This window comes from Marinobacter alexandrii, from assembly GCF_005871205.1.
Taxonomy (GTDB): Bacteria; Pseudomonadota; Gammaproteobacteria; order Pseudomonadales; family Oleiphilaceae; genus Marinobacter; species Marinobacter alexandrii.
The window spans coordinates 400,468-458,138 of the sequence record NZ_SWKM01000014.1 but is presented as its reverse complement, the minus strand read 5'-3'; the positions used below and the strand labels follow the sequence as shown (position 1 = coordinate 458,138).

Genomic DNA, 57,671 nt, shown 5'->3' with positions numbered 1-57,671 from the left:
AGCAGCAGGCATTTCGTCGCAACTTTCGGATGGTCGGCGCCGTCCTGCGGGGCCAAGCGCTACAGGAGGTGGCCCTTGAGGCCACCGTCACCCCGGCCCGGGTCACCCAGATCCTCAACCGTTGCCTCGGCGGCCCCGCCGAGAGCGAGCCGGCCCTGACCTACGGTCTGGTGCCGTACAACACTCAGCGACAACGCGAGCGAAAGGCGCCGCTGCCGCAGGTGGGCCGGCGCCACGCCGCCGGCTCGGCGTGCGCGTTCCGGAGGCTCTTGCGCGAGGCGCCGGGGCTTGCGGACGGCCTGGACGCCATGGTCCGGGCCAAGTTGGCCGACTCGCCCTACAGCCAGCGGATCGCCCCCCGGGATTTGCACGGTGAATTCAAGCGGCTGTTGGCCGAGGCGCGCTGGCCGCGGGACCGTTACCCCTACACTAACGATGATCTGGCGTATGAATCCGTGCGGCGCTATGGCCAGCGACTGGTCCTGCGCGTCCAAGCCGAGCGCCACCAGCGTGGGACGCCAGCCGGTCGGGGAACGCAGAAGGGCGGCGCAGGCCGGGTCTTCGAGCGCATCCAGATTGATGAGCACCGGCTCGATGTGGAAAACCGTTTGCACCTGGAGGTCGATGGTCTGCGTCACCCGGTGCGGCTCAAGCGAGCCAGCATTCTGGTGGCGGTCGATTGTTTCTCCGACTGCGTGCTTGGCTGGCAGATCGCATTGACCGCGGCCCCCAACCAGGACGACATGCTGTTATTGGTGGCAAATTGCCTGACGCGCCGGACGCTGCTGCCCTTGACCGCGCCGGGGTTGAGTTATCTCCCCGGCGCCGGGTTTCCCGTCATGGAAGCGCCAGGGCTGGTCAGCATGGGCATCGTCGAGATGGACAATGCATGGCTCCATGTCGCCGATACGCTCGCCACGGCCCTTTGTGACCAGTGGGGGTCGACGTTTCATCAAAGCGTGTCGGGCAACCCCCTGGGACGCGCGCTGGTGGAGTCGGTGTTCGGTTACATCGCGACCCACTGCACCCACCGGTTCGCGGCCACCAGCGGGACCGGTCCTCAGGATGCGCGGCGCGAGGGGGCCCGCAATCGTGCAAAACCGCCCACCTGCAGCTTACGGACGTTGGAAGAAGCGCTTGAGGTGCTGCTCAGCGAGTACAACGTCACGCCCAAGGCCGACCGGCTGGGCCTGTCGCCGCTAGAGCTGGTACGCCTGGCCTGCGAACAGCAGTGCCTGTGCTACCGCAGTGAGGCCGAGCGCACGGCCTGGCAACCCTTCAAATACCGCCAACAGCTGCGGATCCATCGTCCGGCGGACTGCCATCATCAGGCGTATGTCAATTTCGAGTACACCAAATACACCAACCGCACCCTGCTCGATGCGGTCACCGATACCCACCTGTACGTGCACTACGACCGCCGCGATATCCGCACCCTGGAGGCCTATACCTTGCAAGGCCGGCCCTTGGGAACGCTCTATGCCTCCCCCGCCTGGTACCGCTTTCAACACGGAATCATGCTGCGTCGGCGGGTGTTTCGCTGGGTGCGACGCGAGGGTAAGCGCGTCCGGGATCCGCTGTCGGCCTATTTCCGGGCGTTGCTGGCCGGCGGCGACGATCCCGCCAAGGCCCTGGAGTTGCTGCGGGTGGCCCATGAGATTGCCCCGGGACAGACGGTCGTGCTGCCGGCGGAGGATTCGCCAGGCGTCGCCCGCCCTGCCCCGACCGCAAGTCAAACCGGTCTACGAGCACGCTACGCGGCTCTCATTCACGGAGGAACGTCCCATGACGATACGAACTAACGCGCCCCAGCACCCCCTGCTGCAACCCAGCCAGTTAAGATTGGAAACCCCCGCGATCGCGCGGCTGCGGGAGGACTGCCAGCGCTGGCTTTGGACCGGTGTGAGAGGAGCCCTTCTGCTGGGCCCCTCACAGGTCGGCAAGACGACGGCCCTCGTGACACTTTGCAATAAGCTGGTTACGCGGGGCCAGCGACGCGTCCCTACGTTTTATGTCTCTATCCCCGACCGGGATACCAACACCATCACCGCGGTATTACGGGCGCTGTGCCACAGTGCCCAACTGTCGCTTAATGGCCGAGAAGTGGCCGATACGCTGTCTGATCGCTTTGTCCATGTGTTGGTCGACAGCGTTCACGAGCATCAGGTCGATGTGGTGGTACTGATGGTGGATGAGGTCCAGCGCCTCCAACTGGGCCAGTTTAACGTTTTTGCTGAAATCAGCGACAAATTGCGACTGCTTGGCATTGATCTTCTGGTGCTGTTCGCGGGCAACGACTCGGAATGTGGGCCCATGCTTGAGCGGGTCCGCTCGCAGCAGTATGCCCATATCTTTGGCCGTTTTTTCAGACAAACCAGTTTGTTGCAGGGATTGGTGAGTGCCAGGGAGGTGGCCCAGGTCTTAGGCCAGTACGACAGCCTTCGCTATCCGCCGGGAGACGGACCCACCTACACCGAATGGGCGCTGCCAGAGGCGGTCGCCAACGGTTGGCAGTTAGCAGAGCTCAGTCAGGATCTCTGGCGATGTTATCGGGTGCTGGCCAAGCAGTTTCGGTTGTCAAGCTGGGGCATGGGGGACTTCATCATCAGCACGAACGCGCTGTTGGTGGATTATTTGCCGGCCGTTGGCGTGCAGCGGGTGGACGATGGCATTCTCAACGACTGCATACAGCTGGCCGGCGTACTGGCCAAACAGGTGGAGGGGCGCGGGTGACGAAAACACAGCTGTGCCACGGCAAGTTTTTTGCGCGCCCTTACGAGAGCCTCGATGCCGTCTGGCGGCGCTTCCTGACGGTGAATCCCGGCGTCGCCGGCTCCGTCCTTCGTAACCAACTCCTGGCCCAAGTCCATTCGAAGCCAGGGCTTGAGCACGCCCTCCTGGCAAAGTGTAGCAACCCCAGGTTGCCCCGATTGTCTAGGGAGTACCTGGAGCCCCGTCGCCAGTGTCCGAAATGCGCTCGCAGTTTGTACCACTCCACGTTGTTCAATCTGCCCTGGTTGGCCCGATGCCCGCTCCACGGCGCATGCCTGACCGACACTTGCCCTGCCTGCTCGCGTCCGTGGCCCCGGCCACGGGAAATGACCAACCGTGGGTGCGCAACCTGTGGTTGCCCCAGAGTGTCGGATTTTGCCGACTACGCCGGCATCGCCGCGCCTGCCTCGGCCTTTCACTGCCTGGGAGACTTAGATGCCCGGATTGCGGCCGTGGAAGGCCATGGCATGGACTTGATGCCGACAGTCCCATCGGCCCTCATTAAGTGGTCCCGGTACCACCCGACCGACGCAAGCTACGGCGACCTGCTGGCCGGATTAAACGCTCTTGGTGCCAGCGACCACTCGTTCCAGCCGCTGCTTGGCCCAAACGTTCGAGTGTTTCGCTATCGCGCCGGTCGCACGCTTAGTTCCCCGCATGGCGCAACGAGAACCGGAGGCGTCAGGCGCTTCCTGAAACGAAGACAAGGCCTTCGACACTGGGCCCATACGCTGGCAATCAAAACCATCGTGCAGGCGGTGGATCGACACACGCCCAAAGGTCACAAGGTGACCCTCAACGACTACTCGCTCCTGGGGGTGGCCGATTTCCAATCCCTACCCCCCCCTGCCCCTATTGTCTGGCCCTCAGTATCTGGATGGATCACGTGGTACACAGTCTGGAACCGGCAGGCTCAGGCCTGAACGAAGACCGGTACCCGTTCCTGTGGGAGTTGCAGGCGCCGCTTAGCAGCTCATTGACACCCTATCTCGGATGCAGTGAACAACAGGCTGTGTATGACCTGCCAGACGCCGTTTTTGCCCGCCTCTATTACCGGTCACTCTTGCTCGTCTTTCGGGACTTTCTATTACTATCGCAGCGCCTACTGTTTGTGCGGCAAACTTCCAACTGCCCGCCGTGGATCCAATGCCCTCCCGAGTCGACGGTTGGATGGGGCTACTATCTGAGTCGACAGGACGAGACCCTGACGCTGGCGTTAGTCAGGGCGCACCCATTGAACGGGGCGAGCGAGGCATGGCCCCCAATTACCGGTCAGGAATGCCGGGCGTTCCATCGCCACATCGCCGGTCCACAGGATTCTGGCGCCTGTGTGGCGAACGTGCCCTCACCGGGAATGCCTCGTACATCCTATACCCGGCTCATTAGGCATTTTATCAACCAACACCCCAACCTTCGCCCCATCGAATCTCGGCCAGGGGTGGAAACTGGCTTTCACCGGTACTCAAAGCGATGGCAAAAAGACCGAATCCGGCCGTGAGCACCTGGAGCTCTGTCACCCGGCGGGCATCGTTTCCCGGTCACCCGCTGTTTGACACGCCAGCCCATATCGACGCTCAGGTCCAGCGCATGAGTCACTATCCGACCTTGGTGCAATTCGTCAGACGGTGCCCGGACGGTGCCCGTGAAGACTGGCGTCAGGCCGCAAGGTTCCTGCAGTACTATGTCGGCCAACCGAGTACGTACTCGTATTATCGTGGTGTGCTTCAACGCTTTTTGAATTACCTCTGGTGCATCGCTGAGAAAACAATACGGAAGGCAAACGGTGCAGACATCGAGGCCTTTTTAAGGTTTTGCGATAGCCCCCCGGTTGCATGGCAAAGTAGCGCCAGGTTCGCCTGCTTCCGGGGCTGCGCAGAGGACCGCTGGGGCAACGCTGATTGGCGGCCTTTCTTATGCGTAACACAGCAGCGCCAGTCCGCGACACAGAACTCGACACCGGTGATCTTGCGCACGTTTCTATCGCACCTGAGCCATAGCGGTTATCTGAGTGAACTGCCGGATCCGTTGTTGCCAAGGGGACCGCACTCAAGGGCCCGTTCCCGCACTACGGCCAACAATGTCCTCACCGAGGCACAGTGGGCCTTCCTGGTGAAGCACCTGGAGAAAGTGGCAGCGGAGTGTCCAAAGATGGAGCGGACGCTGTTTGCGGTGGTGTTACTCAAGTCCCTGTTCCTACAAGTTTCGGACCTCGCTCGGGTACCCCGGTTACGGTCCAATGACGACCGCTATCCCAGGATGGCGGACTTTATTACCCGCAGCAGGCAAGGCCGGACAATCTGGTTTCTTCGCATCGAAGGGAAATCGGGCCGGCTACGATGGATACCGGTACCGGCTGACATTTGGCCGTACATCGCGCGGTATCGACGCTTTCTGGATCTGCCGGCCCTGCCCTCACCGCACGAAACCTCGCCCATTCTTCGCGGTAGGCAGCAGACCGCGCTTTCCAAGCGTCAACTTGAGTTGATGGTTCATACCGCAATGACAAGTGCGGCAAAGGTGTTGGAGACTCAGGGGCGGTGGCAGGATGCTAGTAGATTCCGTGAGCTCGCCGGGAAAACCGATTGTCTTCGGCACACTGGAGCCACTCAGGCCCTCGCCAACGGTTGCTCCGTCCACCAGTTGTCCCGATGGATGGGGCACCATTCCATTGACCAGACGATCAACACCTACCGAGTCATCGGTTTGAAAGACATTTACTCGTCCTGATGATCGCGAGCGCTCTGCAGGCAACAGCTGCCGCTGTACCGGAACTCAAAGCAGTTCTTTTCCAGCCATTTTGAGGGGGGCTCAAGTCGCGGCTATATGCGGTTAGATTGCTTCAATCAATCCTTGTAACTAGCTCTAAAATTACACCTATCAAGGTGTAAATGGCATTATAAACAATGGGTTGCATGTCTTTTGGATCGGCGCTATAAAGTAAAGAATCGCTCCTCCACTTCTGAATTTCGACTTCGATCCGTACTGGTGACCCTTCGGCCGTGGAACATAGAACGTGTGTTGAAGGAGGGTTTGTGAATGGAAACATAACGAGGACAGCACCATGGTGTTGAAGGCGAGTGTATCGTCAGGCGAATCGCCGTCCGAGGTCCGTGGCATTCAAGTTGCCTCAAGGATCATGACGGGTTGGGGCCTTACCCTGGAGCGGCAACTCAGGATCCTGGACCTGAATAGCCTTTCACGGCCGGTGCCCAGGCTAACTTCTTGCCAGCTCAGGAAACTGTCTTTGATCCTGAACATACATGCCTCGTTAAAGGAGTTGTTCAGTAACCCCGAAAACCCAGCGTGTTTCATGAATGCGGCTAATTACAACGCGCCCTTCTTCGGGAAGACGCCGTTGATGGTTATAGGGTCTGGAAAAGCCAGCGACTTACAGTGCTTATTGGATCATCTTTATCACCTGCAAAGCGGAAGCTGGTGAACGATGGGTCTTACGACCGATGCAATGGCTGAGCGTCATCTCGTAGACCTGTTGCATTCGGTATTTTCCCAGCTGCCATTCGGTGTTTGCAGCGAGGGGTATTGCAGGGCGTGGTGATAAACTGGGTTTATATTTGAGCAGCCTTTCTATGTGCCTGTTCTAAATAGCCTTCTGGCCAGTAGCCGCCGAGTTAACCTTATTCTAAAGGGGGGCAGCTGGTGCAAAAAACCTGGTTTTTCCGGAGAGTCAATCAAAAATCGCCATGCTAGCGCTGATGGTTGTCGATATCGGCTCAATACCTTGGCATTTTGTCCACCACAGGCCAGTCCGGCGAAGCTGCTCACACCACATTTAGCCAAAGTGAAAAGCCTACTGAGAATACGCGACCAGGACGTAGTTCGGAATGCCACGATATCTTCCTAGCTTTGGACCTCGCTCTGGCGATTCAAGTTGATACTGCTTCGGCGAAGGAAATCGAGGAGGTGATCTATGCATGAAGCAACGCTCAAGGAGTTTTTTACGGTAGCGAACTCGCTGGGTCTTTCTTCCTCTGAGCAAGTCCGAATTCTTAACGCTTCGACGGGGCACCTTGGAGAGACCACCCGGCTGCTTAGAGCAATTCAAAGAAAACTGGGACAATTAGTCAGCGATGATTTTGAGAACATCCATCACTGGGTGCATTGTGAAAATGATTATTTTGAAGGCAAGAGTCCCCTAACCTATTTCGATTCCCCAGCAGGGCTGGAAACGGTCCTTAATTATCTAAATTTTTTTAATTAGGGGCCACGTGACCTTAACCGCTTCTGGATAAGCGGCTTGACCTGCCCCCATCATTTGGATCCAATCTGATCTCAAAAAGAAATTAGAGTGACCCTGCCCCCAAACCAAGTCCACCCAGAGTTGGAAAAATTCGGCTCCTGACCCTGACCCCGCTCTGCCAAACGATTGATTCAATACTTTCCACCGAATGGGATTTCCCTTGTCCGATATTCGAGAAAAGAATATGTCGGATAAATTGCGAGGCACTTGCTACGGTAATTTCACGATCTCGTGGCGTTGGCGAATATACCTATCCCGGTCCACTAGAGTGGGGAAAGTCCATAGAGGGGGCGCTTTACGCGGGATCTGCTAACTTTGAGTTAAGGTGTCGCATAATTAGTCCTAGTCTCCCATCGAAATGTGAAGAGACAAGTGTCACGCATGGAGTTATAAGCCGTCACAAAATAACTCAGGGAAGAGGCACGATCCGATCTTCAATTCGGAAGTCCTCTCCCAGCAGGATTGTCCACTACGCGCCGTTTACGAAGCTCTGCTTAGGACTCAGACCCTCTTTAGACCTTCGAGGATAACGATATGAAACTACTCGCGACTATCCCGCTGTTTCCTCTCCTAATATCCACTTCCCTATCGGCGGAGGAAGCTTCCACTATTCAATTTGATCGCGCCACTAGTTCCGAAATGCTAAGGGAGCTAAACATGCGATCGGCGGCGGAGGATCTGTCCACCCTTCAGCAAAGAATTCGTGAGAACCCCCAACTCGAATCAGAAGAGCTCCTTCATTCCATTTCAATGGCGCAAGACAAGATCCAGCGCTCAGAGATAATTGAAGAGGCTACCACCACCATACTGTCAGACGAGATCCGTGGGCTTCAAGCTTACATTCGTGCGCAAGACAAAACCATAAATGCTTTGACTAAATATGTGCAAGCGCTGGAGGCAAAACTTAAGGAGTTAACAAATGACAAGTGATCTCGATAATCTCAAGGAAAACGTAGACAAAGCAATGCAAGAGAGAAACGCGCTGAAGGGAACTGTCGAACCGCAAAAAGATGATTTCAATGCTGCCTACGAAAAAACGTCGCAAGATAGTTTTGTCTTGAGCGGAATGTTTCTCGGATTTGGTCTTATACTGACCATGATATTTGCTCACCTTGTCAAGTCAGGCAATGAGCCAGAATCATTAGTTCGAGTATTCGGTATGATGTTGATTGTCATCTCTGCCGTTTTCTTGATGATCGCCGGTTACTCAGAAAAACAGATTGCCCCTGTATTCGGGTTGCTGGGTACCGTTGCGGGCTATTTGCTAGGTAGGTCCTCTGTAAAAAAGGGTGGGCACCTAGATTAAGGCATAAAAACTTTATCCGGCAGACAACAGTGCATCGCACTTTTAAAAGTTGTCTGACAGGAGTTTAGCGTCTTTACTCGGAAATCAATAATAGCTTTTAGACGCCCATTTTTTTACCTTTGGCAAATCCGATACAGGAACAGGGATCTGTAATGAAAAGAAATGTAGACCTTTATGGAAATCAATTGGTGGCCGGCTTCTTATTCCGCTTTTTTTGGTCCTCTATTTTTGTAATTTTTGCTGGCTTAGCCCCCATACTATATATGAGTTATATTATGAAAAATGATTTTATAGCCGATGAAATCCATATTTATATTAAGCTTCTATTCGGTGGTGCGCAGAGTACAGCAGATATGGCGGAAAGTGTTCAGCTTCTCATCGCATTCGGCATATTTTTTGGTATATGGGTATCATATATTAAAAGCAAAGTGATGTTCATAAGAGATTTCGCGGTTTACGAAATAATGTTATCTATTTCCAGAAAAGATGACGGCTCTGAAAGCCAGGGGGTTCTATTTCAATTTATTAGCTCAAAGGTATATCGTATCGTAGAGACGTTATTTGGATTTGCATCAATCGTTGTTTTTATTTACCTTGCTTCGCTAGCTATAGTGCATCTTTTTATTCCACCTAATATTAATAAATTAGAATTAATAGAAGGAAACCATAATAATTGGTGGCTAGCATGGGAGGTAAGCAATCGAGCTCGGTGTGTGGATGTACATATGAGGAAGGCAAATGAGAACGGATGGAGACTTATTGACACGAGTTGCGTAGAGAGCGAGTGGTTTTCTCTCGATACCGGTGAACTCCGAATGCTGATGTCTGGAGAACTAGACTTGTTTGACCAGGTTCGTGAAGATAAAATCAACCCTCGTGAAGTGGATTTTCGGGTAAAACCTTATGGTATCTTTGTGGCCGGCGAACCAACAACACTCATCAGAAATGATGATAAATAAAATATATATAATCGGGCTGTCTGGTCCCAATATAATCGCTGAGTACAATGAGCACAATTTTACTATGCTGATTTACCTGCATTACTAGCATCTTAGGGAATCAAATTAATCCAAGCATTATGTAAACCGATTGCCCTCCCCGAATACCCCGAAAAACGTCACGGCCGGCCCGCCCAAATCCGTTTAAATAAAATTACGGGAATCACGCTATTCCTTTCGGTTTGTAAGGTTTATTGTGTTCGTCGCTTGATTTCATTTACGGTGGTTGGACCGGGAAGCTAGTACGTCGCTTACCCAAATGTGTCAAGGCCCACGGCAGCAAAGCCCTGGCCTTTCAATTATGGTCATAGCTTCGGTTGAGGATTGCGATCCGCCGGCCCTTCCTCGGTGTGCGCCTGCTGACCCGTACCCACCCCATCGCCTGGGACTATTTCCAGTCACGGACCGCGTTCACATAAGAGTCCCGGAACAGGTTCATCAGGTTCATACTGAGCACCACGCCGATGTCACCGTCGCCGTAATAGTTGACGCCGAACTGGTAGTCGTTGTCGAGGGTTAACATCAACCCTCCCCCCACGTTATTGACCCCGACTCGGTCGGACAGAGCGGCCACCACCGAGACCCCTGAAACGTATCTGAACATTCGATCTCGTTCGCGCCACCGATTGAATCCCAACACTTCCACGTACAGACTCACTTCGCCTTTGTTTGTCTCTAGGGCCGTGTCCACCCATTCATACCCGATGCCCGGGTGAAACAGAATCACCTGAGTTTTGGGAGGAGTGTTAAAGCCAGCCTCAAAATTCTTATTGTCATCCGATTGTCCTGAGAACCAGTCAGTCGCAGCAATTTCCCAGGGAAGCATGGGGCGGGATTGGTAAAAAAACTCGTCCCACAAGGCGTCTTTTTCATTTACCTTCGCGAAAACGGCGTCGGAGCCGCGCGTCACGATTTCGTTCGATAAAGATTGGGCCATCTTATATTGATTACCGAGTTTCCTCACGAGACTGAACTCGGTCTGGCAGTCGGAGTCCGTGCACGCCGCCTCGAGGGTGTTGAGGAGATTAAGGTCGTCGACCGGTGGGTAACCGGATCGGCACTCTTGCTCAAGCTCAGTTGGGTCAATGCTGTTCAAGCGGTTGACATTCCAGATATTACCGAGCGTCATGGTTTTGCAGCTTCCGGCTGGGGATAACGTGACCAAGCGCCCGTAGGTGATTTGGGATCGCGCGATCATTTGATCCAGCACCTGGTTCAGCTCCTCCGCTCCCGAGGAAGTGATCTCCCCATTGGATTCGGCTTGCGCTACTTCTTTTTTTATCGCGTTGAAAGCCTGTTTTCGTTCTAGAAAGGCTTTTTGTGCCTGAAAATAATTAAAGGTTCCATCGCGCCAGACCTCTAAGCGACTGAACTCATCGATCACAGTTGCGCCGTCAGAGGGGTCAGTCTGGTAGCAGTCGGACTCAAGGTAGGGTTGAATTTTACGTATAAACTCTTGTTGGTCGGCCGGTGCCGGCAGCGTGTATTCGCATTCTTCTGCTTGAGCAACCTGGGAGAAGATAATGGTCAGGAGGGTTACCAGCAGACCCGCAACCGACCTGTGTAGCGTATTCGTTAACATGTTCATGGCGTCCTGCCCTATTGTCTGAATTCTTTTATCCGCTGGTGCAGTTTCACGGCCTTGTCATAGAACTCTTTCATGGAGGCAATGTTGGTGACGTCGAGGTTTTCCAGGGAGGTCTGGAATGACTTGAAGGTTCCCACGGGCGTATGTGCGTCAAAGTCTGACAACAAGGCGGTTGTGATCGATTTAGAGATAGGTCTGCCCCCCAAAATTTCGAACAACGGCAGATAGACCCTGGGGTCGCGGAAATAGTGGTTGATGGAATGCACGTTCTTGGAGGTTAGCCGGGAAATTGCAATATCCTGATAGCGTTCGCGGTGTTTGGCTTTGATCCAATCCGGGTTGTATCGATAGGGGTCGAACGCCAGGAACTGCCCGACGACATCCAGCTTGTGGTTGACGTTGAGCAGATAATTCATGATCTGCGTCTCTCCGGTGCCGGGGCGGAAAATGCTCTGGTAGAACGAGCTTCTGTCCCTGGCTAGGGTATAGCTGATGTTGGCAATCAGCATCACAGCCAGCAGCTTATCGTTGCCTTTTAGCTTGTATTGAAGGCCGCCGACGGTGACGGTCTCATTGAACAGGGCCTTTAAGGCCTTCTCGGTGACGGCAGTACCCATGGAGTGACCGATAACAACGACTTCATCGCCCCTGTTTCTGTCCACGTGATTCTGGATGATGCTGCCGATCTGGTTGCCGACCTTGACGATGATGCTGTCCTGAACAGAATACAGTCCGGCAAACAGCAGAAGATCCAGCAGATGGGTTTGTATATAGGTTTGCTGCTCATCATTGGCCAGTTTAGATTTTTCAATGACGTCATCAAAGAAGCCTTTGTGCTCTTTGAAGTCCGGTATGTCAGCTAGGCCTGAAGACAGACTTGTCAGCTGCTCTTCCCAGTTATTGAGTAGCCTGATGATGGCATCGTCGTAGTGAATGGAGTGCAGTTGAATATCGTGTCGCGGCAGGTAATTGTGCGAGTCTTGTAAATTATTCCAGCGGTCAAGAAACAGATCCTTGAGGGAGATGTCACCGTCGTCAACCGTTTCTATCCAGTTATTGGCATGCTCGCCGATACCGTGAACGCACAATAAGTGTCGTGTCGCCATGGAGCTATCCTTATTGTAGTGATTGTCTTCCTGCAATACGGCGACACTGCGCAAAGCAATTTAATTTATACTACTATTCAGCTTTAATTAAAAGGCCTCGAACATGGTAAGTTTATTTGTTGTTTAGGACTAATAGATTGATGGTTGGACTTCCCTAGGTAACCATGACATGCCTCAGCCTCAAACGGAGGCCCGCTCAAAGTCCTCGGTACTGACGCCTTCCAAGATCAGATACACGGGTGATTTCAGAAAATGCCATACGCCTCCTCGATGAATTCTGTATGGACGGACCGAGATACGCCAAGGCAGGGGGCATGCTGAGAAATTTTTGGGAAGCCGGAGCTTTCAGCAAGAGTTATTTAGTGAGCCCGAAGACGACAATAAGAACGCTGAACTCACGGCTAACTTGGACAAAATCAATCAGAAGTGCTCATCCAAAGTTTGGTTTACCGGCCAGGGTGCAAAGAAGCATTGGTCAATGAAGCGAAGCCTTCTCTCACCCGCATACACAACACGGTGGTCCGACCTACCGAAAGCAAAACAGCCCCTCCCGAAAATGACCTAAGCCCGGCGTAGCCGGGCAGCCAGTATGGCTTACAGGCAATGTGATAAAGGTCTAACGGCACAACCTACACAAGCAAGTGCTAAAATAGGTCGGCGGGTGCAGAAAGGGGAACTTTTGCGATCTGATAAAAGCCGGTCTAATCTTAATATTAGATGAATCAAATCGCATCAGGGATGAACATAAACCGTGAATAACTTGGCTCGTATACTCACCAAAGCTGGTCTTCTCGCATTGATGATTTCTACCAGCCAATCGATCGCTCAAGTGGCTTCGTTTGGCGGAGATGAAACCTCACAAGGGGCACCGGGACCGATAGTTATTGGGAATCCTGAGTGGAGCCCTATGCCCCGCACCACCCCCTCCCCAATAGACGATTCAATGAAGTTTATGTGTTATGACTCCTGCTGTTTGCGGGACAACTTTTACAAAGAAAATGGGATGATGCTTCTAGACCGCGACCAATCTCGTGAATTAAAAAGCTTGATTGAAAAAAATAAAGAAACCTATACAGAAATATTAGGAATGTCGGATTGCCAAGCTGAACTTTTTGTCATTGTAAAATACTACGATGGACTAACGATAAGGCAGGAGTGATTCGTGAACTACTTGCTTACCTTGATCCTTTTACTATTCTCATTATTTCCGATTTCAGCAATCTCGCAAGAATTTAAAGAAGAGGAGCTATCTAGGATATCTAGAGCCAATGATGAAATCGACAAGGCCTCAAAAAAACAATCACCGATTGTTGTTAAGAATCGGGTATCTACACCCTCTTCATACGACATCTATAAGATGAAGGTTCAACATGCTATAGCATCTGAAAAGTATAAGATATGGACGCTGACCAATTTCATCAATGTGCATGAAAGGCAAGGAATTATATCCTATTTTATTTTTGCACTCGTAGCTGGATTAACCCTTTTTTCTATGTTCCTGGTTTGGCTACAATTTCATATTTACTCACTAAAGGTCAGGTCTGAAGTTAGGGTAAAAGAGGACGAAGCAGCAGATCACGACGCCCAGCAAAGAACAGAAGAGCACACAATAAGACCGATCAAGAGAAGCGTTATCTCAATAAGCAAAGAGGGATTCTCCCTGGACACCCCATTTATAGGTGTAGTGATCCTTGTAATAACGTTCTTCTTCCTGAACTCATACTTGGATAAGGTATACCCAATTCACATATCTCAAAACAATGAATCAAGTCAAGCTGATGCTTTAGGTAAGAATCAAGTTCCAGACATTCCAACTCCCAAGCTGGAATAATCATGATCATTCTTTTTACTCAGCTTAAGCCTTTTCGAGAGTCTATTGGATTGGATGCCCACATATAGTGCTAACTGAGGGGATCCAGCGCATATTACCGAAGGTGCTCATAAACCCCGCGCATGGACCATAGGCAGGGAGAAGAATTTTCTTGAGTTCGCTGTTTAGAACCACGCCTAACCTCATCCTTGAGCGCTTCACCCTAACCACACTGACTGACTACTATTTTAGGCCAAAGAGAAAATCACCCTCTGTTTGATAATTGCCCCGCCCCCGCATTAACGGCTATCTGAGTTAAAAAACCTAGCTCTTCAGCTGGACGACGAATTTAGCACTTTGTGTGGAAACCGGAATGAACCCAAGAGCATCATCATCAAGTCGAAACTTGAACGGAACGATAAGTGGTCCAGCGGATAAACCAGCAATTGATTCTTTGGAACTCTTGGCTGCATCGATAGACCCGGATATCGTCTTCGGTAAGGTGTATACTTCATCCCACCTAACCCAATCAACTCCTTTAAACCGATTTTCGTCTCCCTCGTAAACTTCTTCAAAGCGAATCAAAAAGTTGCCATCAGATTTTTCCTGCAGCACCTCAAATTTATTATTTTTCATTGCCTTATAGAGTACTTCATCGTCACCGACCTTATTTACGTCGATAGTGGTAGTCAGCCTGTAGATACGCCCTTCTATTAGTTCCTCTGCGAATAAAAATTCGTGAACCAAGAAATAAGATGGCAGTCAATAATATTTTTAACATTTAATCCTCTCCCTGGAATTTTAAAACCATTAATCAGCCCCCTGATGCACAAGGCATCTGGAGTAATACTCCCCCGCTCGGCCAGAGTAATAAGGCGTCGAATTATTTGTCACTTTACAAGTACACCTCACAGGAGGACGACGTAAGAAACCAAAAATCCTTATTTTTCTTTAGGTCGGTATATTTTTTGCTTATAAAGAATGTGTAAGAACTTTCGCCCTTTAAACAATAGGAAAAATATTTTGATTGTCAACATTAGGGATAGCATTTACAAAGTATGCAGGGCGGCCTTCACCATTCTTTTTTTTGCTATCCTTTTGGGATGTGACTCCACTCTAGACAAAGACAGATTTCTTCTACAAGGAACTGTAAAGCGGGTAGATCCCTGTTCGTCGGACGAATGCAGAATATTGGTCGCGTCAGAGGGAGCAACATGTATTTGGTTTACTAAGGACACGACGACCGTCGGGAACCCAGTTTATCTACATTGCTATTGGAAAGGCGGACAAAAAATGTGTCATAAATATGCAAAAAATAGAATATTACCAGTGTGGGAAAAATCAAAAATAGTGGAATGATTTCCTAAAAACCAACAACTACGAGAATTTCTGTCATCAGGGGATGACTAAAAATGCGATACGTGGCAGGCGTTTTCTTTGCAGTCTCTATTTCCTATTTTATTGCGGGACTGTTAAACCTTAGTGCTAATGATCCTTGGTCGTGGGTAATTGGATTATTCATAGGTATTTTTGGACTTGTAATCGCGGGTGCAATAGCCAGCATAGAAAGCAACCTAGTCGCTTTAATTGCAATGACTATATCAATAGCAATTTTCTATAGCACAATGGGTAACATTGAAGGCCAGACATTTCGGGTTTATCCAGCACAGTGCTTTGGCTCCAGTTGGAGCAGTGTTCCCAAAAGCGAAGTAGTACGTTCTCAACGTATTAGCTGGATTTAAGTCAATAGTCTAGCCTGCCAAACCAGAGGGCGGCTTTATCGAACGCCTCTACATAGTGGACCGGGGTAAGCCTGATAGGTCAATATTTGGCTAAGTCCGCGGTTCTGGGTCGCTTTTATATTTTTTAAGGCTTTTGATCATTCCTTCTCATTTTCAATACTTAATGCGTTAAGTGCTTGCAAGTTCATATCACCAAGGGCTTTTTCGATTTGAGCACATTGAGTATGCAGTATAGATGTTAAATTTCGGAGCAACTCTATAAGATCGTTTTTGGTTCGTTCGGAATTGGAGCTTTTTTCGATAAGAATTGAAGTAAGATCAACCTGGTGGGTACGTCAAACCTCTTTTGTTAATCGGCTATAAACCTGTTAAGCGTTTGTAGTAGCAACAATTCGGTCGTGATTTAAAAAAAGAAAATCAATTGCAACAGAATAAGCAACCGCGACTCCCAAGATATGAGACCAAGATTCATCTACACCAGAAGCTATTGCGATGCCGCTAAAAACCGAAATTCTCTTCAGATAAACCGTTTGGGAGACCGTTGCAGGCTGCGTTTGCTCGGTCGCCCTACCCCTTGCTTGAGCGTCTTGAGTAGGACGCCGAAGTCGTACCCGTCGTCGTGAAAACCCGCCGGCGTGATCGCCAGCACCTCGGAGACCCGCGCGCCGGTGCACCACATCAGATCCAGGATCAGCCGATGCATGGCGTGGGTCTCGGATTCCAACAGCGTGAGCACTTCGGGCTTGAGCAGGTACTTGGGCATGGTGTCGAGGATTTCCAGCAACAACCGCCGCTTGTCGATAACGCCGCCCTTCTTTGCTCTGCTCTGATTGGAGAGGCGATTTGACATAGATTTGCAAAAACTTCTCAGGCAGGGACTATGATGAGTATTAGAGTGAACACAGGGAGAAGTGTTACCGTGCCACAAACAACGCCTTTGGGCCTTTCCGGGCGGGAAACTTTCAAGCTCAACCCCTTCCCTTTTCTGAAGCAAATCTCGGGTTAGGGTCTCAAAGTCATTGGGAGAGAGCTGGCTGAAGTCGTAATTGTGCATTCAACAGGATGTCCAAAACTGGTTATCGATTGTTCCATTACATAGGGTAGCAGGTCATTTTGGAACCCCTGACCTGCTACCCTCTGTCTGACACGTCTTCAGCTTAGCCACGTTTAGTGACCCTGACGCCGTATTAGGTCCACCCAAAGGTGGAAAAATCCGGCCATCCGAGCGGAAGATGAATTTAGTAGTTTGTGTGGAAAATCGACTAGGTTGCCTATTCTAGAATCTACTTTAAGTTTATTTGGTACTTTTTGTTTAATTTGGCCGATAAGTAGCCGATATGCAGTTCTAGAAATTTAGTACTTTCTGTGATCGTCCATAAAACGCCCAACCACAGAAAGTGCTAAAGAATAGCCACAGAAAGTACTAAATTTTCACAAAATGTACGCAACGTTTTCACCATCAGTATGGACACCCTGGTCTAAGTGCTCCATCCGAATAATGGTTGGATGCATCGAGAAGCTGCAAATCAAAAACAAATCTGTCCGCGTCTTTATTCTATATGTTAACTCGTTGCCAGCGAGCTTTTTAACATTGCTCGGTATTGCTCAATTAACTTTGCAAGGCTCTCTATTTCTTCGGTCGCAGATTCTTCTTTAAAGGCTTTCAGAAGCTGATGGTAGTAGGTCAAGATGACAAGCCTTGAACAGCAACCCTGCTGCTTTTCCTTTGGTGTCAAATCCAGTGACTTACCTTGTTCCGCGAGTGCCGCCAGAATTTCCTCTTCCTCACACTCATGGTCAAGCTCATCTCTTGCGTTCTCTATCAGCCAGGAGAGGTCATCCGTGTCAAAGTGCCTGCTAGCCATGACAGAAACAGCCCTGGCCCTGAGTTCTGTATCAGAATGGCTATCGGCGTCATAGGCCAACAACCCTAAGCCGTCGCATTTATAACCCCAAGCATAGCTACGTTCGTCGTGTTGGATGTCAAAGATGAAACTCTCCATATAATCGACAAAAGAATATCGATCACACATCACCTGAATGCAGCACCCTAGCTCGATAGCCTTTTCCAGCGATTTCGCTTGGGTCGGCTCGAATTTGTTTCGCAGTGACTTAACAAGACTCACAACTGTTTTCGGGCCAGACAGATTTTCAGGAATCTTTAAATTCATAGATTATTTTGATCCTGGTATTCCAATTGTTGGTAGATGATGGGTAGTTACAACAACTACTTTTTTGTCTTTCACTCGTCCGCTACGAATAGCACGTGCGATCACTCCATACTGTATGCCCACATAACTGTTCTCTGTTGCATCAACCCAGCGCAGCGACACCATTCCTAATTGATACCGAGCATATCCGCCTTCTCGGGTTCGGTACATCGGGTACTCGTCGCAGCTTTTTCCTTTTGGCCTTTTTCCTTGGCAACTAGGTAATCCTCCACTGCGGGTATACCATCGCCTTCCCCCTTTACTACCACCGACTCGTGAGTCATAGGTGAGAACAATCGAACTGGGAATCCGCATCTGAGCGGAGCGCACGTGGTCTATCATTTCCGGGGAATCGAAACCTACTATCAAAAGATTAAAACGCATATTGCAGCGGTTTTTCTTTCGAATACACTGTCGCAAGGTTCTCAAGGCGACCTTCGACGAAACCTTTCCGACCGCGGGTAAGGTGCCAATTACAGCTCTGCTGACGGCGCTTGAAAAGTTGGCAACACTGGTTGTGGCCAAACTCGAACGGATATTCGATGCCGTTCCAAAGCTTGCCAAGCCAAAATTACCCGTAGGATCGGTCCAGTTTATTGAATCCCCATTTGCATACAGATATTTATTCAACGTAACAGGCTCATCACTATGCCCCATCCACGTGTCCATCTGCGTAAAGCGCCCTACGTCCTGGTTGTAGTAGCGCGCCCGCAGGTAATACTGCTCCAGACCTGAATCCCGCTGTTCGCCGCTGTACCGGTAATCGTTCTCGGTGTCGCCAATACTGGCCAGCAAGGTGCCGAATGCGTCGTAGTGGTAGGTATCGGTAACGGCACTGACGTCATTTGCCAGAGCTCGCGTGGAACCGTGGCCGTCGTAGAGGTAGTAAACCGTTTCACTGCCACTCTGCTGAGACAGCAAGTCGTCGCCATAGGTGTAGCTCACCTCGGTACTACCGTTTTCGACTTCCGCTAGCACCTGGGCGTAATCCCTATTGCTGTCCACCACGAACCGGGTTGTGATGCCGTTCTCGGACCGACGGGTGCGGATGCCGTCAGCGTTGTAGCCGTAGCTGGCGCTGTAACCGGGTCGGGATGTTTCCACCAGCTTGTTACGAGCATCGTAGCTATACCGGGTGACCTGGCCACTTTCGGTTTCGGTCAGGGTATTGCCATTGGCGTCGTAGGTATAGCTGGTGCCACCCTGCTGGGTCACCCGGTCGTTGGCATCGTAGCTGTAGCTGGTTTGTACGCCGTTGATGGTACTCAGGGTGCGGTTGCCGACCTTGTCGAACCGGTACTCGGCATTGTGGTTACCGTTGAGCGGGTCGGTAACGGTCTCGCTCGTCAGGCGGTACAGCAAATCGTAGTCGTACGTGGTGCTTCGACCATTGTGCAATTCCTGCACACGGGTACGGCGGCCCGTTGGGTCCAGTTCGTAGCGGTAGTCCGCCACCACGGCAGCGGAAGCATCGGTGGTGGTCAGGCTTACCAGTCGGTTCAGGGCGTCGTAGCCGTAGTTAGTCACGTTACCGTTGGGGTAGCTGACGCTGCCGCGGTTGCCCACCTTGTCGTACGTGTACGTGGTCTCGCCCCCTCCATCGTAGACTGAGGCGAGCCGGTTCAGCGCGTCGAACTCATAACGGGTGCTGCGGGTCTGATCATCAGTCGAGACTTCCAGCTGCACCCGGTTGCCCGCCGCATCGTAGCCGTAGGACAGCACAGCGCCATTGGGCTGGACCTCCTCGACTAAACGGTTCATCGCGTTGTAGTAGTAGCTTGTGGTGCCTTCCGGCGTGGTGGCGCTCAAGCGGTTGCCCACTGCATCGTAGGTGAAGCGCTCCACGGTCCCGTCTCCATAGATCACCCCGGTCAGACGGCTGTTTAGGTCGTACTGGTAGCTCGTGGTTTGGCCGTTGAAGTCGGTATGGCTCACTCGATTACCGACAGCGTCGTAGCTGAAGCTTTCGGTCTGGCCCATGGGCAGTGTCCGGCTCAGGACCCGACCCTGGCTGTCGTAGGTCCAGCGTGTGGTGTGGCCTTCGGCGTCGGTCTGCGTGAGCTTGTTGTCAGCGGCGTCGTAGCTGTAGGTGGTGATACCATCGAGCGCATCGGTCACCTTAATCAGACGGCCCAGGGCGTCGTAGCCGTACTGGGTCACGCGACCGTTCTGATCGGTGCGAGAGATGCGCCGGCCCAGAGCGTCATAGGCGTCGGTAACCTTGCTGTCGTCGTGGTACAGGCTCTCGGTGCGCTGATCCAGTGCGTTGTAGGTGTACCGTGTGGTATGGCCGTTGGCGTCGGTTTCCGCGATGACGTTTCCATCAGCGTCGTAATCGAAACTGTGGCGATTTCCCAAGGCATCGACCACGGCAGTGCGGCGTCCGGCGGCATCGTACTCGTAGGTCGTGACGTTACCGTTGGCGTCGGTCTCGCTAACCACCCGGCCCGCTGCATCATAGCCGGTGGCGGTGTGGCTGCCATCGGCATAATCGGTGCGAACCACCCGATTTAAAGCATCATAGGTGTAGCGTGTAATCCTGCCCAATCGGTCGGTTTCAGTTGCCACGTTGCCTTCCGCGTCGTAGGTCTTGAAAGCCACGGTGCCGTCCGGGAAGTAGGTTTCGGTTTCCCTGCCAAAGGCGTCATAGACGTATTCGGTTCGGCGGCCAAGGGCATCGACGGTCGCGGTGGGATTGCCGGCCACGTCGTACTCGTTGTAGACCGTGGAGCCATCCGGGTAGTGGGTCTCGATGACCCGATTGTTGGCGTCATAGACATACCGAGTGGTCTCCGACACGGGGCTGCCGTTGACCGTGCGCTCGCGGCTTTCGGTAAGTACGTTGCCGCTGGCATCGTAAGTGAATCTAGTGGTCTCCCCGCGCGGGTTGGTTTCGGTCAGCTTGTTGCCGTCTTCGTCGTAGGTGTAGGTGGTCGCGTTGCCCTCGGCATCAACGCTCTTGGACACCAGACCCTCGGCATTGATGTGATTGCTGGCGGTTTTGCCGCTGGGGTCTTCAACACTCAGCAGGTTGCCCAGACTGTCGTAGGTGTTGGTGTACTGATTGCCCCGGGCATCGGTGATGGTCAGTTCCTGACCGCGGGTGTTGTAGGTGTACGCCACCGTGTTACCCAGCGCATCGGTCTGGCTCAGCTGGTTGTTGCGGTCATCGAAGGTCGCCGCGGTGCTATGGCCCAGCGGGTCGAGCTGGCTGAGCTGGTTACCGCGCTCGTCGTAGGTGTACTGCCAGGTCTGCCCGGCGGCGTCCACTTTGGTGGTGACGTTTCCGCGCGCATCGTAGTAGTACAACGTGGTGTTGCCATGGCGGTCCGTGACCACCGACTGGCGCCCATCGATGTCGTGGTTGAACTCGGTTCGGTTGCCCTCGTTATCTTCCTGGGCCACCAGGCGGCCGGCGGCGGCGTAGATGTTACGCACCAGAGTACGACCCAGCGGATCGATGATGTCCAGCAAACCGTGGTTACGGTTGTACGTGTACTCGGTGGTATTGGCCATGGCATCGGCGCTGGCCACCAGGTCACCGTCGGGACTGTAGCTGTAGGTCAGCACATCACCATTGGGGGTGGTGATGGTTTGGATACGTCCATGGCTGTCCCGGTCGAACGTCACCGCCTTGCCACTGGAGTGGAAGATGCCATCGTTGGTGTAGCGCAGGGTGTGGCCGTTGGGGTCCACCACGGTGTCAGTGCCGAAGTCCTGGTCCAGATTGTAGACATAGCCCGCGGCGGTGGTGAGCCGATAGCGGCTCGGGTTCACCGCGTGGGCAAAGCTGCCCTTCTCTAGCAAAATGCCGTTCTCGTAGCGGGCGGAGCTCTCGTTGAGAGCAACCAGCTTGGACTGGGTGTCGCCCACCGGGTTGAACACCAGCTCGACGTCCTTGTATACCTGGTAGGTGTTGCAGCGCGGTGACGCACCCACCTCAAACTTCTCCACATCGCCGGTCGGCAGTGTAACCGTCACGATCGGCGCACCCAGAGGCTCGATACAGAAATCCGTAATCAGGTTCATCGGGCCGCGCTTGTACTGATTGATCGCCCAATAACTACCTGGCACCCGGGACTCTTCAACCTTGACGTCTTGGTAACCGACGCTCCAGCCGTGGCCGAAGTCCAGATCCTCGAACCGGCGGCGGCTGTCGTAGGTGCGGGTCACCCGGATGGGCAGGCCCACCATGGGAATCGACAGGTCTTCCAGCGTGATGCTGAAGTTGCCGACTTTCAGGTCACCTTCCACCTCCAGAGTGATCATGTCGGACGCGGACTGACCATTCACGTCCAGGGCCAGCACGGCCACATCCCACTGGCCATTCATCAACAGGCTAGGATCAAACACCGCCACCGGGGCAGACACCTGGTTGCTGTCGCCTTCGGCGATCACCTGCCAGTTACTCTCGCCCGCCGGGGTGATCAGCACTTCATAGGCCACCAGGTTGTCGTCTTCGATGGTGGCAATGATGTCGGTCGGTGCCGTGATCAGGGTGCCGCTTTCCGGCCCCTCCAGGGTGACCACCGGCGCCACCGAGTCGGTGTCGTCCAGGATGGTCACAAACGCCTGCTCGGAGACGGTTGTTTCACTGTCGCTGACCGTCGCGGTGACGGTATGACGTCCGGAACCGTCAGCGGCCCAGTAAGTGCGACCGTAGGGATTGACTACCAGCGGCTGACCATCGACGTCCACCGCAACGTCGAAGTCGCCCTTGCCGCCTTCGGTAAACACATCGATGGTGACGGTATCACCCGCCTGCACACTGTCCGGGCTGACCAGGACGTGCACCGTCAGGGGTGCCGGTTCTTCCTGAACCCGGATGCTGGTGCTCTGCAGGGTCCGGCCCTTGCCATCGTCGGCGAAGTACGCCACATCGTGAAGACCGATCTGGCCCTGGGTCGGCGTCCAGGTCACCAGGCCGGAGCTGTCGACGCTCATACCATCCGGTAGGGTCAGAGCGCCGTAGGTCAGCGCGTCGCCGTCGGCATCGGTGGCCACCAGCTGGTACTGGTAGACCTCACCTACCACCGCCTGGAAAGTCGGTCGGCTGGTGATTTCCGGGTAATTGTTGGTGCTGCCGTCGACGGCATCCAGGATATAGCTCTGAGTCACGTAGGACTTGCCGTCAGAGACCCGGATACGTACGTCGTGGGCGCCGATCTGATTGGCGTCCGGCGTCCAGCGCAGCACGCCCTCCCCGGACAGCGTCATGCCGGCTGGACCGGTTTCAAGCGCGTAGCTCAGGCTGTCGCCATCCGCATCCCGGGCAATCACATCGTAGCCGTAGGTCTGGCCGGTGAAGGCCGGGGACGTGGGCAGACTGCTGATCTCCGGCACCGCATTCGACGCTGCGGGCGCATTCACGCCGATACCATAGCTCTGCGTGGAAGCGGCGCCCCGGGCGTCGGTCACCCGAACCACCACCTCGTGCACCCGGCCTGCCTGCACGGTGGCCGGCGTCCAGCTGATCTGGTTACCCGCCAGCGTCATGCCGTTCGGCGCCTGATTCAGCGTGAAACTGAAGTCGTCGCCATCCTGATCCGACGCTATGACCGTGTAGCGGTAGGGCGTTTCAGCCAGCGCCTGAAGTTCCGGCGTGCTGGTGATCAACGGCGGATGGTTGGCGCTTTCGTTCACCGGCAGGTTCAGTTTCTGACGGGCCTGGCCACCACGACCGTCGTCGACCTGAATCTCGACAATGGCCGTGTCGCCAATCCGGTCGGCCGGCGCCAGCCAGGCGAACAGACCGGTATCGGAGAGGGTCATGCCGTCTTCAGATTCCGTCAGCGAGAAGGTCAGCGGGTCCCCGTCCGGATCGTTTGCCGTCACCTGATAAATAAACCGCTGGCCGGCATACACCGCGCCCTGGGGTTGGCTGGTGATGGTCGGCGGCTGATTGCCTTGAGCCGGGTCCACCACTTCAATCAGGAAATACTGTTTAGTGGACGCACCGCGGGTATCGAAGGCGGTCACTTCCGCCGAGAACACACCGGTCACTCCGGCAGCCGGCGTCCAGGCGATTTGGCCAGTGACACCGTCAATGGCCATGCCCGGCTGAGACCGGCTCAGCAGATACACCACGTCGTCGCCATCCGGATCGGTGGCCTGGGCCAGGTAATTGAACGTCTTGTCTGGCTGGATCACGCCCTGCGGGGTGGAGGTAAATTCCGGCGGAAGATTGTCCGGAACCGTCACCGTGACAACGTGAGTCTGTTCGGCCTCGGCGCCAGACAAATCGGTCGCACGCACGGTCAGAGAATACACACCTGCCGCCAGTCCGTCCGCTTGCAGCATGCCGGTGCGTTCGTTGAGCTCGAACTCGGCGGTCGCATCCACCAGTTCGAATCGGTGGGCATCGCCCTTATCCGGGTCATTCACCTTGATCTGGAAGACGAAGGCGTCACCGGCGATGGCCGAACTGGCCGCCGCGCTGGCGATCTCCGGCGCATCGTTGGCGTCGGCAATGGACGCCGCATACTTCTGGCTATCGAACAGGCCCGCTTCGTCGTACACACGGGTGTCGACGATGGCGGCCCGGGTTTCGTTGTTGTCGATCGCGCACTCGACGAGATCAGCCGGGCCGGCGACGGTCACTTTCAGGGCCTGAATGATTTTGGCGTCATCGACCACCAGCGATGCCTGAGTACGCTCACCTGGCTGCAAACTGCCAACGGTAACTTGGCCCAGCGTTTCCTCGCCGGTCCAGAAATGATCGTGCACAAAGGACAGGGTGATTGGACCTTCGGCCGGCGCCAGTCCTCGGTTTCGTACGATTACCCTCGCCGTACTCGTCGCCTGGTCGTAAGTGATGCCGGACACCGAGATATCAGCGAGCGACAGGGCATCCCGATCCGGGAAGGTGTTCAGGCGGAAGGTATTGTGGCTCAGCCAACTCTGCGTCGGCTGTGCCGGTACCGTCAGGTCGTCGTTGATGTTATTAATGTTGTAGGCGTGCTGGTTCCAGATGGACCGGGTTGGTGCCCAGGAGTCTTGTTCGTCCTCGAACACGCGAACACCCGAGTAGCTGCCACGGCTGTAGTTGTTGGCAATAACGACGATCTCTGCGTGATTATCGTTATCAACATCCGCAACGACTGGCAATTCATGAGTAGTACCGCTGGTGTTGGGAATCTCATAAATTACTTCGCCGGTCGGGCCGTCGTAGATACGCAGATAGTATTCGTCCCCGTACACCACCTCGGCACGACCATCGCCGTTGAAGTCAAAGACTGACGACCCCGTTTTGTGAGACGAGTTGTCTCGGGTAGGGGATTGCCATACGATGTTTCCCTCAGCGTTGAAGACGACATAGTAGCTTGCGCCCGCAATGCCAATCTCCGGCACGCCATCGCCTGTCAAATCTGCAATGGTCGGTGCTCCGCCAACTCCACCGCCGGGAATGGACTTACCACTCCAGATAACCGAACCATCGTGGTTCAGAAGCTTCACTTGGCCTCGTTCGACGACCGCAATCTCTGGCAGCTTATCGCCATCCAGATCACCGGCCGCCGAGAAACCTTCTCCTCGATTGAATAGCAACTGACCATCGTGAGTGTAGGCGCTACCCCCAGCGATAATTTCCTGGAATCCATCACCATTGATATCCAGAGCAAAGGAGAGCGGCCCGACACCGTTATTGCCCGTCGGTCCAGCGCCTTGCCACTTCTGTTGGCCCTTGTGATCGAAAACGGTATTGCCGACAACGATTTCGGTTGTGCCATCGCCATCGAGATCGGAGATCACAGGGCCACCCCAGCGGACCGTGGGTCGTGTGTTGGACACCCATTCCACCTGGCCATCATGGGAATAAGCGATGAGACCACCGCCGTAGCGACCGGTAACAATCTCAACGAAGCCATCGCCATCAATGTCTGCGGCCGCTGGCGAACTCACCGGCAAAATGTTCGCACTGGCCGACGTCCAGACTGGCGCCCCATTTTTCGCCCAGACTGCCCTCAGATAACCGGCGGAGTTGTAGTACCGACTTCGAAACGTCTGGAAAATAATCGCAATATCGTCTTTCGCGTTAACCTGACCATCGCCATTGGTGTCGTAAAGCGGCACTGCAATCGGGGCGTGCATGACCTGGTTGTAGCTGGATGCTGGCTGTCCGTTCGCCGTCCAGCGCCACTTCTCAACGGGATTCAGTGCGCCAAGGCTCGCCTGTGGTTCGGCGATACACAGGTTGTTTGAATCCGTGCGGTTGTCCACCCATTCGTTACCCGCTGCCCACTCGATCAGCCCGGTCGTTTTCGCTATGCCCATGCCGTCGGGAGAAAGCTCCAGGCCGTAAGTCAGTTCATCGCCTGCATTGGGGTCGGTTGCATCCACGTCGTAGCGGTAACCCGCATTCTCATCCCCCTCTTCAATCGGCGGCGTGACGATTTCAGGCGGCAGGTTTTCATTCACTACCAGCGTGAAGGTCTGCTCGGTAGTCGCCCCGCGCAGGTCGGTGACTAGCACGGTGATGTCGTAGGACCCCGGCGCAATGCCTCCGGGCAACGAGGTAAATCGACCGGTCCGCTCGTCCAGATACAGCCCGTCTGGCCCCGAAACCAGCGCAAAGGTATGCGCATCCCCGATATCTGTGTCAGTGATGGCCACCTGATAGTCGAACGACTGCCCGCCTTCCAAAACGGTTTCCGGCTCGCTCTCGATCGAAGGGGCTTCGTTGACATCCTCAACGTTGAGCGCGTACAGCTGATCATCGGTTAGTCCGTCCGGATCTGACACGCTCACGCGGACAAGGGCCGCCCGGGTCACGTTATTTTTGATCTGACATTCATCGATCTCAGAGCTGGGCCGCAGGACCACGGCGATATCGTCGATCAACGCACTATCGAACACTTCGATACCAGGGTAGGCGTAGGTGCCGCTCGCTGCGCCTTCGACCTCTGCCGACCCGAGTAGAATGCCGTTATCGGGTCTGCCCGCGTAGAAGTCGACCAATAATGGGACAGTGATGTTAGCCAGACCACGATTACCGAGCTGGACACTCAGTTCATGCCGTCCATCGTCGCCTTGCTCAAGAAATACTTGGCCTAACCGCACATCCGGATTTCCCAGGTGATCGAGTGCGACAGGGAGATAAGCCATAACCAAGCTAGTGGTCGCCAATTTAGTAGTAAACAGACCACTAGTGGTATCCCAGGTGCCCCCTGCTTGTTGGTGATCCAACAGATATTCGATGTTGTTAAGTACCACGACGTCAGTTAGTGCCGGGTCTCGATAATCCAAGCTCAGGCCCACCCAGGCTGATGTGAGAGGATCGCTCTGGCTGCCTGATTGATAGCGTGACCAGCCGCCATCCTCGCGTTGGCGCGCTCGGAGTTGCTGGTCAAGAAGGGATATCGCGGCCGTAATTCGAGAATGAAGTTCCTCACCGCCAACATAGGGGGCAATTTCTGCAAGGCCCATAAGGCGGAATACGCGCCTCAGAGTGTCATTTTCGTTCGTGTTCAGCCCTGTCAACAGATGTTCAGCCAACGCCGGCATCATCATCCGGTAGGCATCCGCAATCTCAAGCTGATCGGACGTTTGGGTTTCCATCCCATCGAGATCATTAAGGTATCCCGCGGCTGCCTGCGCCACGAGCGCCGTTATCCCAAGCGAATCGCGCAGCCATCCGCTGCTATGATCCGTTGTCCAGTACGACTGATTGCCACTGACTGTGACCCGATCAAGGAAGAAGTCCAGCCCCCTATGGCGAACCAGGAAAGTCCGGGAACGGTCGGGCACCGCATTAAGTGCCCACAGTGCGAACGCTGTCTGATTCTTCGCGAACTGGGGATGCGAGCGGCGGATAGAGCCATCATTCAATTGGCTGGACAAAAGTTCCGTCAGCAGATACTCCGCAGCCCCCTCATCCACGTCGGCTTTGGCTTTAGAAGATTCCAAGCCCAAGAGGCTCTGGGTCTGGATATGACAACCAAGGCATCCGTTCTTCTTGTGCCAAGCAACTGACTGCGGTGCAACATAGTTGCTTGCATCGGCAATAGAAGTCTTTACGCGATGGAACAGCGGGGCGATGTAACTGATCCCCGAAGTGTCGTCACCTTGCTCATTGACCTTCACGCTACCGCTTGGCATCACATAACACTGTTGATTGAAAGTGGGTACTGATTGCGTGAATTCTGCCTGGGGTAACCAGTGAATCACTCCGGACGCGCTATCGATGGTCATGCCACCCGGCCCCCGATCTAGGGTGTGAGTCAGCTCATCCTCGTTCGGGTCTTCGGCGACAACGGTATAGTTGTAATTTGCCCTTTCAGGAGTGCTAACTATCGGCGGACTGGTAATCACCGGTGGAAGGTTCGGCTGAATGACATTGATAGTAATACTAGCCGTTGCCCGGAACTCCCCGTCGGACACCTCATATTGGACTACCTCTAGGCCTTCAAACCTGGGATCCGGGGTATATACCAGCTCCGGGGCCTTCCCTGCGAACCCTCCATGGGCAGGTTCTTCGATCAGCCGGTATTCGAGAGTTTCGCTATCAATATCTTCACCCAAGAGAGTGACAACTACCGGGTCCCCTCCTTCGGTCTCAGCAAAAACATCCTGTGCCGTTGGCGGATCATTGACTGGCGTTACCGTAAGGTTGTATGAGGCGGGTTGTGAATCTAGCTCCCCATCGTTGGCCACGTATTCCAGTAAATCCAGTCCGAAGTAGTTGGCCTCCGGCAGATAAACCAAGCCATTATCAGTCTTGACGACTTCGCCATGTGTAGGGGCGGTTACGACGGCAAATGTAAGTGGTGAAGTTTCGATATCTCTGCCGGAGAACGCCAGCGGGATTGCGGTATCTTCGGGACCGGTGGCTGAGCCGGGATCCGCTACCGGGGCATCGTTTACGGGCAAAACATCAATGCTGACGGTAGCATTACCTGAGAGTTGTTCGCCGTCATGTACCTGAAACTCCAGGCTGTCACTACCGTTAAAATTTTGGGCAGGCGTGTAGGTAACTCGTGAGCCCGAGTGTTCGATCTGACCGTGCTCTGGCTGAGCCAGTATCTCGTAAATTAACTCGTCGCCATCAGCATCCTGGGCTTGTAGCTCGAAAGTAACCGGTGTGTCCTCAGGTGTGGTGATCTGGCTGTCGAGTGATTCAGGACGATGGTTATAGCAGCGTGTATAGCGCTCAAAGGTAAAACTGATGTAGCCCTTGCCGTTAAGGGCATAGTCGTTCAAGCGTACAACGGCAAAACGCACGGTCTCGTAGTTGAAGCGGGAACCCTGTCCCTCCACGCTCCCCCAAACCGGAACGATAATGTTGTAGTTCAACAGGGCGTCAAGATTTGAACGTACAGCGTTACTATTCTTGACACCGGGTAAGCCCTCTACCCAATCACCAATATTAATCTGGATATCGAAGGGATTGACGGGGTTTCTATAGTTCTCGCTGGTTCCCGGAGGCAGCAGTGAATTCGCTAGCGTGTTGGCATTATTACTTCCATCCCACGAAAGCCAGCTGTAATTCCCAGGGCCGGTACCCGCCGGAATGTTCTGAAATTGCTGCCCCGGAGCCGCGGAGGACAGCACAGAGCTGGAGATGGCTATGGGGTAGAGAGAGCAAAAATCTGGGCTTATGACGATGTCATCGGTTTCTTTGAACTGCTCGGCATTTACCAAAGAAAAAGACGTAACTACCCAAGCGAGCGCGAAACCACGCGCGTACTTATACATCATCACAACTTCCCTGTATCAAAAGCACCACTGGTGCCGATCCCAAATTTAGATTGAATTATGGCAGGCCAAAATCTATCGGAAACTGACTGATTCACTTTTCCGAGATGTTTTACATTCTTTGACAAAGACTTAGGCCGCGGTGGGACGAAGGCAGGAACTTCAAAATGACTGGAAAGATTGGAAAGTTGTCACTATTTCGAGCCGTTTGGATAGGAATTCGTCTCTTGGACTACAGAAGAGTTTCGCTACCGGCGCGGACGACAAATTTAGCACTTTGTGTGGAATTCTGAATCAGCGCTCTATCCTAGAATCTACTTTAAGTTTGTTTAGCACTTTGTGTGGAATCCGACCGCTAACTAATTGATTCATGGCTTAGCAGGTTTAGCACTTTCTGTGATCGTCCATTTGCATACGAGCAGTAACGGTTTCTGCATACGACCTGGAGCGCCTCTTCCTCGTAAAATAGTCGTTAGCTTTCTATCGGTCATTGTCTAAAGAACAAGGCTCGAATTTATTTGCTCTTCGGGACAACGCTTTTTGCAAGACCGCAGGCATGTCCCATTGAAGAAACAACTGGAGGTTTTAGAACCTATGAACATTATCCCTGTGATTACTCTGTTCGGAGGCCTGTCGGCATTTTTCACTTTGGCGTTCGCGCTGAGACTGGCCATCGGAAAAACTCAGGTTGTCGATCAGCAAGACGATAACAAACTCGCTGGTTAAGGATTGCCTCGAATCGAACCTGAACCCGGTTGATTTGTTCGACCGGGTTTTCTGCTCTTATTCTTCATCTATTACTGCACCAAGCTGTTTGAGCAATACCGTGCCTTCGCCGTCTGCTCGCCGCCGCCCGAGCGGCTTATTATCAGGCAGCAGCCAGCTCCGGATAGGCGTTATTGCACTGAGTAGCGGCTGTTAGTGCGGATGTAGATTGTCACTTCATCATCGCTGTAGTTCGCGAACTCATGAGTGTAGTCGCCCGTGGACTCGATATAACTCCCGGCTTCAAGAGTTTCTGGCTCATCGAGGTCCCGAGCGTTATGGGTGACCTCCCCTCCGATCACCACGGCGCGAAATTCACTGGCCTCTGTCATCAGTTCACCTTCGAAACCGGCACCGAGTCTGATCATCGATCCACCCATATCGGCAGTGCTGCCCCAGACGTGAGTGGCCTGCACATTGTCCGCATTGATCGTGTGCAGGTCGCTGTCTTCCAGCCAGACCACGTTGTCGGCGTGCAGGTTAAGCGGCCGTTCCCCGTTATCAAATTGCTCGTCAGACGGCTTTACCAGGTAAGGCCCGGAGTCGATCTCCAGATAAATCAGGTTCGTCTCGCCATCGGCCGCTGTTGTGTGGTCTTCACCGGCAGGCTGAGTCCAGAAAGATCCGGGTGGCATCCACATTTTTGCCGCGGACGGGTCATCGTTGTGCATCATTCCTTCGATCACGACACCGCGATAAGTGATGTTATGAATGTGGGGTGGTGACTCGAAACCCTTCTTGAACCGAACGAGCATGCCTGTCGCGCTGCCGCTTGTGCGATCGACCCAGAGATCTGCAGCGCCGGGGCTAAGCTTTCCCCGCAAAGGGTTTAGATAACCCCATTCCACTTCTTCAGCGGGTATGACTTTTACCAAAGAGCCGGCGTTATGGTTATCTGCATAAGCCAGTGCTGCTGCACTGACAAGGAAAATCGTGGATATCACTCTTCGCGAGAACATTTGATAGCTCCATGTATCTGTAAAATGAACGGAGCTAATAGATTACTCGTCGCTATAATCGCTAAAAACCGGACTCTCCAGATTTCAGTTTTCGTAAATCCCGCATAATAGATTGGGGAACTTTTAACCAAACCGTTAAGTGTAATGTTCAGAGGTTCGTCCAACGCTGGGCAAAGAAGCCCAGAAACACCCGAATACGGGCCGACAAGGTCGAGCAGCTTCACCAAGTCTCCCTTTTCGAGATCATTGGCATTCATGAAACGGGACAGTTGGGCAACGCCCTGCCGATTTCGGCAGGGCGTGTGAGTGGCTCAACCTGCCCTTGCGTCAGTACCCAAAACGATGCCCGCGCTCAGGCAGTCGCTTTTAGCGTTTTTCCCAGATACCGGTCTTTGCGACCTCTTCTGCAAATGCAGCGAAGTCTTTCGGTGCGCGCCCAAGTGCCTGTTGAACGCCTTCGGTCAAATGGGCGTTACGGCCATCAAGTACCGTTGCAAAAAGATAGTCCAGCATCCAGACCACATCCTCGGGTGCTCCAGAGTTCTCCATCTCAGCGATGAAGCCTTTGTGGGGTACGTCTATGAATGAAATTTCGCGGCCGGTCGCGCGGGAAAGGTCGTTGGCCACGTCCGCAAAGGTCATTAGTCTTGGCCCCGTCACTTCATAGATTCGGCCGTTGTGGTGGTCCTGAGTCAGGGCAGCAACAGCCACGTCCGCGATGTCATCGACATCAACGAAAGGCTCGACTTGATTGCCTGCTGGCAGAGTGATGGCACCCTTCAACACCATGTCGATGAATGCCCCCTCAGAAAAGTTCTGGTTAAACCAGCTTGCGCGGACGATTGTCCATTCGAGACCAGAGTCTTGCACAATTTTTTCGCAGGCTTGTGCCTCGGACTCGCCACGCCCTGATAACAGGACGAGTCGCTTCACGCCGCGGCGTTTGGCTAGGCCAACAAACGCCTGGATAGCGTCGGTTGCGCCCGGCATGGCCAGATCTGGTGAGTAAGTGATGTAAGCTGAAGTGACACCGGTGAGGCAAGGAGTCCAGCTTTTTTCGTTGCCCCAGTCAAAAGACGGGATGGCTGAGCGGGACCCAACTCGAACCTCATGACCACTGTCTTTCAGCTGTTCAACAACGCGTTTGCCAGTTTTTCCGGTACCGCCTACTACGAGAATTGATTGATGTGTCTGATTGGATGGTTTCATTGACTTGCTCCCTTCAACATGTGTGCAAGTCAATTTTCGTGGAAGAGTGTCGCTTGTTATTGCCTCAGCGTGCCAGGGTTTGTGCAGCGGGCGACAACGTCAAGCTCAGCGTCAACGAGTCGAAAGTCGATAGGACCGTGGAGTCTGTCCGGCCCACCGCTTAAAAGCCCGTGTGAAGCCACTCTGCTCAGCAAACCCCGTCAGGAATGCCACCTCGGCAAGACTGTAGTCTGTCTCCCGAAGCAGCCGTTGTGCGAGATCCTTCTGCGCCATGTCGACAACATTTTGATATGAATATCCCTGCTCCGACAATCTCCTCTGCAATGTCCGTGCGCCTATTTTCAATTCGGATGCAATCCGTGACAGCTTCGGTACACCCTCACTGAGCACGTTGACTACGGCACGCCTGACTTGTTGTTGCAGATCGATATCGCCTTTCAGCGAATTCAGCTGTTGTTCAAGATGTCGGTCGAAAAACTGGGCGATGGATTCGTCGCCTAGCTTGTTTGGAATTTCGATGCTTTCTTTACTCACAAGCAACGCATCTCGTCCCGACTGGAAATGGACAGGGCAACCGAAATGAGATTCGTACACTCGGGCATCGCCCCTGGGTGCATGCTTGAAATAGATGGCCATCGGAATAAAGCGTGAGGAGCAAACTTCTTTGCTGATGGTATCTACGGCCGACATGCTGGCCTCATTAGAGAGCTGCATGCCTGGACAACCATCCCCTGCTTTTTCAAGGTTGAAGAAGAAACCCTGCCCCGTTTCCTCAAGGGAATACGTTTCTGCACTGCCCAGAACATGCCCGTACCGCTCTGCCCTTGTGAAGGAGCCGTGCAAGGTCGGTGCGGATTTCCACGCCAGCCCGAAAGCGCCGTACTCGTCGCTTCGCATGGCAGCGCCGATCTTCAGCGGTAATGAAAGGCCATTGGGATCCCGATCAACCAGTTCAGCAAAAAAGTCATAATAGTCCGATGAGGACACCATCTGAGTGGGATCGATGGGACCGTTCACCGGAAGGCCAAGTTTTCGTATCAAGTCCCGCGTTTCGACGCCTGGGCTTGCCTGACTGACGACCTTATAGACATACAGTGAGGTTATTTGAGCCATGGGACATAGATAATCCATGTTCGTTCGGTTGTGCAACCTGTGGAGGCCATTTCAAAGGCCTCTGGGCTGACGCCACCCAGATGGGTATTTCGTCCTGAGGAGCCACTTGTGATGCCGTGTTCGGTTTAATCCAAACTAGAGCTTAACCACCTCAGCGCGGTTTTTCATTGCGGCCGAGCATATCTATGAAATTCTTAAAACGTCTCTGGTTGTCCGTACTCTTTGATCCACTCAACAAGCATTTCAAGATTAGCATCTTGAGATTCGGGGCTACTACTCGGCATTTACTTTGCCAGTAATCCACGAAACAAACGCACGGACCTTGGCGGTGCGAAATTTAGCCTCCGGTGCCACGAGGTAATACTGGTATTCCGCAGGTATCGAAATATCAATTGGGCAAAGGAGCAAGCCCGATTTGAGAAGGTCTTTAACAAGGCTGTATCGCATCAATGCTATTCCTCTTCCAGCAAGTACCGCCTCGACGAGTGTGGTGCCCTCCGAAACCCGCAATTTTATAGAGCTGTCGGGTATGTTGGCACCGAGCTTTTCCTGGAACGCTAACCACGAACTTTCCATGTCGACGGAATCGTCTATGAGCCATGGGAGCTCAGCCAAAACGGCAGGCGTTACGGAGTCGATATTAAAAAGCTCGCTATGACAGACCGGTAACAGCTTTTCTTCAAGCAGAGCCCGGGATTCGAGCCCCGGGTAATTGCCGTTACCAAAACGAATGGCAAGATCTACACCATCCCCCTGGAAGTCCACCAACTGAAGGTTGGGCTGAATGCTTAATTTGATCTCCGGATACATTTCCTGGAACGAATTAAGTCTGGGCACAAGCCAGCGACTGGCAAAGGAAGGCACCGTTGCCACCGTTAAACGGCCGGGATCGGCGTTCGGCGAAAGCAGCGCAATGCCTTTCTCTAATTCCTGGAAGCCGGTCTCAACATAGCCTGCAAGTGCCCTTCCCTCCGGCGTTAATTGCACTTCGCGGGTCAGACGAACGAAAAGCTTTAATCCGAGGAAGTTCTCCATGCCACGAATGTGGGTGCTGACGGCTGCTTGGGAAATGTTCAGGGATTCCGCCGCTGCCTTGAAGCTCAGTTCTCTGGCGGCATACCGAAATGCCTGCATTCCCCTTAATGGCGGTAGGTTCGACATGGCCTGCCCTTAGTTGGCTCATAATTAAGTTTTAATTAAGCGTAGCGCAATTTTACCCGTTTGTTCACCAGGCCAGCAGTTGAAAAGATAGAGCATACATACACAAGCGGGAGAACACCTCATGACAACCATAGCGATAACCGGCCGTGATGTTTGTGAGTCAGCTGGAGCACAAAGGCTTAATAGGAGGTTAATTGCCTTGTTCAGGAAATGGCAAACCAACCGGCGGACTCGTAAAGATCTCGCAAGGTTGTCGGATTTCATGCTGAAAGATCTTGGCATTTCGAGAAGTCAGGCAGAAAACGAATACCAGAAACCATTCTGGAAACAATAAAGGAGATTGCAAAATGAAAATTCAAGTTCCAATCGTGAGTGCCTTTGTTGATGGCGAGTCCGGAGGAAACCCGGCAGGCATCGTATTAAACGCAGAGCGGTTCAGCGTTGAACAAAAGCAACGAATTGCTGCGGCTGTTGGTTTGTCAGAAACGGCGTTTGTGTCTCCGTCGGACTCCGCAGACATCAAACTGGAGTTCTTTACACCAACCCAGCAGATTGCCCATTGCGGCCATGCAACGGTCGCCACATTCAGCTATCTGCGTCAAGACGGCTTATTCACAACGGATCAGCTGTCGAAAGAAACCATTGATGGTTGCAGGTCAATCCACATGGAAAGTGATGCTGCGTTCATGGAGCAGAAAGCACCGGCCTATGAGGCGCTGAACGATGCCGATCTTCAATCTGCCCTGAAAGCTCTTGGGATAGCGCGATCAGACCTGGTTAATGGAGCAGCGCCAAAAGTCGTCAACACAGGGAATAGCTTTCTCCTGGTCGGTGTCCGCCGCGCCGAAACGATCAGGAATCTCAAGGTAGACTTGGATATGATTGAAAAGCTGAGCGTTTCTCTAGATCTAATTGGTTTTTACGTTTTCTGCTTTGAAGACGTCGGTCATGGAAGGGATGCTGGAGCTCGGATGTTTGCACCTCGGTATGGCATACCGGAAGAGCCCGCAACCGGCATGGCTGCAGGCCCCCTCGCCTGTTACCTCCGTGATGCGCTTGGCATCGCGAAACAGGAGTTCGTCATTGAGCAGGGCCGCTGGATGTCGCCCTCCTCTCCCAGCGTGATCACCGTCCGGCTGGATATTGATGGCAACGAACAGATCCTGCGTCTGTACGCAGGCGGGCGAGGCGTCATCAAGGAGATAAAAGAAGTTGTTTTTGATGACTGAAACATGGATGCGTCCGTCGGGTTGCCCTCTGCACCAAAGGTGGAAAATCCTATGAGCGCAATCACCAAGTTTACGACGCGTTATGCCAGAGAAACGAGCACTAAGAGTCCAATAAACAGGCTAATCACTGTGGTTAACCCGGAACCATCCAGTCGGGCCTCGTTTTTGTTCAGCTGTTTCCGTACGGCCTTAAAGAAACGCTTGGGTGTGTAAATATTTTTTCGGTAATTCCGATGAAAATAACGCAGGAGACTCGGCGGCAACGACTCGCTATCGAATCGTTGCCAAAGCTTAAGCACACCGAGCAGATCTTTCTTCAGAGCCCAGCTTCGAACTCCAGAAGGCAGCCGGTTTAGGGGTACGGCAGAGCCGAAATCGATGATGATTGGACGCCCCTCTTGAGACACCAGAATATTGCCAGAGTTGCCAAGGTCCATGTGCACAACGCCATTCTGATGCAGCACTCTGACATCGTTGAAAAGTGCCGAAAAGAAGCCCTCGGGAATCCGGTTTTTTCCAGCAATGCCCTTTATGGGCGTTCCTTCTATCAGGCGATATTTAATGGTGGGCAAATTATCCGATCCCCGACTAATTTGATCGGGCGTAAAGTCCAGATGCTCCACCCGCTTGAGCATGTTGAATTCGTGGGATGCGAGGAACAGGAAATACCTGCCCAAAAGGCCCCGGGAAAATCGAAAAGCCTTGTAAACGTGCTTATTGCCAAACGCGTCAGAATGGACAGACAGGATCGGCTTGTACCATTTTTGCTCAGCACTCTCGCTGGCCGCACTGAGCTCCCAACTTGCTGGGCTGATCGTGGTGCAGTTACTTTGACCGTCCATTTCTCCTCCAGAACCTCTAGTTACGAGACTTCCAAAACAGCTGCCGGCGAGCGACCGTTGAGCAAGCTCCTGGCGACGGCTCAGTGCACGTCATCTGGAGAGAATTATTGGGAGTTTGGAGGGGATTGAATAATTCCGTTACGGTATCTTTATCATCACGCCTTGTGATGACTCGATCAGTTGCCATGGTGCGTTTTAACTAACTTTAAACGTCAGCTGCCGAATCTGATTTCAGCCACATCGACAACGTTGCCGGCAACCTGAACGTCGGATATCTCCCGCCCTTCAAACTGCAACAGCACTTCAATCTGACTGGGCCTTCCGCAGAAGCGCCCCTGAGAAATGGTAATCGGATTTTTTGTCATCAAACCATGCCTGAAAAGATAAACTGCCGCTGGGCCTGCGGCGCTCCCGGTTGCTATGTCTTCCACCTTGCCTGCGTTGTCCCAGGTACGCCCTTCAAATGTGCGCGTATCCAGAACATAAACGAATTTTGCCTCGTGCCGAGCAAGCTGCGGGCTCAGGTCCGGGCTCATGAATTCAATGGCATCGAGAGGTCCGTCCACCGGAAGAATCAGGTAAGGAAGACCGGTGGTAATGACTTCTGCCGGGTAAGATGAGCAGGAGTCCGGCGATAAATTCAAGGCCTCGTAGAACGCTGAAGACTCCTCAGAGGAAAGCGTTTTAAGGTGCGTCGGTTCGCCCTGAGACATAGAGGCCCGGAACACCCCATCGCCCTCCCAACTGCTCGACAGAGTCACCTCACGACCATTAACAGCGACCTGCCATTTCCCTGGCTCCGTCAACGAGCCGTGGGCCTGGTGCAGATGATAGGCAAGACCCAGCAAGGGGTGACCCGCAAAGTCCAGCTCCTCTTCCATTGTGAAAATCCGGGCTGACCAGTTCCCGGGACTTCCTTTCAGAAATATCGATTCAAACTGTCGCATTTCCTGAGTGAGTACGAGCATTTCCTGCTCATCCAGCGATTCAAAGTCGTAAAAAATCGTGAGCCCGTTTCCGTGGAACCTCTGGCGGGCAAATACGTCCACTAATCGGCACTTCATAACCTGATACCTCTAAACGATTCGGGGCCTTGATGGCTCCACTCCAGTCAGGCGCTGCGGCGTCCGGCTCGGAAGAGCGTAAATAACGCACTGGCGAACACCCAGCCAAAACCGATCACCCCTACGTTGATCCCTAACAGCGCCTTCTCCGTTCCATCCGGGTGCACCATGGAGCCCCCGTAAAGGTCCTGAATCAGGTACGCGGCCAGAAACCCACCGGTCACAAGGAGCGCAATCACGCTGGCCTTGCCCTTGCCGGACGAATCGAACCAGGTAAGCCACAAAGCCACCAGGCCCAGCGACGAGTTCGTAAATAACTGCCAAACCTCGTGAATTCGTGCGTGGGCAACCCAGGCGGGATTAAATACGTGGGTGTCGTTGATTTCCAGATATGGAACAGCAACGGCATAGAGAACAATCCCTATGGTTAACAAAATCTTATCCAGCATGCTTTGCCTCCAGTTACGTTAGCTATTGTGTTTAAAAGCTAAAGGTGAAACCTGTACTCAGTCTGCTTGCTTCCTGGAACTGGCCAAAGGTGCCGGATTGATCTCCGAAAAACAGATCGGCACCCGCCCTCAGAACCACGTTGGTAGACACAGAATACTCAGCCTCCAGTTGAATCAGCGAATCTTTTTTATTCAGGTCGTATATGCCGAGCGCCTCCAGTATTAAAGCGTTGTTCATCGCATCATGTCGTATTAAAACGGTGACCTGCTCTTTCGACGATCCGTTATCGTGCGTGCCGGTAAAGCGGTAGGTTTGGAAGAACTGCGCACTGATAAACCAATCACTGAATCCGCTATAATCCAGCCCGATAACGTAAGAGCCGACCTCTGTATTGATGATTTCTCCAGTCAACGAGTTCTCAAACCGGTTTTTGCTCTCCAGCCCAACCTCACTTCGGAGGGTGAGGTCTCCAAACGGTTTCGAGGCGGTTCCGCCCACAAGGTGTGAGCGGTTATAGTCCGCCAGAACTTGTTGCCCAAAGGCGTCAATCCGGATCAGCGGGTCATCGATCGTGTGGTACAGGTAGTTCAGAGACAGATCCCAGCCGCTTTGGAACGTCGAGAGCTTCAACCCGAAATCGCTGTCTGCCAACGAATCCGGACGATTGACCTGCAGACGCCCTTCGCCAAACGGGTCCGGAATAAGCGAATAGGTCGCCCCAGGTAAGGTACTTTCCGTCACTGTGGCATCAGGAATCCAAACCAGTTGGGCGGTCCAGGTCTCCAGAGGAATCTCGGTCAGTGCTGACCAAAGCGGTATGCGGCGGTGCTCGACATCCGGGAGTATGAACTCCCGATAGCTCAGAGGGTTGATGACATCAAGCACGCGCAGACCATCGGCCTGTCCCCACACGATCTGCTGTTTACCCAGGCGCACAAAGGCATCACCAGCATAGTGGTCCAGGTAAAACTCCCTCAGTTCCAGATCAATGTGGTCAGAAGGAAAGACTGTTTCTGTATTTTGCGCACGAAAAGGTTGGTCCGGACGGCCCGGGTCCAGTTTATCCTTTGCGTCGAAACGCCCTTCCCCAATGACCGTGAGGCGCGCTCCCGAATCGAAACGCGTGACCCACTCGGGCCGCCAGACTATTTCCTGCTTCTGCCAGGAACCTGTCTTGTAGGCGTAGGCCGCCTCAAGTTCGACAAGAGATGAGTGCTGAACATCGATGGCTGAGACCGGTGTGCCCACCAACCACCAGGCTATCGTCAAACCTGTATATCGAACCGGCTTCATCTCAGAAACCCCGCTTCAGCGCATTCTGCTCGAATAAGCGGGGCGGAACAGTTGCGCCGTAATCGGTGTCCTGGAACTGGATGCGGGTGCTGTGACCGGTTTTCTGGTTGGTTGCCTCGATGTCGGTGATCGCCCAGATTCCATCAATGTTTTCGATGCCTCGCGCGTGCACCGTCTTGAGGAAGTTACCGTTTACGTCCCAATATTCGGTCAATCTCGGGATCAACAGTGAGGAATCAACCCGCAACACCACTCGTCCATAGCCCAGAGCCCGACTTACCTCGGGATCAACTGGAGTTGCCTCGACCTTCCATGCGTGATGACCATCGACATCCTCTTCGCCGAGCAGTGAAAACTGATAGTCCTCGGCGGCGATCTTGCTCTCTTTCTTGATCTCCTCGTAGGTGAAGTCAGTGCCAAGGAAATAATCCCCACGGTCTGACGCAGATATTCTGCGCACCTTCCTCAGGGCTGGAAGATACAGCCACTGGTCATCGTCCTTGCCCGGATCAGCATAGTCCCAAGTGAGAAAAGCCGTGCCGGCAACTGTTCCCGGTTTTGTATAGAAAATGGCCGTTTTCTTGGTGTCGCCGAAGTAGCGGCGGAATGCCCGAGTATGCTCTTCACGGACATTACCCCGACGATCCGTCAAGGTGATGGACATATCTCTCTGAACGGAAACGCCTTCCGGGCGGTCGTTCATTTTCTGGATGATGTCATCCGCCTCAGGTCGGCCCTCAGCGGCGAACGCCCTGCCGCTCAAAACACCCGCCGCCAAAAGTACCAACAGAATGGTGCCAGTTCGCCAGAAACTCCCATATGCGCCATGAACGAATTTCGGTCGAAAAACCAGGGCAAAGGCAGGCAACAGGAACAGGCTTGCAACGAACGCCACCGATACGGACAACGCCACCAACATGCCAAAGTTCACGAGTGGTGGTACCTGGCTGGTCATCAAAACGCCAAAACCCAGAGCGACCGCCAACAGATTGAACCAGAGCGCCCGGCCCGTGGAGGCAAACACGTCGGTAATCCGCTCAGCGATGTTTGAATCCCCCGGCTGTGACATCGCCTCGCGGAGCCGATCAATCGTGTGGATCGCAAAGTCCACACTCAGCCCAATAGCGATAGCCGCGAACATTGATGTTCCCACACCTAGCCAGATGCCTTTTACGCCCATGACGGCGTAGATCAGCAAAATAGACAAGCCAACCGGTATGGCTGCCATCAGGCCGCCAACAATGGAACGGAAAAGCAGTGCGGCCATTAGAAATACAGCGAGGAAGGACACGATGACACTATCAAGGTGCGATTCAGCAATGCCGTCAATCCAGTGGTAATCCACGTTGATTCGCCCGCTTAATTGCGCGCTTACTTCGCCATCAAACTCGGCGGCAAGGTAACTCTCCAGCCGCGGAACAAGTGAACGGCTAACCTGGTAAGAGCCTGTCTTCAGGTTTGCCCTGACCAGTGCCGTTTCCCGACGGGAATCCACTCGCTCCTCGAAATCTGTTGGATCGCCAGAGGCGGTATAGAGGAGAAAGAGCTGAGCGATCAGATTTCTGTCATCCGGCAAGCGGTAGAATGCCTGATCGTCCTCATTGACGGCTTTGTACATCTGCTTGATGTAATCAGCGATGGAGGTGCTTCCATGAATCTCCGGCTGCTGTTCCAGAAAGTCCTGTAGCTCACTGATGGCGGTCAGAACTGACGGATCATAGATACCCTCTGCGTCAGGGGTCTCAATCACAACATCAAGGTAATAGGTGCCGTCCATCGAACGATTGATCGACTTGTCAGCAAGGTAAATGGGTTCATGGGCCTGGAAGTTCTCAATTCGTTCTTCATTGACCACCACGTTAACCGCGCCGATGACAGCCAGGCCTGCAATCAATGTCCCGGACAGAAGAACCTTCTTCGGGTGGTTTACCGGAATGGAGCCAAGCACCCTCGCCAGGCTTCGTTTTGAGGAAACGCTGCCCTGGCGCCGAAACAGGCGGCTGGGCCTGGCACGAAAAAACGACAGGAGAGCAGGCGTTACGAATAGCGTTAGAATGCCGGCAACCACAACGGCGAATGCGCCGAAAATGCCAAAGTACTGAAGCGGCGGCATGTCATTGGTGGGGTACAGGGCGAGAAAGCCCGCTGCTGTTGTCAGCGTTGTTAGAGCGACCGGGCGCCACATGCGGGCCATTGCCAGTGCAACGGCATCGCCCTGGGATAGGGTCGGATCGGCAGCTTGGACCTCGTAATACTCCGAAAAAATATGAATGGAATCCGCAACCGCAATGCCAATCATGCAAACAATCAAGCCATTGGTGATCACATAGAATTCAGCGCCAAAAACGGCCATGGCACCGAGAGTACCGGCGACCGTGCCCGCGACAATCAGATTGGGAATAACGGCTGCCCGAACGGTGAAAAAGGCCGCAATCAAGACAATAGTGATGATTAGACCCGCCAACGGGTTAAGTCGTTTGGCGTCGCGATCTATGTACTCGGAAAGGAACCCCGCAATGGCACCCTCTCCTGCCACATGAATCTCATTCTCGCCTGCCGGTGCGTGCTCGATGAGCTGCATAACAGCCTGATAGGTCGCTTCAGCTTTCTTCTGATCAAGCAGTTCAGCGACAATTAGGGTCATCGAACCATCGTCAGCAACCAGGCTGCCCTGGTACAGAGGAAAGCTCTCAATGCTGGCCTTGATCCAGTCAATGTGAGCACTATCCAGAGGGCCGTCGAGAAATTCCCGAACCTCCATGCCAAAGGTATCCCCTTCAATGTTGGATTCAGTGGCAAGACTGGTGATGCCCTGAGGGTCTATGTTCGGCACGGATATCAGTTGATCACTCAGCCGTCGAACCAACTCCAGGCTCTCCGTGTTATAGATCCCTGTTGCGCCGCCGTTCTGGATCGCTATGACCAACGGATCCTTCAGGTTGAAAATATCCTCAACAGCACTCCGATAGATCAGTGCCGGTTCGTTTGCATCAATGAAAGCGTCGGCCTGGGTATTCTTTTTCAGTTCCCCAAGCTGACTCCCCAAGCCCCCAATCACGAGCAGGGCCGCAATCAGCGAGAACCACCGATAGCGAATGAGACTTTTGAAAAACAGAAACGCAGTTGAGCGATGCATCCGATAGTTGGCCATCGGATCCTCCTAAGTGTATATACACTTTGTGTTGGTTAAAAAAAGGCGCCGTCAGGCTCCCCCCAAATATCCCGGTTTACTTAAAAAGATGTCGCTTAAGGCCGAAACGGCAAGTGCATAAACTCCACGATTTCGCTAATTACTTCAGGGTCCCGCAAAAGTCTGCTATGACCATAGCCACTGGTCTCGACCAGCCGACTACGTGGAAAAACCTGATTCAGCGTTTTCGATTCAGTAGCAGGGACCTCTCTATCACTATCATCATGAACCAGAAGCGTAGGCTGTTCGATGGATGGCGCCAGGGTAACCAGATCCAGCCGGTCTACATCCAACCCAACGGTTGCCTCCATCTTCCGTATGAAAAGACGTTTGCTCTTTTCGCCAAGGTTCACGAATCGCGCAAAGCGGTTCAGCACCCCTTCAATGGTCGCTGGCCCAGACACAAGCACCAGCCGATCGAAACAGCTTCTCATGGCTGCCACATAGACCAGCGCAGCAGAACCCAGCGAATGCCCGATGGCAACGTCGAAAGGCCTGCCTACGTAATCATGGGCTTCAAAAACGGCTTCTATAAATCGCCCGGGGTGCGACTCCTGAGTATGGGATTCCCCATGTCCCAGGGGGTGGACGGCGTAGATGGTGTACTCATTAGGATCAACCTGGCGGATCAGATCCTTGAATTGCCCGACCCAACCGGACCATCCGTGCAAGAGCAGCATCTTTTTGCGCCCGTTACCATGTATGGACAGCACCCCTCCTCCGCTTAATGGAACGCCACCATCAAACAACTCCTTTGATGAATTTCGCCGCTCGGCGTTTATACGGGGACTGGTCATCAGCTTCACGGCTTTGGAAGCAGCACGTGATGGCAGCACTCGGCTGTAGACACCGAATGCGGCCTGAAACATATCAAGCGACAGGCTCATACCCTTTTCCTCTCTCTATGGAGCAAACAGCCACCCGTTCAGGGAAACCGTTTCCCGACAGGAGCAACTTGCCATAAAGTGTATATGCACTTCAGAAGACTATGCAAGTCTTTTCGGTTGGCTTTCTGTCCAGACCATTAAAGGCGCGAGGCGCGGTTGTGCCTGAACAGATAGACCAGTTTTCTAGCCATCCTGCCATCTCCCGGGACGCTGAACGGCGGAGAATGGCATCCACAGTCACTTCGAAGGAACCCACCAATCAAACTCAGGCGAAATACAGGAGAAACACATGCTCAAGCGGAAGGTTGATATCGCCATCATTGGTACGGGAACAGCGGGCATGGGCGCTTATCGCGAAGCCCGCCAACATACTGACAGCATTGCCCTGATTGAGGGCGGGCACTACGGAACGACCTGCGCGCGCGTCGGCTGCATGCCCAGCAAACTTCTGATTGCGGCGGCAGAAGCCGCTCACGGGGCAAAGCATGCTGAGGTATTCGGTATCCAGGTGCCGGCCGTCCTGACCGATGGAACTGCCGTGCTGGAACGCGTTCGAAGGGAGCGTGACCGATTTGTTGACTTTGTTGTCGACGACGTCGAGAACTTCGACGTGAGCCACAAAGTCCGAGGCTATGCACGCTTCTTGGACGCACACCGGTTGCTGGTTGATAACGGGCTTGAAATCACCGCCGACCGAATCGTTATTGCCACAGGATCCAGGCCCTTCATTCCTGAGCCCCTTGAGGGCGCGGGCAACCGCCTGCTGATTAACGACGATATTTTCGAGCTTGAGGAATTACCCAAATCCGTGCTCGTTGTCGGGGCTGGTGTGATAGGACTTGAACTGGGCCAAGCGCTGAGCCGCCTGGACGTCAAGGTCACGATGCTCGCACGCAAGGAGTCGGTAGGCGGCATTGAAGATCCTGAAATCCGGGCCATTGCTGCCGCGACCTTCCAGTCTGAATTTGATTTAAGGCTTCATTCTGAAATTCTCGGAACCAAAGAAACCGACGGGGGCGTGCAAGTAAGCTATCGCAATGCAGACGGCGTGATTCACACGGTAACGGTCGATTACGTGCTGGCAGCCACTGGACGTGTTCCGAATACCGACAAGCTCGGTCTTGAACACATCGGCTTAACCGTGGGTTCGAATGGTGTACCAAACTTTAACTGCCTTACCATGCAAACCAGCCAACCCCATATATTCATTGCGGGTGATGCCAACAACGAGTTGCCATTGCTGCACGAAGCTTCAGATGAGGGGCGCATTGCGGGACGGAATGCGGGCATTTACCCCTCCTTAGAGGCCGGGCATCGGCGCGCCGGCTTGGGCGTGGTCTTCTCGGACCCGCAAATCGCGAGTATTGGAACGCGGGCGCAAGAGCTGCCTTCAACGAGTTATATCACCGGGAAAGTAAGCTTCCACAACCAGGGCAGAAGCCGCGTAATGGCGAAAAATCAGGGGATGCTGAAAATCTATGTAGAGCGCGAGACCGGCGTACTTTTAGGCGCAGAGATGTTCGGACCCGCCGCTGAGCACATTGGCCACCTCTTAGCTTGGGCGGTACAGCAATCGCTCACCGTTCCCGAGATCCTGGCGATGCCGTTTTATCACCCGGTCATTGAGGAAGGCGTGCGTACTGCCTTCAGAGATGCCGCAGAGCAACTGACACCTAAAGAAAATGGGGGCGTTGGCCATGCCGTTGCTTCAACTGCTTAAGCGCTTCTACCTGCAGGCCGCCACGGTCGCAATTGTGGTAGGCACGATTCTGCTCATCATTAACCAGCATGATGCGCTATTCGGAACGCGGGACATTCAGTGGGTGCCAGCACTGCTAACCTACTGCGTGCCGTTTTGCGTGTTCATGTTCGGCAAACGCTCCTCTGACCAGATCCGGCGAAAAACCTCGGGATTCGACGTTCCCGTTTCCCGATGACGCTCTTGCGCACGGGCGCGTCGCGCTGTGCCGCCGGCACAGTGCGGCGTTACATCATCCTTTCCGCAATGGCCCGGGCTTTGACCGCTGCCTCCAGATCGCCCTCAACATGTGCTTTTACAATCGCTCCTTCCTTCAACAGAAACAGTGCATTCGCCAGTTCTTCCGCATCCATTTCCGAATTGCTTAAGCTCTCAGCATGGTGCTTAAAAAGCCTGAAAATCCGGGCTTTATGAGCTGCACATCGTTTATGGACAGGGTGTTCCGGATCACTGTATTCCGCACAGGTGTTGATAAAAAAACAGCCATAAAACCGGTTAAGTGTGGGAACACGATTGTTGATCCAGTCATTGACCGCATCAAACATTTCCAATAGCGCCTCCTTGCCAGCCGGACGACTGCTCATCCGTTGCTCAAGCCAATCGAAGAACAGGCTATCGCGTTGCTCAACGACGGCCTCCACAAGGCTGTCTTTGGTCTCGAAATGGTTATAAAGCGTCTGTTTTGCTACGCCCGCCTCCTCGAGCACCTGGTTGATGCCAACCGCATGAATACCGTGCTCGTAAAAGAGCCGTAAAGCAGTGTTAATTAAATCTTGCCTGCGTCCCATGTCAGGGCCTCCTTCTTGCATAGTTACATATTGACCAAACTAGACAGACCTGTCTATACTCAAAAATAGACCGATCTGTCTACTTCGGCGAATGCGGCGCGGAGTAGTGAAACGGGGTGTTTTTAATTGGTGTTGTTATCGGTCTGCTTTGCGAGCTTCCAATAATCCGAATACAGAGAGGAACACCATGAACATTCAATTGAAAAGCACTCGGAAGGCGACGTTCTTTGAGCGAGAGCCAGACCTGATCGATGGTTTGCAGGCCGGGAATCCGGCAGCCTTCGATGAGGCCTATCGGAGGTACCACCCCGTAATGCTAAGGGTTGCCACCAAATACACCTCACCCGCGATCGCTGAGGATGTTACCCAAGAGGCCTGGCTGGCCGCCATCAATGCCATTTCATCCTTCCAGGGCCGATCTTCTCTGAAAACCTGGCTCTGTCGGATCGTCACCAACAAAGCCTTCAACACCTATCGGGAAAACCGGAGAGAGTTTCCAGCAACCCCCAGCCTGACGCTCCTCTCAGACAGCTCACCCGAACATCATTTTCCAGGGTCAGGCGGCCACCTCAGTGAGCCTGAAATGGCCGTCCAGACCTCCAAGGTTCAGGAACGCATTCGGGTTGAGATGAAGAAAATGAACCGGGATCACGCCAATGCGATTTTCCTCAAAGGCATGAGCCCTTTAACCGGCTCACAGGTATCCGATGTGCTCTCGATTTCACACGGAAACCTTCGGGTCATCCTGCACAGGGCACGAAACGATTTAGCCGCCCTGCTCTGAGCGCAGCGGCCAAAACCGTGTCTCATTACTGATAACCGGAGAACACTCATGAGTACCCAACGCCCACCGCTTCCGCCATTCACTCGGGAAAGTGCCATTGAAAAAGTCCGCCTGGCGGAAGATGGCTGGAACAGCCGTGACCCGGCCAAGGTCGCCCTGGCCTACACCCCGGACACTTATTGGCGGAATCGTGCAGAATTTGCCACGGGCCGGAAGCAGGTTGAGGAATTCCTTGCCCGAAAATGGGATCGCGAACTGGATTACCGTCTCATCAAGGAATTGTGGGCCCATACAGTCAACCGCATCGCCGTGCGCTACGCTTACGAGTGGCACGACGACAGTGGAAACTGGTTCCGCTCTTACGGGAATGAAAACTGGGAATTTGATGCCGACGGCCTAATGCAGCGCCGCTTCGCATGTATCAACGATTGCCCAATCAAAGAATCCGATCGTTTGTTCCATTGGCCTCTCGGCCGGAGACCGGATAACCACCCCGGGCTAAGCGAACTGGGGCTCTGATGACTCTTCCTATAGGGGGCACATAATGCTTTTTGAGCCCAGCGGCATTCGTGTCGAACTTTTCTGCAAGGGTTCCTAGCCGTACTCTCCGGGGCAGGCAGGTCCTTTGAAGCCTGTCTGCCCCAAAACACCGGAATCCGCCCCGCCCCCTCACCTTGTCAGTACTCAGAGCCATTCAATTTACGTGCGGACCAATAAAGGTACTGGTCGCCGTAATCATCTCTTCTTGCTGATTCGGTGCGCTAACCTGAAACACGATGTCATTGGCTCCGCTCAGCAGAACAGCCGAATGGGAGGCAATGGAGAACGGGATTTCCGCCTTCTCACCGGCCTCCAGGACAATGCCGTCCGGTCCTGCAACCGTGCTCCCCTTAATCCCTCCAACGGTAATAACCAGAGATTTTGGGCTAGGGCTCTTATTCGTGAGTTTGAGCAGATAACTGTTCTCGACTTTGCCATCGCTTGTGAAACGGTACATTCCCCGATCTCGCTCCACATCCAACGTCACCAGGGGCCTCGACCCCACACCCCAGGAAAAGAGTCCGATCATAACGACGAGAAAGGCGAAATAACCGACCAGTCGCGGTCTCAATAGGCTTGATCTTCCGCCCTGCAGCTCACGCTCACTGGCATAACGAACCAGCCCGCGGTCGTATCCCATCTTGTCCATGATCGAGTCACAGGCGTCGATGCAGGCAGCACATCCGATACACTCCATCTGCAGGCCGTCGCGTATATCGATGCCGGTTGGGCACACCTGAACGCACATCTGGCAGTCAATACAATCTCCGAGGCCAACAGCCGATTGAACGTCGTCTTTCCGGCGAGATCCTCGGGGTTCACCACGTGCCGCATCATAGGAAATGACCAGGGAATCTTCGTCCACCATGGACGACTGAAACCGGCCGTAAGGGCACATATGGAAACAAACCTTCTCTCTGAGCCAGCCTGCATTCAAGTAGGTCGCTGCAGTAAAGAACAGGACCCAGAAAACAGCCCAGCCGGATGCTCTGAGGCTAGTGAAGTCAGTGACCAGGTCCCGAATCGGAGTGAAGTAGCCCACGAAGGTGATGGCGGTTGCCAGACTGATCAACAACCACAGACTGTGTTTGTAGCCTCGGCGGGCAACCTTGCCCAGGCTTAAGGGCGCGCCATCCAGTTTGATTCGCTTGGAACGATCCCCCTCTGCCAGCCGCTCCGTCCACAAGAACACCCAGGTCCAGACACTTTGGGGGCAAGCGTAACCACACCATACCCTGCCAGCCAGTACGGTGAGAAAGAACAATCCGAAGGCGCAAATCAGAAGGATAGCGGAGAGCAGTACCAGATCCTCGGGCCAGAACGTCGCCGAAAAGATATGGAATTTCTTGTCGGAAAGGTCCCAGAGAACCGCCTGCCTGCCACCCCAGTTTAGCCAGGCCACACCGAAATACAGGGCAAAGAGAACGGAGCCACCTATAATCCTTAGTCGACGATAGAAGCCGTTAAAGCTCCGAGGCTGAATTTTCTGGTCGGCCCCAGAGCCTGAGGGTGAGGGTTCGATTTGTGTAACGGGGATTCGTTGACTCATTGGTTACGCACCTTGCCAGTATTCGTTCAGAAACGCGTGCTGGCAGGATAATGAGTCGCAACGAATAGGGGCAGGACCACTTTTTTAAGAATTAATAGGGACAGATGGCCACTGATCAGGTGACAAGTTCAGAAAGCCTCTTCACGGCACCAACTCTGGCCTCGTTCCAGCGATGCGCAAAGCTGATCCTTAAACAGTTCGAAAAGCTCCCGGAAACCGAAAAAAGACTGCCGGGAGTTATCACGATACCTTCTTCCAGCGCCCTGGAATAAAGGCCCAGCGTGTCTACGTCGTCAGGCAATTCCGCCCACAGAGTCAGACCACCTTGGGGCGTCGTTGCCCGCAAGGGTACTGGCCATGCGCCAATCAACCCCAGTAACTGATCACGTTGCAGCTGCAGACTTTGTCTGAATCGGCGAAGGAAAGCGGTGTAGCCACCCTCAGCAATGAATTCCGCCACACCTTGTTGCAAAAAGCGGCTGCTCGCGAGTTGAGACGTCAGTTTCAGCTGAAGTATCTTCGAGTGCCACCGACCACCAGAAACCCACCCCAGACGGAGGTCCCGCGATAGAACCTTGGAAAAAGAACTGCAATGGATCACGCGATCAGATCCGTCCATTGCTTTGAGGGTGTCTGGCACCCCACGCCAACCAGATTCGGCGTAGATATCATCCTCGATAACGGCAAGCTCGTACCGATCTGCAAGTTCGAGCAAACATCGGCGCGCACCGGAGGGCATGACGGCGCCAGTGGGAGTGGCAAACGACGGCGATACCACGCAGGCTTTGACGTCCCAAACCTGAACAGCTTCTTCAAGCGCAGAAATATCCATACCGTTCTGCGGCGACGCCGGAATCTCGACAACCTTCAGTTGCAGTTGCTCAAGTAACTGAAGGACGCCATAAAATCCCGGCGCCTCTACCGCGACTACGTCGCCCCGCTGGCATACGGCCATCAACGCCAGGAAGAGCGATTGCTGGCAACCAGATGTCACGCAAAACTGATCAGCCTCTGCAGTCCACCCCCTCTTGGCGAAACGCAACGCAAGCTGGTGTCTCAGCTCCCGATCGCCTGCGGGCTCGTCGTAGTATTGAAAGCTCCCTCGTTGGCGCCTCAGTGCACGACCGATAGATCGATTCAACTGAATGATTCCCGGCGGTGGTTCGTCTCGGTGGAGACCAGGGAGCAAATCAAAAGCCGCGCTGCGGGTCATGATGTCCTGGAATACCTCACTCACCGAAACAGGTTTGGGAGCCTCCATTATCGAGGCATGACGTGGGCTCTCGAATTCTCCCGGGTCCCCCGAAACAAAAAAACCACTCCTCTCACGGGCCTCGACAAAGCCCTGCGCTTCCAGTTTTTGCAGGGCGTGCTGAACCGTGATTTTTGAAAAACCATAATGGTGGCAAAGCGCCCTAATGGATGGCAACCGCTCACCGCGTCGCCAGCGACCACTTTCGATCTGCTGTCGCAGGGTACCCTCGAGAATCTGGTATCTGGGCAAATCCACAGTCATTGGCGAATGGGTCTCCGTAGGCCTGGCAAGCGCAAACAATAAACTCGGTCTGGTCGGATTCTGATTATCGCCTATCTCGTTGCATAAAAAAGCCGGGCTGAAGCCCGGCAAACTGAGTTAACTCCTCAAATCGTCAACAGCTCACGCCGGCTGCGACGCCGTTTGCTTTAGCCCGTCAATCCAATCTGTCAGATCGCTTAAGGACTTGGATCCCGTGTCCTGCCCCAGGAACTGATCGCGCCTCAGCAATACCACAGTCGGAATCGCCCTGACGCCAAATTTCACAGCAAGGTCCTGCTTGTTATCCACATCAACTTTTATTACCGCGGTTTTCGGATTCAGCTCACTGAACTGTTCCAAAACCGGGTTCATTGCCTTACACGGGGCACACCAGGATGCCCAGAAGTCTAGGAGCAGCCACTCGCGCGTGTTGGCAAGTTCGCCAAGCTCATCAAATGAATTCAGATTTACAATTGCCACAATCAACAACCTCCAGAGAACATCATCAGGGAATAAAAAGGGCGCATTCAGCCGACAAGATTGATGCAAGGGTGAATACCAAATGCGCCAAGGGGTAAGGGATAAGGGATACGTGCTCAGGCTCGCCTCAGTCGAGCACTGATCATCTTGTCCAGGGAAAACAAACCAGGACCACACATGGCGACGGCCATAAGAATGAGGCCCCAGACAATGTGATAAAGCTCAGCCGCCGGCGCGATCACCTCCAGGCTGATAACCGCGACGATATTAATGACAAACAGGCCCGCCGAAGACACGAGCGAAAACAGACCAAACACCAGCAGAACGGGAAAGACTAGTTCTCCGAAGGTGGCGAGGAAAGCTGCAACCTCCGGGTGCAAGAGCGGGACGCTGTACTCTTCTTCAAACAGAAACAGCGTTGTTCCCCAGTCATCAATCTTTGTCAGGCCCGCTTTGAAAAAAACCCAGGCCACGTATAGGCGGCCCAAAAGCAGCGCTGCCGGCAGCAGATTTCTCACCATGCGCTGAACCGAGTCATTCAAACCATATAAACCGTACGCTAATGTTTTCATTTCAATCTCCTGTTAATGAATAGTTCGGGCACCAACAATGACTCCCTTTGCAATCATGTCTTGCAGCCAACCGGCGAAGTTCTTTTCCAGAAGAACGTTCTTGGCGAAGGCCCGGGCGATACTCTGTTGCTCCCTGAGATGGCTCAGAACCGCCACGTCATTCTCTGAAATGGACTCCGCCATCCCCCGCCAACCCGTTCGGTAAATCAGGGCATTCTGCCCCCTACCCTGGGCGATCATTCGTTTTGCCTGGGCAAAGCTGAGGGTGTCTCTGGGCTCGGCGCTTTTGTGCGCTTCCCAGATACTGACAATCGGATAAGTCGATCTGAACAGCTCAAGCCCACGGTTGAGGATCAAAGTGCACTCGGAAAGGTCTTTCCCAATGTTGGAAAAGCTCTCGAAATTCACCTCGTCAAAGGGCCTTCGCTCAGCCCGACTCACGTAACCGTCCAGGCGAGCAACATCAGAGAGATAAGGCACCTGGTCTGAGATGCGATGAGAGATGATCCAGCTCGGGAAGCCCCATCCGAAATCAGACCAGTCGCCGCTTTGCTTCTTGATCGTCCGGAGATAGTCCACGACCACCCCCTGAAAGACTGTGGGCCCGAGCAATGTTTTTACCGTTGGGTAGCTGTTCTCAATGGCACGAACTGCTTTTGCTTCCACGCCGAACCGATAGACGTCTGCATTTGGCAACTGCATTGAGTTGGTCTCGCCAAACAGAAACCCCAGAAACTGACACTGGTACTCAGACAGATTCATAACTGCGCCTCCTGCTGAACGCGCGACGTTGCGCCTTTCTTGCTTTGGTTGCCTCACCCAGGAGTGCGCCCCATGATGGTAGGTTGTTGTCCCATTCGATCAACGTAGGTTTCGGTCCGATTTCGGTAAGCGCTCTCTGATAGCTTTCCCATCCAGCCCCGGAAACCGGGCAGGCATGGTCATCAATCAGAAGATCCTGATCTTCGACGGGCGTTGATCCAGCCAGGTGAATTTCGAGAATTGCACTGCTATCCACCGACCTTACATAGTGGTCAAAATAACTCTCCGGCTCACCGACCCGAGCATTGCGGGCATTGACCATCAGATTATTGATATCAAGGATCAATCCGCAGCCAGTACGGACGACAATTTCACTGAGAAACTCGGCCTCATCGAAATCACCCTGGTCGAAATCGATATAGGCGCATACATTCTCGACGGCAATCTGACGTCCCAGGTACGACTGCAAGCGATCGATGTTATTTACTGCGTGGTGAAGGCTTTCTTTCGTGTAAGGGATTGGCAGAAGATCGCCACCATGAAAAATCCGGCCCCCAATCCGTGCCCAGGTGAAACACAGATGGTCGGACACCAATATCGGGTCTACCCGATCAACAAGGCGCCTAAGTTTCTCGAGATAATCGTCAGGAACAGCCTCAACCGACCCCAGCCCTGCGGACGTTCCATGCAGGCTTATCGGTGTTTCGGCCGATATTTCCTCTAATAGCTCGACGGCCATGCCCGCCTCTGCAAAGAAATTCTCCGAATGCACCTCAAGGAAATCCACCGCCGAAGCATTCTCCAGAGCGTCCTGGTAGTGATCTGGTCGCAAACCAACACCGACAGCGGTATTGGTGAACATGCGCGTTAATGGGACCGTGTCCTGACGATCACTCATGCCACTTAGCCTTTGCTTTTCTCAGCGGCAATGATTTCCAGTGCCACGTCCTTGTCAAAACCACCCAGGTCGTTACAGGTACCTTTTTCGACAACCTGATACTCACCCGGGTCGTTCGCAGTTTTTGCCTGTCCTGCGCAGGAGTGGGTTCCGGCAAGGTTCGCGCAGTCGTTTCCGCCGACTGGTGAGATGCCGTAACACTTTTCCTTGCCTCCCGCGTGGGCCAACGGTGCCGCCATGGCACCGGCCAATGCTGCGGCCAGCGCCGCGCTGAAAAGAAGCTTCTGGTTCATATCGATCACCTTTCAGAGTTGATTCAGGGTCCTTGCCTTGGTGATGCAAGGACCCAGAGGACTTGGTTAGATCACTGATGTGGGTTTACAGAGCAGACGCTTCGACCGTCTTGATGTCCGGCCAGATGTCGTTTGCATTGGCGATGTAGCCCGGAACATCGGTGAGCCAGCGCTTCTGCACGTCCTTGTTCAGGTTTAGGTAAAGCTTGTTGTCGACGATCCTCCAGGCCTCTGGATCCACGTCGAATTTCTTCTCCATGGTTACGCCGAACGCACAGTAACCGCCGTACTGGGGTGCGTAACTGCTGGGGGCGGCCCGGAACAGATCACGGTTCTCTGCGCTCGAGAAGTGATAGATCGCGTTCTTGTAGGTAGCGGTATATTCCTCAGAACCTTTGGTGGCCTCTGAATCCGAGAAATAGGCCACCGGATCGTAGCCGCTAATGGCGACGTCGTTGGCGTTTGCGTTCATATCGATATCGGCCGCAAAGGCACCGAAGGCGGCGCTCATAGAGGCAACAGCAACCAGGGCACGAAGTTTCTTGAAACGAGTCATTGGGTATCTCCTTTGAGTGAATGATGACTACGTCTGAAACATTAAGGGCTGCCGGGGTACTGAATGCGTACGATCGTTCAAACTTTTATGCAGATTATCTGGAGTGCTTATGGACCGGCTTTCTTACATACTCGACCAATTGAATGTGAACGCAGGCGTCTTCTTTCGGGGCCAGCTCTGCGGGCTCGCCTCCTTTGAAGAAGAGGGAACCGGCTACATTCATGTACTTCGCTCGGGAGAACTGGACATCATCGAAGCGAACAGGGAAAAGATTACGCTCAATGAACCGACGATGATTTTTTCGGTGCGCTCGCAACCGCATCAGCTTTTCAGCGGCAATCGTGAGGGTGCGGAGATGATTTGTGCGTCGATCAAGTTTCAGACCGGCTCGCGCAATCCAGTTCTGGAGGCTCTTCCCTCATCCGTCGTACTGCCTCTTTCTTCCGTTCAGGGGCTTGGTTCCTTCGTGGATGTTCTGTTCTCTGAAGCGGAAGCAGCTCAAGAAGGACGAGACGCTGTCATGAACCGACTCGTGGAAGTCATTTTCGTGAACGTGTTGAGACACATTGTCTCGGAAGGAGAAGCGCCCAAAGGCATGTTGTCAGCGTTGGCAGACAAACAGTTGAGCAGGGTTCTGAGCTGCATCAACAACAATCTGAATGGGGACCTGTCCGTGGAAAAATTGGCAGAGGTTGCGGCTATGTCCCGGTCAACCTTTATTCAGCACTTCAAGAATGTACTTGGACTGGCACCTGGCGAATACGTGCAGAACGCACGGATATCCCTAGCCAAGAAACTCATCCTGAAGGACAAGCCAATGTCGATTATTTGTTTTGAGGTAGGTTATGAAGACGCCTCGGGTTTCTCCAGAGCCTTCAAGAAGAATACGGGAATGACACCCAGGGAATGGAAGAAACTGAACGTGACAGCCGCGGAAGCCGAAACCGCCACGGTTGTGGAGAATGCCAACGTCGCATAGCTATCCTATACATGAAAAAGGCAAGGATTTCGTAATCCCCGCCCCTTTTCATTGCCGTCAAAACAACCTGCCTCCCGTCCGTATAGGCGCGTTAGATACTGAGCCGGTTGTTGGCCCCAGATTCAATACCTGCAAGGGACCCACAGTCCCGCCCGCGTGCAGCCATCGCCCTCGCCCAGCACTCCTTGGACACCCGCTCGATAACGCTCCTTATCCAGATAATGCCGGGGTCCCGGTCATGGCGAGCATGCCAGGCCAGATAGAGACTCGTGGGCTCCAGATCAATCGGCAGGTTTGTGATGGTAATTCCGGAGCAGAACTCGCAATCACCGGTAACGACTTCCGGAATCGTTGCAACCAGATCAGATTTCCGGAGCAAATTCGGGACGGCGGAAAAATGATTGACAGTCACGGCCAGCCGTCGCTCCAGCCCCCTCCTGTGAAGCGTGTCGTCGACAACACCGTGGGCCTCTCCAGACATAGTTGCCAGCAGATGTTGAGCACTCAGGAACGACTCAAGATCAACCTCCTGGCCACTCAGGGCATGGCCGTTTCTCATCGCCAGAACATAGCCGGTATCGAACAACCAGAGGCTTCTCAAACTGTGATCATGCTCCTCGAAAAAACCAATCACGAAATCGACACTCGCTTCCCGCAGATGGTTGGCGGCGGTAGCCGGCGAAAACGGCACGGCATGCAGATCGATACCAGGGGCACTTTGCTGCAACACGGAAACCAGTGGTTGCCAGACCATCTCCAGAATCAGATCTGTGACGGCAACCCGAAATGTGCGGCGGGATTCGCTGGGCGTAAATCGAGTCGAATTTACCGCATTGGAGAGTTCGTAAAGAGGGTTACGGATCTGGTCCCAGAGGCTCTGGGCGTATGACGTTGGTTCAACTTGCCGACCACGTTTCACAAAAATCGGATCTTTCCAGGCCGTGCGCATTCTGGACACCACATTTGACACCGCAGGCTGCGTCATCCCGAGGCGGTCAGCCGCCCTGGTGATCGAACCTTCGGTCATGATGGCGCTGAACACATGCAATAAGTTGAGCTCTTGGTTTTTCATGATGCCTCGCTTTTTTGAGAGGGCGTTTAACACCGACACTTATTGCAAAGACGCCCGTGACGGGCATCTGTTACTCCGCATGCACGATTTCTCATAGAAAGGGACGGTTTGTTCACTGGACATTCGCCGCTCAGAAACCTACGATCATGCATATACACTTTATGAAACGGAAGACGAACATGGTCGAGCACTCATCCGACATCCGAACAACACCGCTGGACGTTGCTAAGACTTGCGCCGCCCTCTACTCCCGGGTGTTTTCCAGGCTTGTAACTCGACACTACAACAACCGTCTGTCGGAAACCGGGCTTCGCATTACTCAGTTTTCGATCTTGAATGCCATCAAACTATCGCCACCAAACTCCATCAACGAGCTTGCCGAACTCCTGGGCATGGAAAGAACATCGTTGCAGCGGACAGTGGAGAAACTCATCGCCAAAGGCCTGCTCCAGTCTCAACCTACAGGCCAAAAACGTTCACTAGGCCTGTCACTAACGGCAAAGGGCGAAGAAATATATGAGCAGGCGATGGCAAAGTGGGAAGAAGCCCACGAGGAGTTCACCGACCTCGTAGGGGCGGACGAGTGGGCAGAAACCGTCGGTAAGCTAAGACGCTTCAGCGGCAAGCTTCAGTCCACGCTCTATTGATAATTTTCCTTGGGCGGGCCGCTCGCCGAGCAGACCGCCCTATCCTAAGCAGTTTTCCCTAAACCAGGTATGTTACAGTCCACGTCTTGAAAGCCCAGTTCATCCTTCGGGAGAAATAAATTCAAGCCGTATGCCGCCAGGAATGCTGGTGATCATATGCCTCGCACTGCTATTTCCCAATGGTTCTGGAGGAAACTCTATAACTACATTTTTAGTATTCAACAATCGATTATAGAGAGCTTCGAGGGCGCCGTAGCCTTCAACTATTAATGCAAAGTGATGTAAACCAATATTATTTTTACGATCAAATGCTATTGAATTTTTTGCATCTTCGGCTTGCCATAGCGTAATTAACGTTTTCGAATCGCTGAGAAATACTGCAGGATAATGAGGCACATCTCCCACTTGCTCGAAACCCAGGGATTCCATAAAGAATTGACGCGTCTCCGCTAGATCAGGCACAGTCAATCCAACATGATGAACACCTCGCGTAACAGTCGCGCTCATATCTCTTTCCTTCTATTCTAAATTTCTGTTTGATAACTATGGAATGAAACTCACTCATATACGGGTTGCCAAGATAATTTGTGACTCTCTTCCGCATACTCACTCCTAGCTCCAAGCCATATTCGTGCCACAAAAGAGATTTCGACATTTAACTACTCTTTTAGTCGTTTTTTTAGTCGTTTTTTTGCGTCTTAAAGTTGCTAGATTCGGCGAAAAATCGCGGCAATCCGCGATCAAACGCTCATTGACTTACTATTTAAAGCCAAACGAAATTCGAATCCTTGTCTGATGATTGCGCATCCCTCCCGAATAGCAGGTCAATCCCG

Annotated in this window: 47 protein-coding genes (1 of these 47 running past the window's edge); 20 read left to right on the top strand and 27 right to left on the bottom strand. The window is 53.4% G+C overall.

The genetic code is table 11. From position 1 onward, the window contains the following. From FCS96_RS20095 to FCS96_RS15855, 8 genes are all read left to right on the top strand, one after another. Positions 1-1,802: the 3' portion of a hypothetical protein gene (locus FCS96_RS20095; protein ID WP_171040824.1), read on the top strand. It extends 106 nt beyond the left edge of the window; only the last 1,802 of its 1,908 coding nucleotides appear in the window; the start codon falls outside the window, past its left edge; its stop codon occupies positions 1,800-1,802. After that, the gene (locus FCS96_RS15885; RefSeq protein WP_171040823.1) at positions 1,786-2,733 is read left to right on the top strand and encodes an ATP-binding protein; all 948 of its coding nucleotides are present in this window, start codon (positions 1,786-1,788) and stop codon (positions 2,731-2,733) included. The genes FCS96_RS20095 and FCS96_RS15885 overlap by 17 nt, the downstream gene beginning before the upstream one ends. Before the next feature lie 404 nt (positions 2,734-3,137). After that, entirely contained in the window at positions 3,138-3,695 is a 558-nt protein-coding gene (locus tag FCS96_RS15880) for a hypothetical protein (RefSeq protein WP_138441352.1), read from the top strand. 1,042 nt (positions 3,696-4,737) lie between these two features. Continuing rightward, a complete protein-coding gene (locus FCS96_RS15875; protein WP_138441351.1) occupies positions 4,738-5,499 on the top strand; it encodes a site-specific integrase in 762 nt (253 codons plus the stop codon). A 1,201-nt stretch (positions 5,500-6,700) separates the two neighbouring features. After that, positions 6,701-6,991, top strand: coding sequence for an antitoxin Xre/MbcA/ParS toxin-binding domain-containing protein (locus FCS96_RS15870; RefSeq protein ID WP_138441350.1), 291 nt, complete (start codon positions 6,701-6,703; stop codon positions 6,989-6,991). Positions 6,992-7,564: 573 nt separating this feature from the next. Beyond that, positions 7,565-7,960 carry a hypothetical protein gene (locus FCS96_RS15865; protein ID WP_138441349.1) on the top strand — a complete coding sequence of 132 codons (396 nt, stop codon included), beginning with the start codon at positions 7,565-7,567 and terminating at the stop codon, positions 7,958-7,960. Next, the gene (locus FCS96_RS15860) at positions 7,950-8,336 is read left to right on the top strand and encodes a hypothetical protein (RefSeq protein WP_138441348.1); all 387 of its coding nucleotides are present in this window, start codon (positions 7,950-7,952) and stop codon (positions 8,334-8,336) included. The genes FCS96_RS15865 and FCS96_RS15860 overlap by 11 nt, the downstream gene beginning before the upstream one ends. A gap of 152 nt (positions 8,337-8,488) precedes the next feature. Continuing rightward, positions 8,489-9,295, top strand: coding sequence for a hypothetical protein (locus tag FCS96_RS15855; protein WP_138441347.1), 807 nt, complete (start codon positions 8,489-8,491; stop codon positions 9,293-9,295). Positions 9,296-9,722: 427 nt separating this feature from the next. On the opposite strand, the gene FCS96_RS15850 is transcribed toward FCS96_RS15855, so the two are convergent. Both FCS96_RS15850 and FCS96_RS15845 read right to left on the bottom strand, forming a co-directional pair. Beyond that, positions 9,723-10,916, bottom strand: a complete 1,194-nt coding sequence (locus FCS96_RS15850) for a hypothetical protein (RefSeq protein ID WP_138441346.1) — start codon at positions 10,914-10,916, stop codon at positions 9,723-9,725. Between the two features lie 17 nt (positions 10,917-10,933). Next, positions 10,934-12,064 (bottom strand): alpha/beta hydrolase, encoded by a 1,131-nt coding sequence (locus FCS96_RS15845; protein WP_138441345.1) that lies wholly within the window; start codon positions 12,062-12,064, stop codon positions 10,934-10,936. A 292-nt stretch (positions 12,065-12,356) separates the two neighbouring features. Here FCS96_RS15845 and FCS96_RS20370 point away from each other — a divergent pair, with 292 nt between their 5' ends. The 3 genes from FCS96_RS20370 (at position 12,357) to FCS96_RS15830 (ending at position 13,859) form a co-directional block, all read left to right on the top strand. Next, positions 12,357-12,593, top strand: coding sequence for a DUF4113 domain-containing protein (locus tag FCS96_RS20370; RefSeq protein WP_138441344.1), 237 nt, complete (start codon positions 12,357-12,359; stop codon positions 12,591-12,593). Positions 12,594-12,779: 186 nt separating this feature from the next. After that, entirely contained in the window at positions 12,780-13,187 is a 408-nt protein-coding gene (locus FCS96_RS15835; protein ID WP_138441343.1) for a hypothetical protein, read from the top strand. A gap of 3 nt (positions 13,188-13,190) precedes the next feature. Further along, positions 13,191-13,859 (top strand): hypothetical protein, encoded by a 669-nt coding sequence (locus tag FCS96_RS15830; protein WP_138441342.1) that lies wholly within the window; start codon positions 13,191-13,193, stop codon positions 13,857-13,859. Positions 13,860-14,162: 303 nt separating this feature from the next. Here FCS96_RS15830 and FCS96_RS15825 read toward each other — a convergent pair whose 3' ends face one another. The 4 genes from FCS96_RS15825 to FCS96_RS15810 all read right to left on the bottom strand — a co-directional run bounded on the left by FCS96_RS15825 (position 14,163) and on the right by FCS96_RS15810 (position 29,079). Further along, a complete protein-coding gene (locus tag FCS96_RS15825) occupies positions 14,163-14,474 on the bottom strand; it encodes a hypothetical protein (protein ID WP_138441341.1) in 312 nt (103 codons plus the stop codon). A gap of 1,623 nt (positions 14,475-16,097) precedes the next feature. Beyond that, on the bottom strand, positions 16,098-16,430 hold the full coding sequence (locus FCS96_RS15820) for a hypothetical protein (RefSeq protein ID WP_228264130.1): 333 nt from the start codon (positions 16,428-16,430) through the stop codon (positions 16,098-16,100). Between the two features lie 712 nt (positions 16,431-17,142). Further along, a complete protein-coding gene (locus FCS96_RS15815; RefSeq protein ID WP_138441340.1) occupies positions 17,143-17,751 on the bottom strand; it encodes a hypothetical protein in 609 nt (202 codons plus the stop codon). A 3-nt stretch (positions 17,752-17,754) separates the two neighbouring features. Beyond that, on the bottom strand, positions 17,755-29,079 hold the full coding sequence (locus FCS96_RS15810; protein WP_171040821.1) for an Ig-like domain-containing protein: 11,325 nt from the start codon (positions 29,077-29,079) through the stop codon (positions 17,755-17,757). Positions 29,080-30,075: 996 nt separating this feature from the next. On the opposite strand from FCS96_RS15810, the gene FCS96_RS20295 reads away from it, so the two are divergent. Further along, positions 30,076-30,207 (top strand): hypothetical protein, encoded by a 132-nt coding sequence (locus tag FCS96_RS20295; RefSeq protein WP_266094461.1) that lies wholly within the window; start codon positions 30,076-30,078, stop codon positions 30,205-30,207. A 170-nt stretch (positions 30,208-30,377) separates the two neighbouring features. On the opposite strand, the gene FCS96_RS15805 is transcribed toward FCS96_RS20295, so the two are convergent. The 4 genes from FCS96_RS15805 to FCS96_RS15790 form a co-directional block, all read right to left on the bottom strand. Next, complete coding sequence (locus FCS96_RS15805) at positions 30,378-31,205, bottom strand: DUF4437 domain-containing protein (RefSeq protein WP_138441338.1); 828 nt, start codon at positions 31,203-31,205, stop codon at positions 30,378-30,380. A gap of 366 nt (positions 31,206-31,571) precedes the next feature. Further along, on the bottom strand, positions 31,572-32,414 hold the full coding sequence (locus FCS96_RS15800) for an NAD(P)H-binding protein (protein ID WP_138441337.1): 843 nt from the start codon (positions 32,412-32,414) through the stop codon (positions 31,572-31,574). A gap of 111 nt (positions 32,415-32,525) precedes the next feature. Next, positions 32,526-33,527, bottom strand: coding sequence for an AraC family transcriptional regulator (locus tag FCS96_RS15795; RefSeq protein WP_138441336.1), 1,002 nt, complete (start codon positions 33,525-33,527; stop codon positions 32,526-32,528). 273 nt (positions 33,528-33,800) lie between these two features. Beyond that, the gene (locus FCS96_RS15790) at positions 33,801-34,688 is read right to left on the bottom strand and encodes a LysR substrate-binding domain-containing protein (RefSeq protein WP_138441335.1); all 888 of its coding nucleotides are present in this window, start codon (positions 34,686-34,688) and stop codon (positions 33,801-33,803) included. A gap of 121 nt (positions 34,689-34,809) precedes the next feature. On the opposite strand from FCS96_RS15790, the gene FCS96_RS15785 reads away from it, so the two are divergent. Together FCS96_RS15785 and FCS96_RS15780 are read left to right on the top strand one after the other, a co-directional pair. Then, on the top strand, positions 34,810-35,022 hold the full coding sequence (locus FCS96_RS15785; protein ID WP_138441334.1) for a DUF1127 domain-containing protein: 213 nt from the start codon (positions 34,810-34,812) through the stop codon (positions 35,020-35,022). Positions 35,023-35,035: 13 nt separating this feature from the next. Then, on the top strand, positions 35,036-35,917 hold the full coding sequence (locus FCS96_RS15780; RefSeq protein WP_138441333.1) for a PhzF family phenazine biosynthesis protein: 882 nt from the start codon (positions 35,036-35,038) through the stop codon (positions 35,915-35,917). An 80-nt stretch (positions 35,918-35,997) separates the two neighbouring features. Here FCS96_RS15780 and FCS96_RS15775 read toward each other — a convergent pair whose 3' ends face one another. From FCS96_RS15775 to FCS96_RS15750, 6 genes are all read right to left on the bottom strand, one after another. Next, a complete protein-coding gene (locus tag FCS96_RS15775; RefSeq protein WP_138441332.1) occupies positions 35,998-36,759 on the bottom strand; it encodes an RIO1 family regulatory kinase/ATPase domain-containing protein in 762 nt (253 codons plus the stop codon). Between the two features lie 212 nt (positions 36,760-36,971). Then, entirely contained in the window at positions 36,972-37,823 is an 852-nt protein-coding gene (locus FCS96_RS15770) for a PhzF family phenazine biosynthesis protein (protein ID WP_138441331.1), read from the bottom strand. A gap of 47 nt (positions 37,824-37,870) precedes the next feature. Continuing rightward, positions 37,871-38,272: a hypothetical protein gene (locus FCS96_RS15765; RefSeq protein ID WP_138441330.1), complete on the bottom strand. Its 402-nt coding sequence runs from the start codon at positions 38,270-38,272 to the stop codon at positions 37,871-37,873. 31 nt (positions 38,273-38,303) lie between these two features. Further along, the gene (locus tag FCS96_RS15760; RefSeq protein ID WP_138441329.1) at positions 38,304-39,566 is read right to left on the bottom strand and encodes a DUF1302 family protein; all 1,263 of its coding nucleotides are present in this window, start codon (positions 39,564-39,566) and stop codon (positions 38,304-38,306) included. Position 39,567: 1 nt separating this feature from the next. Beyond that, positions 39,568-42,717 (bottom strand): outer membrane lipoprotein-sorting protein, encoded by a 3,150-nt coding sequence (locus FCS96_RS15755; protein ID WP_138441328.1) that lies wholly within the window; start codon positions 42,715-42,717, stop codon positions 39,568-39,570. 95 nt (positions 42,718-42,812) lie between these two features. Beyond that, a complete protein-coding gene (locus FCS96_RS15750; protein ID WP_171040819.1) occupies positions 42,813-43,643 on the bottom strand; it encodes an alpha/beta fold hydrolase in 831 nt (276 codons plus the stop codon). Positions 43,644-43,932: 289 nt separating this feature from the next. On the opposite strand from FCS96_RS15750, the gene FCS96_RS15745 reads away from it, so the two are divergent. Further along, entirely contained in the window at positions 43,933-45,363 is a 1,431-nt protein-coding gene (locus FCS96_RS15745) for a dihydrolipoyl dehydrogenase (protein ID WP_138441327.1), read from the top strand. Next, on the top strand, positions 45,341-45,580 hold the full coding sequence (nrtS, locus tag FCS96_RS15740; protein WP_138441326.1) for a nitrate/nitrite transporter NrtS: 240 nt from the start codon (positions 45,341-45,343) through the stop codon (positions 45,578-45,580). Before FCS96_RS15745 ends, nrtS begins: the two co-directional genes overlap by 23 nt. Positions 45,581-45,629: 49 nt before the next feature. Here the strand turns inward: nrtS and FCS96_RS15735 are convergent, their stop codons facing one another. Next, complete coding sequence (locus FCS96_RS15735; protein WP_138441325.1) at positions 45,630-46,190, bottom strand: TetR/AcrR family transcriptional regulator; 561 nt, start codon at positions 46,188-46,190, stop codon at positions 45,630-45,632. Between the two features lie 187 nt (positions 46,191-46,377). Between FCS96_RS15735 and FCS96_RS15730 the strand changes: the two genes are divergently transcribed. Both FCS96_RS15730 and FCS96_RS15725 read left to right on the top strand, forming a co-directional pair. Beyond that, positions 46,378-46,974, top strand: a complete 597-nt coding sequence (locus tag FCS96_RS15730) for an RNA polymerase sigma factor (protein ID WP_138441324.1) — start codon at positions 46,378-46,380, stop codon at positions 46,972-46,974. A gap of 48 nt (positions 46,975-47,022) precedes the next feature. Then, entirely contained in the window at positions 47,023-47,493 is a 471-nt protein-coding gene (locus FCS96_RS15725; protein ID WP_138441323.1) for a nuclear transport factor 2 family protein, read from the top strand. A gap of 175 nt (positions 47,494-47,668) precedes the next feature. Here the strand turns inward: FCS96_RS15725 and ccoG are convergent, their stop codons facing one another. From ccoG to FCS96_RS15685, 8 genes are all read right to left on the bottom strand, one after another. Then, entirely contained in the window at positions 47,669-49,063 is a 1,395-nt protein-coding gene (ccoG, locus tag FCS96_RS15720; protein WP_138441322.1) for a cytochrome c oxidase accessory protein CcoG, read from the bottom strand. A gap of 115 nt (positions 49,064-49,178) precedes the next feature. Then, complete coding sequence (locus FCS96_RS15715; protein ID WP_228264129.1) at positions 49,179-50,690, bottom strand: aminotransferase-like domain-containing protein; 1,512 nt, start codon at positions 50,688-50,690, stop codon at positions 49,179-49,181. A 30-nt stretch (positions 50,691-50,720) separates the two neighbouring features. Beyond that, positions 50,721-51,059, bottom strand: coding sequence for a thioredoxin family protein (locus FCS96_RS15710; protein ID WP_138441321.1), 339 nt, complete (start codon positions 51,057-51,059; stop codon positions 50,721-50,723). Positions 51,060-51,175: 116 nt separating this feature from the next. Continuing rightward, entirely contained in the window at positions 51,176-51,631 is a 456-nt protein-coding gene (locus FCS96_RS15705) for a DoxX family protein (RefSeq protein WP_138441320.1), read from the bottom strand. 12 nt (positions 51,632-51,643) lie between these two features. Further along, complete coding sequence (locus tag FCS96_RS15700; protein WP_138441319.1) at positions 51,644-52,393, bottom strand: HvfC/BufC family peptide modification chaperone; 750 nt, start codon at positions 52,391-52,393, stop codon at positions 51,644-51,646. Further along, a complete protein-coding gene (locus FCS96_RS15695) occupies positions 52,380-53,291 on the bottom strand; it encodes a DUF692 domain-containing protein (protein ID WP_138441318.1) in 912 nt (303 codons plus the stop codon). The genes FCS96_RS15700 and FCS96_RS15695 overlap by 14 nt, the downstream gene beginning before the upstream one ends. A gap of 5 nt (positions 53,292-53,296) precedes the next feature. After that, positions 53,297-53,584, bottom strand: coding sequence for a BufA1 family periplasmic bufferin-type metallophore (locus FCS96_RS15690; protein ID WP_138441317.1), 288 nt, complete (start codon positions 53,582-53,584; stop codon positions 53,297-53,299). Positions 53,585-53,669: 85 nt separating this feature from the next. Then, positions 53,670-54,140, bottom strand: a complete 471-nt coding sequence (locus tag FCS96_RS15685) for a YHS domain-containing (seleno)protein (RefSeq protein WP_138441316.1) — start codon at positions 54,138-54,140, stop codon at positions 53,670-53,672. A gap of 109 nt (positions 54,141-54,249) precedes the next feature. Between FCS96_RS15685 and FCS96_RS15680 the strand changes: the two genes are divergently transcribed. After that, positions 54,250-55,119, top strand: a complete 870-nt coding sequence (locus tag FCS96_RS15680; RefSeq protein ID WP_138441315.1) for an AraC family transcriptional regulator — start codon at positions 54,250-54,252, stop codon at positions 55,117-55,119. A gap of 91 nt (positions 55,120-55,210) precedes the next feature. Here the strand turns inward: FCS96_RS15680 and FCS96_RS15675 are convergent, their stop codons facing one another. After that, positions 55,211-56,191: a LysR family transcriptional regulator gene (locus tag FCS96_RS15675; protein WP_138441314.1), complete on the bottom strand. Its 981-nt coding sequence runs from the start codon at positions 56,189-56,191 to the stop codon at positions 55,211-55,213. Between the two features lie 179 nt (positions 56,192-56,370). Between FCS96_RS15675 and FCS96_RS15670 the strand changes: the two genes are divergently transcribed. Beyond that, complete coding sequence (locus FCS96_RS15670; RefSeq protein WP_138441313.1) at positions 56,371-56,838, top strand: MarR family winged helix-turn-helix transcriptional regulator; 468 nt, start codon at positions 56,371-56,373, stop codon at positions 56,836-56,838. Between the two features lie 99 nt (positions 56,839-56,937). Here the strand turns inward: FCS96_RS15670 and FCS96_RS15665 are convergent, their stop codons facing one another. Next, positions 56,938-57,345, bottom strand: a complete 408-nt coding sequence (locus FCS96_RS15665) for a VOC family protein (RefSeq protein WP_138441312.1) — start codon at positions 57,343-57,345, stop codon at positions 56,938-56,940. Positions 57,346-57,671: the final 326 nt, after the last annotated feature.

Bases quoted from the DNA above. Each gene is read 5' to 3' on its own strand.
- FCS96_RS15750 (WP_171040819.1), bottom strand. From the start codon at position 43,643: ATGAGCCTGTCGCTTGATATGTTTCAGGCCGCATTCGGTGTCTACAGC.
- FCS96_RS15725 (WP_138441323.1), top strand. From the start codon at position 47,023: ATGAGTACCCAACGCCCACCGCTTCCGCCATTCACTCGGGAAAGTGCC.
- FCS96_RS15815 (WP_138441340.1), bottom strand. From the start codon at position 17,751: ATGAATTTAAAGATTCCTGAAAATCTGTCTGGCCCGAAAACAGTTGTG.
- FCS96_RS15780 (WP_138441333.1), top strand. From the start codon at position 35,036: ATGAAAATTCAAGTTCCAATCGTGAGTGCCTTTGTTGATGGCGAGTCC.
- FCS96_RS15695 (WP_138441318.1), bottom strand. From the start codon at position 53,291: ATGAGTGATCGTCAGGACACGGTCCCATTAACGCGCATGTTCACCAAT.
- FCS96_RS15760 (WP_138441329.1), bottom strand. From the start codon at position 39,566: ATGAAGCCGGTTCGATATACAGGTTTGACGATAGCCTGGTGGTTGGTG.
- ccoG (WP_138441322.1), bottom strand. From the start codon at position 49,063: ATGAGTCAACGAATCCCCGTTACACAAATCGAACCCTCACCCTCAGGC.
- FCS96_RS15775 (WP_138441332.1), bottom strand. From the start codon at position 36,759: ATGGACGGTCAAAGTAACTGCACCACGATCAGCCCAGCAAGTTGGGAG.
- FCS96_RS15745 (WP_138441327.1), top strand. From the start codon at position 43,933: ATGCTCAAGCGGAAGGTTGATATCGCCATCATTGGTACGGGAACAGCG.
- FCS96_RS15850 (WP_138441346.1), bottom strand. From the start codon at position 10,916: ATGTTAACGAATACGCTACACAGGTCGGTTGCGGGTCTGCTGGTAACC.
- FCS96_RS15685 (WP_138441316.1), bottom strand. From the start codon at position 54,140: ATGACTCGTTTCAAGAAACTTCGTGCCCTGGTTGCTGTTGCCTCTATG.
- FCS96_RS15885 (WP_171040823.1), top strand. From the start codon at position 1,786: ATGACGATACGAACTAACGCGCCCCAGCACCCCCTGCTGCAACCCAGC.
- FCS96_RS15735 (WP_138441325.1), bottom strand. From the start codon at position 46,190: ATGGGACGCAGGCAAGATTTAATTAACACTGCTTTACGGCTCTTTTAC.
- FCS96_RS15800 (WP_138441337.1), bottom strand. From the start codon at position 32,414: ATGAAACCATCCAATCAGACACATCAATCAATTCTCGTAGTAGGCGGT.
- FCS96_RS15870 (WP_138441350.1), top strand. From the start codon at position 6,701: ATGCATGAAGCAACGCTCAAGGAGTTTTTTACGGTAGCGAACTCGCTG.
- FCS96_RS20295 (WP_266094461.1), top strand. From the start codon at position 30,076: ATGAACATTATCCCTGTGATTACTCTGTTCGGAGGCCTGTCGGCATTT.
- FCS96_RS15825 (WP_138441341.1), bottom strand. From the start codon at position 14,474: ATGAAAAATAATAAATTTGAGGTGCTGCAGGAAAAATCTGATGGCAAC.
- FCS96_RS15785 (WP_138441334.1), top strand. From the start codon at position 34,810: ATGACAACCATAGCGATAACCGGCCGTGATGTTTGTGAGTCAGCTGGA.
- FCS96_RS15790 (WP_138441335.1), bottom strand. From the start codon at position 34,688: ATGTCGAACCTACCGCCATTAAGGGGAATGCAGGCATTTCGGTATGCC.
- nrtS (WP_138441326.1), top strand. From the start codon at position 45,341: ATGCCGTTGCTTCAACTGCTTAAGCGCTTCTACCTGCAGGCCGCCACG.
- FCS96_RS15795 (WP_138441336.1), bottom strand. From the start codon at position 33,527: ATGGCTCAAATAACCTCACTGTATGTCTATAAGGTCGTCAGTCAGGCA.
- FCS96_RS15700 (WP_138441319.1), bottom strand. From the start codon at position 52,393: ATGAATCTGTCTGAGTACCAGTGTCAGTTTCTGGGGTTTCTGTTTGGC.
- FCS96_RS15805 (WP_138441338.1), bottom strand. From the start codon at position 31,205: ATGTTCTCGCGAAGAGTGATATCCACGATTTTCCTTGTCAGTGCAGCA.
- FCS96_RS15675 (WP_138441314.1), bottom strand. From the start codon at position 56,191: ATGAAAAACCAAGAGCTCAACTTATTGCATGTGTTCAGCGCCATCATG.
- FCS96_RS15730 (WP_138441324.1), top strand. From the start codon at position 46,378: ATGAACATTCAATTGAAAAGCACTCGGAAGGCGACGTTCTTTGAGCGA.
- FCS96_RS15705 (WP_138441320.1), bottom strand. From the start codon at position 51,631: ATGAAAACATTAGCGTACGGTTTATATGGTTTGAATGACTCGGTTCAG.
- FCS96_RS15755 (WP_138441328.1), bottom strand. From the start codon at position 42,717: ATGGCCAACTATCGGATGCATCGCTCAACTGCGTTTCTGTTTTTCAAA.
- FCS96_RS15680 (WP_138441315.1), top strand. From the start codon at position 54,250: ATGGACCGGCTTTCTTACATACTCGACCAATTGAATGTGAACGCAGGC.
- FCS96_RS15670 (WP_138441313.1), top strand. From the start codon at position 56,371: ATGGTCGAGCACTCATCCGACATCCGAACAACACCGCTGGACGTTGCT.
- FCS96_RS15665 (WP_138441312.1), bottom strand. From the start codon at position 57,345: ATGAGCGCGACTGTTACGCGAGGTGTTCATCATGTTGGATTGACTGTG.
- FCS96_RS15690 (WP_138441317.1), bottom strand. From the start codon at position 53,584: ATGAACCAGAAGCTTCTTTTCAGCGCGGCGCTGGCCGCAGCATTGGCC.
- FCS96_RS15865 (WP_138441349.1), top strand. From the start codon at position 7,565: ATGAAACTACTCGCGACTATCCCGCTGTTTCCTCTCCTAATATCCACT.
- FCS96_RS15820 (WP_228264130.1), bottom strand. From the start codon at position 16,430: ATGTCAAATCGCCTCTCCAATCAGAGCAGAGCAAAGAAGGGCGGCGTT.
- FCS96_RS15770 (WP_138441331.1), bottom strand. From the start codon at position 37,823: ATGAAGTGCCGATTAGTGGACGTATTTGCCCGCCAGAGGTTCCACGGA.
- FCS96_RS15860 (WP_138441348.1), top strand. From the start codon at position 7,950: ATGACAAGTGATCTCGATAATCTCAAGGAAAACGTAGACAAAGCAATG.
- FCS96_RS15855 (WP_138441347.1), top strand. From the start codon at position 8,489: ATGAAAAGAAATGTAGACCTTTATGGAAATCAATTGGTGGCCGGCTTC.
- FCS96_RS15765 (WP_138441330.1), bottom strand. From the start codon at position 38,272: ATGCTGGATAAGATTTTGTTAACCATAGGGATTGTTCTCTATGCCGTT.